The organism is Thalassotalea euphylliae (genome assembly GCF_003390395.1).
Taxonomy (GTDB): Bacteria; Pseudomonadota; Gammaproteobacteria; order Enterobacterales; family Alteromonadaceae; genus Thalassotalea_F; species Thalassotalea_F euphylliae_C.
Map to the genome: position 1 here is coordinate 403,700 of NZ_QUOV01000001.1, position 57,671 is coordinate 461,370.

The window sequence follows — 57,671 nt, forward strand, 5'->3', positions numbered from 1 at the left end:
TTTGGTATCAGCCTCAACTAGACCTGGAAACAGGTAAAGTGATTGGCGCAGAAGCTTTGTTGCGCTGGCGCACTAGCGATGGCAATTTTATTTCACCAGCAGTGTTTATTCCGTTAGCTGAATACTCAGGTTTGATTTTAGACATCGGCGACTGGGTTGTACATCAGGCCTGTAAACATATCAAAGCCATTGAAGCTCATGGCTTTAATGATGTTGGTATTTCTATCAATGTATCTATTCCGCAGTTTAGGCAAGATGACTTTGTCAGCAAGGTAATTGAAGCTACGCGGACTCACCATGTAGAAGCAGCTAAACTTGAGCTGGAAATCACTGAAAATATCTTGATGGATGACCCGCAGCTGATAATCGATGCGTTGCAAAAGCTGAAATCAGAAGGGATCAGCATAGCACTTGATGACTTTGGTACCGGCTATTCATCGCTGAGTTATTTGCAAAAGCTGCCAATCGATCGTCTTAAAGTGGATCGCTCATTTATCAATGATGTGACAGAAGACGGCGACTCATTGCTCGCTGACACCATTATCAACCTAGGCAAGCAACTTGACTTGAAAGTGATTGCCGAAGGCATTGAAAACGCAGAACAAGAGGCGCACCTAGTGGCACAAGGCTGTGATGAAGTGCAAGGCTTCTACTATGCTAAACCAATGTCTGCAGAAGATTTCTTGGCGTTCTTGAGCAAGCAAGTCTAAGCAAGCGATTTTAGTTAAATGATTGAAAACGGGCGCTAATGTAAAGCGCCCGTTTTTTCACATAATGATTTTTTCACACGATGATTTCTTCACACATTGAACAAACAAATAAAAAGAACAGACAAATAAAAAGAGCTACCAAGGTAGCTCTTTTTGATAGCATTTTTTAGCCAGCTTTAAGCTTAAAAGCTTTTTACCACTTTCACAGTGTCGTTTACGCTTGCTGCGTCAACGTAACCAATAGCATTAGGCGTTGAGGCAACAAAGCTTAGTACATCAGCATCTGTGCCTAGTTCTTGTAATGGCTTACCTTTACCAGTGAACAAGCGCTTAGACCAATAGGCTTTTACTTGTGCCGCTGATTTCTTCAATACCAGTTTTTCAAACTCAACACGTGCAGCGCTATTTGCTTTGCTGTTAACCGCTTTGATTGATTGGCCGTCAGCGAATGTTTTCAGCTTGCCTAAGAATGCACGAGAAATGTCATTATCAGAGATGCTATTTGCATTGGCTGGGTTTACGATAACCGCAACTTCAGCTGAGGCTAGCATGCTGGTAGCAAGTGCTACGGCAAGGGTTAAAGGTCGTAATAACTTCATGACTTTTCCTTAAAAAACGGTAACTAGGGCGGTGCGAACTAAGCTTGTGTCTTGATTGATTAAATCATCGTCACGCTTGCTAAATTCAACTTTGAATGAGGCAGAAGGGTGGAAATCCCAGCGTGCACCTAAGGTGTAGTATGATGAGTCTTCGTTACGGAACTCTAAACCTTGGCGAGTAAAGCCAATTAATTGGTCAAGCTCTGGTGATAAGCCAACTGGTAACGTGTCACCAATACCATTGATGGTGTTTTCATCAACGCCATAGGTTAAGTGCACTAACACATCATCAAAGCGGTAACCCGCGGTAACAAACATTGATTCTTCTGTGTCTAGTGGCATGTTGTCGTAGTTAATGCGCGTAACTTCAGCGATCAATAAGTAGTTGTTGTAATCAATAACAGCGCCGAATTCGAAGAATTTAGCTTTGTCTTCGTCAATAACCAAAGCTTCGGCAACACCGCCAAAACCTTCGATGTTATTCCAAGCGGCTGCCAACTCATCAAATACCGGAATTGGAATAGATAAGTCTGTGGCTAAGTAGGCCGTGCGAAGTGTTAGCCAGTCACGGTTTAAGGTAAACGTACCACCGAAAATTTCGTCGAAGCTTGAGTTAACATCAATACCTTGAACATTGATGTCATCATTATCTGAGCCGAAGAACACTTGGGCTGTTGTGTCAAATTCGCCAAGCGTAAAGTTATGGCTTAGGCTGACACCATCAAATTTAGATAGCTCAAGATTGTACACGCCCTCCGGTGGTGTGATCCAAGGGTACGCATAAGAGACATCTAAATAGTCTGAATACATGTAAAGAGGTGCGCGTTGACGACCTGCTAATATACGTGTGTTGTCGTTGATGTCGTAGGCAATGTAGGCCCACTCAAATTCAGCTTCCCAATCGTTTTCACCGCGAGAAATAATTTGTGCCGTTGCACTTAAACCTTCGCCTAAATCCGTAGACGCTTGAAGCGCGAACAATGAGTCTTGTTTAAAATCGACATCATCGTCATAGCCCCATTGGGTATCGCCGCTAGATGCTTGTCCAGCAACAATGTTTGCAAATCCATTGAAGGTGATTTCTGCTTGCGCAGAAGCCAAGGGTAATGCTGCACATATGGCGCAGCTCAGTAATGCTTTTCTCATGAGGTACCTTACTTCGTTAGTGTCTGGATTTATGTGAAATTGCTCTTGCCTAGCCTAATTGGGCTAGTTTGACGTGAAATTATTGTTGTATTAAGCAGGATCAATTGTTGTCACAATGTTAATCACCCGTCACAACTGCGTTATGACGCGCGCAAGATAGTATTTTTATTGAGCGAGGTCAAAGTTTTTCTGTTTTTTCAACAAACTGTAACAATTGAAATTTGGGGGGTATTTTGGGTCGAATAACAAGAGGCTGGCATCGTTCCATCCGAGCGAAAACCAAAGGAACGCTTAAAGTAAAAATGTGAAAGAAAGGATAATTAAAAAAGCCGACAATATTGTCGGCGTTTTAATCGTTTAATACTTGCTTTTTATAAGGTCTTGATAACCTTAATCGTGTCGTTTACTACGCTGGCATCAACATAACCAATCGCATTGGGGGTTGAGGCAACAAAGTTAAGTACTTCAGCATCTGAAGCTAGCTCTTGTAATGGCTTACCTTTACCAGTGAATAAACGTTTAGACCAATAGGCTTTTACTTGTGCAGGTGATTTTTTTAATACCATTTTCTCAAATGCTACACGCGTATCACTATTGGCTTTGGCGTTGACCGCTTCAATGCTTTGACCATCCGAAAATTTCTTTAACTTACCTAAAAAGGCGCGTGAAATGTCATTGTCAGAAATGGCATTAGCATTGGCTGGGTTAACAATAATAGCAGTTTCAGCAGCGGCTAAACTGCTAACAGATACGCATAAACAAAGGGCTAAGGACTTTAACAACTTCATAAATCTTCCTTAAAAAACGGTAACTAGGGCAGTGCGAACTAAATTAGTGTCTTGGTTAATAAGATCGTTATCTCGGCGGCTGAATTCAATTTTCAGCGCCGCAGAGTCATGAAAATCCCAACGAGCACCAACGGTGTAATATGACGAGTCTTGCTCACGGAAACGGAATGTTTGCTCGGTAACCGCTGATAAACCGTCCAGTTCAGGGCTAACACCAAATGGTAATCTGTTTACGTTGCCGTTAACTTCGTTTTCGTCTTGGCCATATGTAGCGTGAACAAGCACGGTATCGAAGCGATAACCAACCGTGAAAAACATTGATTCTTCTGTATCAAGTGCCATTTGATCGTAATCAATATGGGTGTATTCACCAATGACTAACCAATTGTTGTAGTCTGCTTGAAAACCAACTTCGGCAAATTTAGCTTTATCATCAACAATAGTGGCTTCAACACCAATGGTTTCAAAACCCGGAATCGTTTGCCAAGCGGCGATAAGCTGGTCAAAGCCAGGGGCCGGTAAGGTTAAATCTAAGGTTATGTATGCGGCGCGCATCGTCAACCAATCGCGGTTTAAAGTTAAGCTACCACCGAAGATTTGATCAAATTCAGATTCAATTGATTCCCCGAGTATATCTATTTCATTGGTTTCTGAGCCAAAAATTGCTTGTGCATTGGCATCAAACTCCCCAACGGTAAAAGCATAATTGGCGCTGATGCCATCATAAGTCGACAATTCTAGGTCATAAACACCCTCAGGTGGTGTGATCCATGGGTAAGCGTATGAAACGTCTAAATAATCTGAAAACATATATAGCGGTGCACGTTGACGACCTAGTAAAATACGAGTTTGATCGTTTACATCGTAAGCAAGGTAGGCCCATTCAAATTCTGTATCCCAATCGTCTTCGCCACGCGAGATGATCTGCACCGTTGCACTTAGCCCCTCAGCAAGATCGGTTGATGCCTGAATAGCGAATAATGAATCTTGTTTGAAGTCGACGTCGTCATCATAACCCCATTGGGTATCGCCGCTAGACGCTTTGCCGGCAACAATGTTGGCAAAGCCGTTAAAGCTAATTTCTGCATGTACCGCAGTTAGCGGCAACGCCATGCCAAGCGAGAGAGCAAGTAGTGTTTTTTTCATATCACAAAATTCCTAAGGTGATGTAATAATGCTGCAGGCCAATTGGGTTTACTTAGTGGCAATTGGCCAACACCTAGTTAACTATAGTTTAGTTTAATTATTAGTCAGTTAATTTGACCCGCATCAAGCGACAGCATGATAACACAGGTAAAATTAAGCTTCTTTTCGTCGATGTTTGAACCGCCATTCTACCCCTTGATTCGGTTTATCTGGTATGAGCAGCGAAAGTGTTAGTGAACAAGCTGCGAAACCGGCACCGACGAAGAACACCCAACTTGGGTTAGTCAGCCAAACAACCCCCAACAATGCGGGGATTACTACTGCGGCAATATGATTAATTGAGAAGCTAACGCCAGCACTGGCGGCGATATCTTGCGGCTCGGCAATTTTTTGGAAGTAGGTTTTTATTGCAATGGCTAAAGCAAACAGCAGGTGGTCAACAACATATAAGATGGCAGCAAGGTAACCTGTGTCAACTAGCCCGTAGGAAATGAAGAGTAGGATAAGCCCAACATATTCAAACAATAAGGTTTTACGCTCACCCACTTTGCCAATAATTTTGCCTATGGAAGGCGCGAATAACCAATTAAACACATAGTTAATTAAGAACAAAGCACTGATATCGGCAACGGAATAGCCAAACTTTTCAACCATTAAAAAGCCTGCAAAGACGACAAAGATCTGCCGACGCGCACCGCTAAAGAAGGTTAACGCATAAAACAGCCAGTATTTCTTTTTCAGTACTAGCTTTTTACTTTGCTCAGTAGGTGCAGAGAATTGCTGAAAACTCATCGCCAACAGTATTGTCATGAGCAAGGCGACAATACCAAATAGGGCGTAGGTAGCTTGATAAGACCAAGTAAAATATTCCATCAACAACCAAACACTACTAAACGCTACTAGTGACGCACCGGATTTTGCAGATAACAGCTTACCCATAAAATGTGGGGTATTGTCTTTATCTACCCATTGCAGTGTGAGCGATTGATTGACCGTTTCGAAATAGTGAAAACCGACCGACATAATCACTGTGGTGATGTAAAGGCCAAACGCGCTGGGAAAAAAGCCAGTAATCGCCACCCCAACTGCCGTCACGCCAAGTGATAAAAGTGCTAATTTTTGCTCTTTAATAAATAGCAGCAGGTAAACGGCGGTAAAGGCAAGAAACCCTGGGACTTCCCGCAAACTCTGCAATATGCCAATTTCCTTGCCGGTAAAGGCGGCTTTTTCAACAACAAAGTTATTGAGTAAAACCATCCAAACAGAAAATACCAGCGGCATGATAAAGGCCATTGCCAGCAGTAGATTTTGAGGTTGGTGATAGCGTTGGATAAAACCTTTCATCATGCGTTGGGCACCGTATGGTAAATAGATAAGCTAGTTGGCTTCAAACATCGAAAAATAACAGCTAATACACTGCTTATGTAAATAAACAGTTAATGAAAAATGCTAATTTTCTGAATGGCTTGACTGACTTGACGAGGTATCAGCTATACTGCCAAACATACAATACCAATCCACATAAACAAATGTTCACTCAGCTTGAGATAAAACGCTTTAATGCAAGGCGCATGTTTGCTCGTCACAGTTATTCTATTTTTTAAAATAGAAAGTAAAAATATACAACACAGCAGTAAAGCGTTTTAGCCAAGCCTTTCAGGAGCTTTTCAGCGGCACAATTACAGCGCAAAATTTTCTTGATGTAGAATGACTATATCGGCAAAAATTTTACTTGTACTTGGACCGCTGAAATAGCTCTGAGTAGAACATATTATTATGCGGATTGGTATTAATGCATTGCTAATAGTAATCATTTTATCAGCAATGAAAGTATATTAAATCGTCAAAGGTCATTTAGACCTTAATAACAAAATTTGTTGGGAAATTTATGAGTTCTTTGGTCAATGTGGTCAGTGCCGCCTCAAATAAATTACGCTTTAAAACCAAGTTTGCTCTGCTGGCGCTGGTTTTTTTTATTCCGCTAATCGCTGCGCTACTGTGGATTGTCGATAGCCAACGCAATAAAATCGATATACTTGATCAAGAACTTGCTGGTCATCAATTGATTGAACAAATCGTAGGGATTGAGCAGTTAGTTTATTCAAATGCACAGCTTGGCCAAGCCAGAACACAAGTTAACCAACTCACTAAAGCAATTAGCGAATCACCATTATTAATGCCAGTGCGCGCTAAAGCGAATCAGTTACAAGAACTGATGGCTAGCCACCAATTAAGCGACAGTGATACCAGCTTAGCCAATGTCGCTGAAATCTATGAGTTGACGTTATCGCTGCGTGAGAATATTGCCGCGATTACGGGGTTGAGCCGCGAAAGTGATGCCAGCATCTTCTACCTTTCAGAGTTAGGCCGCATGCGTTTACCGGAACTACATGAGTATTTAGCTCGCACTAGCTACCTAACGCAGAACATTATTAATAATCAAGGGTTTAACGCGCAGTCTTATACCTCTTTGGTAGCACTTAATAATCGTATAGATGAAATTCAACATCAGTTTGATAAATCACAAATGCAACTGGAGCGTGTTGATAAAGCGACAGCGCAAAGTTTAGCTACGCAACTGTCAGCCATTGTTAGCAATATTGATAATTTCCAAAATGCGCTGCAACAGCAAGTAATCGATCCTGATTCAATACAATGGTCACGCGCCGATACTGAGCGCGCAGTACAAGCAGCGCTAACTACTGTGGTGGATACCGAAAGTGAAATAAACAAACAACTCACTGAGCGTTTAAGTGCGGCATTATCAATGCAGATGAATTCGTTAGTAGTGCTTGGTGTTTTGTTGTCTTTAGGTGTCGTGCTAATTGCTGGCTTCTTGTATGTCATTTACTGGTCAATTAAAAGTAATGCTCAGCAATTGCAACACGCCGCGCAAATCATGGGTGACGGTGACTTTTCTCAGCATATAGCGATAGACAGCAAAGATGAATTTGGTGATATCAGTGATAGCTTTTGTCATATGCAGGAAAAAGTGAACGCGCTGTTATTACTGGTGCAAGAGGACATTATTAAGCTTGAACAAGACACCGCGAATATTCGCGAAATGACTGATAGCATGGAGCATCAAGTATCGGATCAACAAACCAATACTCATGGTGTGATAGGTGCGATACACGAGCTTTCACAATCAGTGCAACTTATTGCTGATAATACCGACAATGCCCGAGATGTTACGCATGCCGCCAGTGATCATGTGAATGGCGGTCAAACGATTATTGCTGAAACGGCTGCTGTGATCGGCCAGATTTCAGCGCAAGTTAATTCAACTTCACAAGTGATTAATACACTAGCGACCAATACCTCTGAAATTGCGCAGTTTGTCAGTGTTATTCGTGAGATTGCTGATCAAACTAACTTATTAGCATTAAACGCAGCAATTGAAGCGGCGCGTGCGGGTGAACAAGGTCGAGGCTTTGCCGTAGTTGCTGATGAAGTTAGGAACTTAGCGGGTAAAACGCAAGATGCGACGGGTGAAATTCAAGACATTATCGAAAAGCTACAACAAGGCACAGAGCAATCGGTACAGGCCATGACCCAAGGTGTTGAACGCGCCGAGCAAGGGGTTAAGCAAACTGAGCTTGTTTCCGCCTCGTTTAATGATATTACCGAATCAGTGAGCAATATTGTTGATGGCACAGATCAAATTTCAGCAGCAGTCACTCAGCAAAATAGCATGTTAGGCCATATCGACAGCAACACTGAGAACATTTCTAAAGGCGCGGATACCATTTTACAATCTGCCCATCGGGCGGCGCAGGCGGTGGGTAGCTTGTCTGAGCTCGCCGATGACCTTTCAAAACAACTAGCGCAATTTAAGCTGCGTTAGTCGATTCTACTTGGAGCGCGCATGGTTTGGCTATCGCTTGAATAGTAAATTATGCGCCCCATATTGATACAAGATATAGCAAATATTCATTGGCATAGTTGGAGTCAATCTGTCAGTGTGTAAGTTTGTTGTACCGCCGATTCTATCTAGGTTTGCTATTTTGAGTGTACAAGTAAACACTCAATTAAAACACCTGTTTAAAAAAGTTGCTTTTCGCATTCTTTCAGGGCAAACTCAGTCGGCTAGTATTACAATTCATAACGATTTAGTTATATAGAGTGTGTTGACCTTTCGAGGTTAAATTATGTTTAGAGCGGCCAAGCAGGTGGCATTAAAGTAGCCCTGAAAGGTCAATACACTCTAATAAGTAATTACAAAAACCAGTCTAACAAGCACCTTAATCGGGTGGAGGAGATCAGGCATGTTATTTCAAGGCAAAAGCCTTTCTGCCGAGTTACTTGCTGACGGTATTGTTGAATTTAAATTCGACGCCGAAGGTTCAGTAAACAAGTTCGATCAGGCAACATTTGAAGAATATCGCGCAGTAGTCGACGCGATCAAAAACTGCAGCGAAGCAAAAGGTATTATTGTTACCTCTGGCAAATCAGCATTCATTGCTGGCGCTGACATCACAGAATTCCTAGAAACATTCAAAAAGCCAATGGACGAGTTAATCCCTTGGGTTAAAGCGGCTACTGACTTATTTGATTCGTTTGAAGACATCGACCTACCAAAAGTTGCAGCAGTTAATGGCTTTGCACTAGGTGGCGGTTGTGAAATGATTTTAACTTGTGACTACCGTGTTGCAGACACTACAGCATCTATCGGCTTACCAGAAGTTAAATTAGGTTTAATGCCTGGTTTTGGTGGTACTGTTCGTTTACCTCGCATTATCGGTGCCGACAACGCTGTTGAGTGGATGTCGACAGGTAAAGCTCACAAAGCTGAACAAGCATTAGCCGTTGGTGTTGTTGACGCGGTTGTTGCGCCTGAGCAACTTCGTGATGCGGCGATTGCTATGGTGAAACAAGCGATTGAAGGCAAGTTAAACTGGCAAGCAAAACGCCAAGCTAAATTAGAGCCTTTAAAGCTAACGCCAACTGAAACCATCATGACCTTTAATACTTGTAAAGGTATGATCGCAGCTAAAGCGGGTAAGCACTACCCAGCACCAATGACGATGGTTAAGTCATTAGAAGCGGCGGCAGGTTTAGACCGTGCTGGTGCAATGGCAATTGAAAACGAAGGTTTTGCTAAGCTTGCGAAAACTGACGCAGCGACAGCACAAATCGGCATTTTCATGTCTGATCAAGTGATCAAAGGCAAAGCGAAGAAAGCGGCGAAAGCAGGTGCACCTGTTGAAAAAGCTGCGGTACTTGGCGCTGGTATCATGGGTGGCGGTATCGCTTACCAATCAGCTGCTAAAGGCACGCCAATTGTCATGAAAGACATTGCTGATAGCGCACTTGATTTAGGTTTAACCACAGCAGCTGGCTTATTAACGAAGCAGGTTGAACGTGGTCGCATGAACGCTAAGAAAATGGCGGGCGTGTTAAACAACATCACACCAACGCTAAGCTACGACAGCTTAAAAGATGTTGACGTTGTTGTTGAAGCGGTTGTTGAAAACCCGAAAGTAAAAAGCATTGTATTAGCCGAAGTAGAAGAAGTTACCGGTGACGACGCAATTCTTGCTTCAAACACCTCAACGATTTCTATCGACCTACTTGCGGAAAGCGTTAAGCGCAAAGACAAGTTCTGTGGTATGCACTTCTTCAACCCAGTGCACAAAATGCCATTAGTAGAAGTTATTCGTGGTAAAGAAACGTCTGACGAAACCGTTGCAGCTGTTGTTGCTTACGCAGCGAAAATGGGTAAATCACCTATCGTGGTTAACGACTGCCCAGGTTTCTACGTAAACCGCGTATTATTCCCTTACTTTGCAGGTTTCAGCCACTTAGTAAAAGAAGGTGCTGATTTTACTGCCGTTGATAAGGTAATGGAGAAGCAATTCGGCTGGCCTATGGGTCCTGCGTACTTACTTGACGTTGTCGGTATCGACACAGCTGATCACTGTACGGGTGTAATGTCTGCTGGCTTCCCAACACGTATGCAGAAGATCGACAACGATCCAGTAAGCATTCTATTTGGTGATGACCGTTACGGTCAGAAGAATGGCAAAGGTTTCTACGACTACGGTAAAGATAAGCGCGGTCGTCCAACCAAAGTACCAGCAGAAAAAGCATACGAGCTATTTGCTGGCAACGTTGCTGACAAGAAAGACTTTGACGCTGACGAAGTTATCGCACGCCTAATGATCCCTATGGTGAACGAAGTGGTTCGCTGTTTAGAAGAAGGTATCGTTGATACAGCTGCTGAAGCAGATATGGGCTTAATCTACGGTTTAGGTTTCCCTCCATTCCGCGGTGGTCCAATTCGTTACCTAGAAACAGTTGGTCTAGAGAAATTCATCGAAATGGCTGACAAGTTCGCCCACTTAGGTGAAATTTACCAAGTAACAGACGGTATGCGTGAGATGGCTAAATCTGGCAAGTCTTACTACACCACTGACGTGAAAACAGCTTAAGCCGAGGAAAGAAAAATGAAAGAAGTCGTAATTGTCGATTGTATTCGTACCCCTATGGGTCGCTCTAAGGCTGGTGTTTTCCGTAACGTTCGTGCCGAGACCCTATCTGCGCACCTAATGCAAGCGCTATTAGATCGCAACCCTAACTTAGACCCTGCGTTAATCGAAGACATTATCTGGGGTAACGTTAAGCAAACTAAAGAGCAAGGTTTCAACATTGCTCGTAACGCTCAGCTACTAACCGACATTCCTAAGTCAGTTGGCGCTATTACCGTTAACCGTTTATGTGGCTCTTCAATGAGCGCATTACACGATGCTTCTGCCTTTATCATGGCTGGTCAAGGCGACGTGTACATGGTTGGTGGTGTTGAGCACATGGGTCACGTACCTATGATGTACGATGTGGATTTCGATCCAGCGTTAAGCAAGTACATCTCTCGTGCTGCTGGTAACATGGGCTTAACGGCTGAGTTACTTGGTATGCAACACGGCGTAACACGTGAACAGCAAGACGCATTTGGCGCACGCTCTCACCAGCTTGCTCACAAAGCAACAGTTGAAGGTCGTTGGGCAAACGAAATCATCCCAACATTAGGTCACGACGCGAATGGCGTATTGTCACTAATCGAGCACGATGAAGTAATTCGTCCTGAAACAACGGTTGAATCATTAGCAGGCTTACGCCCAGTATTCGACCCAGTAAACGGTACAGTAACGGCAGGTACTTCATCAGCACTTTCTGATGGTGCATCAGCGATGTTAGTGATGTCTGCTGACAAAGCGAAAGAGCTAGGCTTAACACCACGCGTTAAAATTCGTGGTTTTGCGTCAGCAGGTTGCGATCCATCAACTATGGGTTACGGTCCAGTACCGGCGACTAAGAAAGCCCTTAAGCGCGCTGGTTTATCACTAGAAGATATTCAGTTAGCAGAATTCAACGAAGCATTCGCTGCCCAAGCGGTTTCGTGTGTTCGTGCACTAGGCCTTGAAGATAAGATGGACGACATGATCAACTTAAACGGTGGTGCAATTGCACTTGGTCACCCACTAGGTTGTTCAGGTACACGTATCTCAACCACGCTAGTTAACCTAATGGAAGCGCAAGACGTGAACATTGGTTTAGCGACTATGTGTGTTGGGTTAGGTCAAGGTGTAGCAACCGTTTTCGAACGCGTTTAAATCACGGCTAAATCGTCGGTTTGTAAAACCTAAGCGATTTACTTGATACGTTTAAAAGCACTGCTTCGGCGGTGCTTTTTTATGCCTGATTTTTAGTCATTATTTTCAGTTAGTATTAATTTTTTATCGGTTAGTCTGGTCTATTCTAACAATAGATCCAAAGCACGTTGGGTTAGCTTTGTCGTTTAATGGTGAAGGAAAGGGAGTAATGCGAGTGAAGTATTTATTAACTTTGGTGCTTGGCACAATTGTAAGTTTGCCATTATTGGCCATGGAGCGAGATCGTAGCTCGATTCGCTGTGATGGCGGTCATATCCGTCACGGTATGGATAAATACCAAGTGATCAGCCGTTGCGGTGACCCTAGAGCGCAAGAAACAATTAGCGGTGATGATCAGCTTAAAGTCGATAAGCTGGTTTATAAGTTTAAACGGTCACCGTCTGCACCACTGATTATTTTCACCTTTCGTGGCGGTAAGCTGATCAATATTAAAGAGTCTAGATAGACGCTTTGATACGACTAGCCCATCATTTTCATACACAGCAGATAAACAATAATAAACAGTGCTATCCAAACGGTTTCAGCGACCATTAAAATGATAGGTTTAACACCAACACTGGTCAGTTTTGACAGGTTGGACTTCATGCCAATCGCGGCAATAGCAATCACAAGGGCAAAACGGCTAATGGTGGTAGCTCCTTCGGTGATCACAGTCGGTAAATCGACCAGTGAGTTAATTACCATAAACACAACAAAGGCGATTAAGAAGCTGGGGAAATGAGGTTTGTGATCAACTTGCTGCTCGCTGCGGTACTGGTTGCTTAGTGCAAGTAGCATCATTAACACCACTGGCATTAAAAAGCTAACGCGCACTAATTTTACCAGCGTTGATAAATCACCCGTTTGCTCTGAGACTGAATAGCCTGCGCCGACAACTTGTGCAACATCATGAATAGTGCCGCCAAGAAAGATACTGGTATCGTATTCGTTTAAGCCTAGGCTAGTCGCGATAATGGGGTAGGCAATCATGGCTATGGTCGACAGCGAAGTAACGCCGATAATGGTCAGCAAGGTATCGCGCTCTTTATTTTTATCATTAGGCAGTATGGCTGAAATCGCCATGGCCGCAGAGGCGCCACATATGGCGACTGAGCCACCGGTTAACATGCCAAAGCGTCGACTCATCCCCATAGCACGACTGAGCAATACACCGAAAATAATAGTTGAGCCGATAGCGGCAATCAGCAGCAGCGCCGTTGACCAACCAAGCGACGTTAAATCATCGAAGGCTATTCGAAAGCCCAGCAAGGCAACACCGATGCGTAAGATAGTAGAAGCGGTAAATTCAATACCTGCTTTGCATTTAGTTTCTTCGTGTAAAAATGACAGGGCTATACCGAGCAGCAATGCAAACAGCATGGCGGGGGCATTGTAATGCTCAGCAAGGAATAAGGCAGCAAGGCCAGTGATTACAGCAATAAAACTTCCGGGAAAAAGCGCCTTTATTTTCATTAACATACACAGATTTTTACAACTAGGCTGGTATATTATCTGTTGCGGCGCCAAGTGCAACTAACACTTGCCGTTTTGTCTCACCGCCATAAGGACGACGGCCATGCATAGCCAGATTATTGTCAACCACAGCGACGTCACCTGCCTGCCACTCTACATCAAATGCGTATTGCTCGGCAGTTGCGATAATCTCTTCTAGCCATGCCTTGGGAATTTCACTGTCATCGCCAAAACATAAGGTATCTTGGTGATGTTCACGCACCCCAGACCAGCCTTGATAAGCCGCGACTAATTGATTAAAAAACACTTTCCGACCATCGGCTAAGGTGCGCACCGCAGGTAATTTCCCCGTTGTTGCTTTTAAGCTGCCGTCTTGTTGCCATTGCCAGCGATAACCTAAGCGCGCTAACTTTTCTTCTGCTTCGGTTTGCGTTTCAACACTGAGTGTACTTTTCCAGCTGCGTCCTTGACCTGAATTTGGATCATTCTCACCCGGCATTGTGGTGGTATATTTCACGCCTTTTTGCTCGAATACCGCTGCCAACGCTGGATTCGCTTGTGCTAAAGCATCAAGCAGTAAATCACAGCGTAAGATTGGGCTAGCACCGCCGTGATCGGCTGGCGTTAAACAAAAGAAAAAGATTTTATCTGGGTAAATTGGCGTTTGCGCCATCTCGTTATGCAGGTAAATTTCTACCTCTTTGGGGGCTTCATTAGCGGTAAATACCCGCTCTGTGAAATTAATGCGCACAGCATTCGATAACGAATCTTTGTAATAAAAGTTGGGGTAGCCAAAGCTTGCTGTAAATTCGTCGAATGCTTCTGCGGAGTCTAACGGAAAACCACGAAACAAAATCGCGCCAGATTGTGCCAATTGCTGTTCGATTACCGCTTTATGGTGCCTAATATAATCAGCACTTTCAGCGACACTAGCGCAATCATCGGGATTGACCACTACGGCAGGAAATACATCCGGCTTATCTGTGCAAAACTGCTTGTCGACACTGGTTAACTTCACCTTATTTGAAGGCTCTTTATTTGAAGACTCTCTGTTTGAAGACATGCCACACTCCTAGTCGTAAATTGGGTGAAGCGTATTAAAGGCTGCTTGACAAAAATGCCCAGGATCATTGAAGCGCTTATCAAGATTCAATGCGCTAATCGCGGCCATCTCTTCGTCGTTGAGAGCAAAGTCGAAAATCGCAATATTTTCTTTTAAACGTCCAAGCTTGGTACTCTTGGGAATAATTGAGCAGCCCCGCTGCACGTTCCAGCGCAGCACTACTTGTGCTGGTGTTTTCCCTAAGCGCTCAGCGGCGGCAACTACCGCTGGCTGGGTGAGTACAGATTCATCAGCACCTGCCATATCTAATTCTAAATACGAGAGTGCCCCAAGCGGTGAAAATGCTGTGACTTCTACGCCATAGGCTTTGGTCATGGCAATTAAACGCTCTTGGGTGTTGTAAGGGTGCGATTCAATTTGCAAGGCGTAGGGTTTAATACGGGCATAGGTCATCAAATCATGCATGAGTGCTGAATTGTAATTACAGATGCCTATATTTTTCACTAGGCTACTATCTACAAGATCTTCCATTGCAGCCCAAGTTTTATGTAGCGGCACTTGGGCGAGTTTCATACTCGGGTTCTCTGCCTCTGGATCGAAGAACCATTCCGGTGGATAGCGCTCTTCAATCGGCACATAGGCTTGAGCAATAGGAAAGTGGATTAAATACAGATCTAAGTAATCTACGCCTAGATCGCTCAGTGTTTTTTCTAACGCGGGCTGCACATGTTCTGGTGCGTGGTAGGTATTCCATAGCTTAGAAGTGATCCAAAGCTCTTCACGGCTGCACAGCCCATCAGCTATGGCCTTGGCAATGCCTTGGCCGACTTCAATTTCATTGCCGTAATCACAGGCACTGTCTAGGTGGCGATAACCCGCTTTAATGGCATCGTATACGGTTTGTGCACAGTCTTGTTTTGCAATCTTCCATAGGCCTAAGCCGACCTGAGGCATAGTCGTTGTTGCCATCACTTACTCGCTCTGAAATTGAAAAGTAGTTACCGCTGTTAGAGATATTGCCTAACATTAAAGTTATATCTTATATAAGACTATAAGTTAGCGTTGGTGATTTCAGGTGTCAATTAATAGATGAAAAAATCATCAGTGGCAGTGTCCGGTTGGTTGCCAGCTAGGAGTAAGTTGAGAGCCGATAACAACAAAACTGTTATACGTTGAGCCTAAATTGGTGGCGTAAGATAGAGGAAAATCGGCAGGTAAATGAGTTAAACAAATTTACCTGCAGAAGGAAGAACGAGGGCGTGTTGATCTTTCGAGATTGAATTTTGTTCAATCTAAACGCTTTCTGATCACGGCGCTCGCTTTGTCGCATAGTCGTTCTCGGCTTTGTCTCCTGAGTCGCTCTACCTCCTGCATCCATGCCGTCGTATGTAAAAATCGAGCAACAATGAGCAGGAAGCGTTTAGATGAACCCCCTCAACATAAAATAAAGGGGCAGCGTCTGTTTGAATTTTCTACTGTGTTGGCACTTATTTATGGAGAATGACTACACTGCACAAGTGTCGCCTTGTATAAAACCCAAACAGACTGCTGCAAAAACAACCCTGAAAGATTAACACGCCCTAGTCAAAATTTACTAAGTAGTGGTAGTGATCTGAGCGGCAGCGGGTGATGCGATATTCTATTATTTGATCGTTTAGCGACTTAGTTGAACGAGTAAACATTAACAATGGCGAGCCGTGCGCTATGGCGAGTAAATCAGCATCAGCTTCGTCGGCCAGAATCGCTTTGATTTTATCTTCTGTTTTATGCACCGTCAGATTAAAGTTGGTCTGATAAAAGTGGTAAAGGGTATGGGGAATTTCTGGTTCGTTTTCTATGCCAGTAAATGCGGAATAGGGCATGTAAATATCTTCTAGCAAACAATATTCACCATTCAATGTACGGCGACGCTTGAGCACAACCACTTTGGTTTTAGCTTTTACATCCAGTTCTTTCGCAATGGTTTTATTTGCGGGTTCAATGGTTAACGATAGCACTTCGGATATGGGTAGCTCTGGGCTGTGATTATCGGCGACCAGCGGGAAGAATCGGTACAATGCTGGCATGCCGGTATGCTCTGCGACAAAAGTTCCTAAGCCTTGCTTGCGGGTTAGTACTTTTTCATCGGTTAGGGTATTGAGCGCTTTACGCACTGTGCCTTGGCTGACCCCAAACTCACTAGCCAGTTGAAACTCACTGGGCAGCATATCGCCGGGCTTCCAGCGTTGCTCAACAATTAATTGAGTAACGTGTTTTTCCACTTGTTTGTACAGTGGCAAGAAGGCTAAGCCAGAAGTGCCAAGTTTATTACCGAATTCAGTATCAGCCATCTTTATTCCTATTCAAATAAGCGAATCGACACTCTATATTTTCACTACCTAACGCTGTGCAAAAGACAATGACTATGCAGGTTAAGGCTTTCTTTTATCTTATATAAGAATTTCACTCTTTCTATCATACTTAGCCAGATAGAAAAGTAAATTGCATAAAATAATGAGTAAATGTTAGCGCTAATATAAAAGCTATTAATGCTCAAGCGGTGCTCAAATCTTAAACAAGGTGGTTAAAAAATAAGTTTGACAAATAACCGAACTAAGGTAGTTTATATTCTTATATAAGACCTAAGAATTAGCTTTGCTGACACTAAACTTACTATAAAATCATTCAAAGTTGTCATCGTAGCGAGCACCAAAATAAGCATTACATAACGATTAAAAAACGCATTACTAAGGTCTGTATCACAAGGGGGAAGCAATGTCAGGCTTTAGTGTTGACTCGCCAAGCTGGGACACTATTGATGCCGTTAAGGTTATCGATAACATCAGAGTGCAAGATGATCATGCCGTGATCCCAACGGATCGTGGCGACTTGTATTTGAGCGTAAATCAATTTGGCGTTCGCCTGCAATTGGGTCAACGTATTGATTATGACTATCAAATGTTGGTCACCAACCCTGTTGCGAAAAGCTTATCATTGAGCGCCAATCAAGACGTTAATCCCAACCAAGACGCTAACCCCAACCAAGAAGATAACCATAGCGTCAAGCTAACCAAAGGTGGCCAAGAATCGATTATTAGCGCTGGTGATACCGAAGTAGTTGTCGCTCATCAACCTTTTGCCATTCAAGTAAAACGCAACACCAAAACCGTTCTGCAATCTGCTACCGATGGTCACTTTGTTCGTCGTTATCGTTTACCGCCACTTGCCCGTATTGAGCAAGGTTGGTTTATGGCATTCGAGTTGGGCAGTAGCGAGCCTGTTTATGGCTTGGGTGAAAAGTGGGGGAAGCTCGATAAACGCGGCCAACTGATTCGCTCGTTTAACCACGATGCGCTCGGCGTAAACGCAGAAATTTCTTATAAAAACTCCCCATTTGCCTGGAGCCCAAACGGTTGGGGGCTGTTTGTTCACACGCCATCACCAGTGACTCATGGCGTTGGCTATGCACCTTGGTCACAGCGAAGTTATGGCGTGCTTGTTGAAGATAGCTCGCTCGACATATTTATATTTACTGGGTGTAATGGCGAGCAATTAATTCAGACCTATACCGAATTAACGGGCAAGGCACCTATGCCACCTCAGTGGAGCTTGGGAGTTATTCTTTCCAAAGCCTATTACCAAGATGCAGATGAATTGTTAGCCACGGCAAAAATAGTTCGGCAGCAGCAAATGCCGTGTGACGTAATTACCCTTGATGGCCGTGCATGGCAAGACACTGATACTCGCTTTGCCTTTGAGTGGGATAAAACTCGCTACCCCGACCCCAAACCGATAATCGACCAGCTTAAAGCGATGCAATTCAAAATTTGCATTTGGGAATATCCGCTAATTTCGGTTGAAAATCCGCTATATCATCAATTGGCAGATAAAGGTTGGCTGATAAAAGACAGACGCACAGGGCAAGCTTATCAATACGAATGGGACATGAGCGCTTTTGGCGAAGTGCTTACTCCATTGCCCAAATCTGGCATTTTAGATTTCACCCACCCCGATGCGTATGCCTTTTGGCGCGATAGCCACCAAAGCTTGTTTGAGTTAGGTATTGATATGATCAAAGCGGACTTTGGTGAACAAATTGAAGACGACAATATGCTCGCTAGCAATGGTGAATCAGGCATGGCACTGCACAATGTTTATAGCTTGCTATACAACCGCTGTGTCTATGAGGCGGCTGAGAAATTTAGCGAAAATGGCGCGTTTTTATTTAGTCGCTCAGCGTGGACGGGATCACAACGCTACCCCGCTCAGTGGGGAGGCGACCCTCAAGCCGATTGGGGCGGGTTGGCAGCAAGCTTGCGCGGTGGTCAGTCGTGGGGCTTAACCGCAGCGCCTTTTTATGCGACTGATGTTGGCGGTTTTTATAAAGATACGAGAGACGCCGAGCTTTATGTTCGTTGGATCCAATCGGCGGTATTTTCCGCCCATATGCGTTTGCATGGTATCGGTCAGCGAGAGCCGTGGAGCTATGGTGAAGGCGCCGAATATGCAGCGAACAAAGCATTGAAGCTGCGCTATCAGTTGCTGCCTTATCTACACCAAACCATGGCGCAAGCTACAGAAACAGGGTTACCTATTCAGCGTGCAATGGTGCTTGCGTTTCCAAATGAGCGACAAGCATGGGCGTTTGAAGATCAGTTTATGTTTGGTGACAAGCTCTTGGTTGTTCCTTGCTTACAGGCAGGAGGCGATATTGAGTTTTATTTGCCTCACTCCCCAACACAAGGCTCCACACAAGCCTCAACGCAAGGTTCAACACAAGCCTCGGTTAGTGACGCAAATAACTGGCTGCGTTTTAATCCAGATACTGAGGCATTAACTCGCTATCAAGGTGGTCGTGTTTATCAAGAAAAGCTGGCGTTAGATGACTATGCAGTGTTTATTCGCGAGGGCGATGTCATTCCGCTTGGCGATGCTGTTGAGCATACTGAACAGCTCAAGGCACAGGGTAAATCGGTTGCCAGCATCGCTCGTTATTGGCCTGACGCTGAAATAGCAAAGGGTGGAGAATAATTCATGGCTGGTCAAGATATCGCTTTTACCTTGATTAGCTGCTTGTTTTTTATGGGGCTAGTGGCTTGGATTTCTTACCAAAAAACCAAAGGGGTTGCTGATTCTAAAGATGGTTATTTTCTCGCAGGACGAGGCTTAACAGGCACTTTTATTGCTGGCTCTATGTTGTTGACCAACTTATCTGCTGAGCAACTTATTGGCTTAAATGGGTCGGCATTTGGCTATAACCTCAGTGCCATGGCATGGGAAGTCACGGCTGGCATTGCCACCATTATTATGGCTTTAGTGTTTTTGCCACGTTACCTTTCTGGTGCTTTTACCACACTCCCTGAATTTTTAAAGCAACGTTTCGATGACACAGTAAGGCGGATGACTGTGGTGTTGTTTATGGTTGGCTATGGTTTGATCACCATTCCGTCGGTCTTGTATTCCGGCTCTGTTGCCGTACTTAAACTTTTCGATATTCCTACCTTATTGTCGTTGAGCTATCAACAATCTTTGGTGTTAACCATTATTATGGTCGGCAGTGTTGGTGCCGTTTACGCGATTTTTGGTGGCCTGAAAGCGGTGGCGGTTTCCGATACTATCAACGGCGTTGGCTTGCTAATCATTGGTATTTTAGTACCCGTCTTAGGATTTATGATGTTGGGCGGTGGTAGTTTCACGGCTGGGGTTACCACAGTATTAACTGAGCATACTGACAAACTCAATGCAATTGGCCAGCCAACGGATCCGGTACCGTTTGGCACCATATTTACCGGCATGATTTTCGCCAACTTGTTCTATTGGTGTACCAACCAGTACGTGATTCAGCGGACACTTGGCGCAAAGAATTTAGCAGAAGGGCAAAAAGGGGTGCTGCTTTCCGGCTATTTCAAATTATTAGTGCCATTTTTGATGATGATCCCTGGGGTGATCGCGTTTCATTTGTATCAAACCAGTCAGCTAGAAACCATCGATATGGCTTATCCTAGGTTAGTGAAAGATGTGTTACCTGTGTCGCTCGCTGGCTTTTTCTTAGCGGTATTACTTGGCACTGTATTTAGCTCGTTTAATTCCTTACTTAACAGCGCCGCCACTTTATTTTGTTTAGATGTTTACGCGCCACTGAAAAAAGACAAAGTCAGTGATGAACAACTGATCAAAGTCGCCAAAATTGCCAGTGTCATTATCGCGCTGTTCTCTTTTGTGGTTGCGCCATTGCTGATGTTCGCGCCAGAGGGGTTATGGCAAATTATTCGGGTATTTACCGGCTTTTATAATATTCCTGTAATCACCATTGTGATTGTAGGTTTGTTTACTCGTCGCGTACCCGCTATTGCTGCTAAGGTAGTGATTATTTTCCATGTGCTTGCATACGCGCTGCTCAAATTTATTTGGGATGTGGATATTAACTTTATTCACATCTATGCGATTTTATTTGTCACTGAAACCGCCATTATGCTGTTATTTGGTTACTTCCAGCCAACAGAAGAGCAGCGTTTTTATCATCATAAAAATACCGTTGATTTAGTACCTTGGCGCTATGCTCATCCGGTTGCTATCAGCTTAGTGTCATTGATTATTATAAGTTATGTATTCTTCTCGCCATTGGGCGTAGTGACAGGGTCTTGGTCGATGTTTTACGGCATAAGTGCGGCAATTTTACTAGTAAATATTGCGCTGTGCGTGTGGAGTATCAAGCGCTGGCAGAAGAAGTACCAGTGCAGTGTTAATACGGTACAGATCAATAAGGTCTGAGCATGTTAGATAAAATGGATTGCTCAACTGTAGTATGCAGTTTGATCACAAACTAGCCGCCAAACCCATGCTGATAATTGAAATAAATAGCAAACTAGCGATTGTGATCTATAGTTAGCTAAAGTCGTTTAGGTCTTATATAAGATATATATTGTATTATGGTATTTTAGCCAGTACAGTATTGTTTAAATAATGTGCAACTCAAGCAGGTTGAAGCTGGCTAAAGCACAACTAAATGCACATTTACTATGACTGTAAAAAGGCATTAAGAATAAAAAACAAGAAAAACAAATAACAATAATTTCAGTGTGAAATCCACAGCCCTGCTAATAAAGATTCAATTAGTCTGGCTGTATTTTGCGACTGAATAGACAACAAGCGTCAAGGAAGCAGTTCTCGGAAAGTTTTGTTCAGGCTTTGTTTCGGCATTGCCAGTTAACAAATGAGGTCATCCGTTATTCCCACGTAAAAATCGCCGTAGAGCGATCGCAAAGCGATATAACACTAATAAAAAATAGTGAGGGAGATGGACATGAACTTAAGCAACAGCAAGCTAAACAAGTTAGGCTTGGCGGTAGCAACTGCCTTGTCAATAACAGCCTTACCAACTCAAGCTTTCGCTGCCGAAGCGGCAGATGACGAAAGTGAGATCGAACGTATTACGGTCACATCACAAAAGCGTGTAGAGCGGTTATCGGAAATTCCGGTTGCCGTCTCGGTATTGCGTAGTGATCAAATCGACAATACCTTTACCGCTGGCTTTGAAGGGCTACAAACCTTAGTGCCTTCTGTCAGTTTTAGAAAAGGCACAACAACGCGAAACTCGGCAATCACGGTTCGCGGCATCGGTACCATTTCATTTAGTGTCGCGGCAGAGCCTAGCGTGTCTACAGTAGTCGACGGTGTCGTGCTAGGCCGCTCTGGCCAAGCATTTACAGATTTATATGATTTAGAGCGCATCGAAGTCTTACGTGGCCCACAAGGTACACTGTTTGGTAAAAATGCGTCAGCAGGTGTGGTTAACATTACCACTAAACGGCCAACTGGCGAGACTGAAGGTATGGTTGAAGCGACCTTGTTGCAAGACAACGAATATCGCTTAAAGGCAAAAATTGAAGGGGCAATAACAGACAATGTTAATGCTAGCTTAGTCGCAACTAAATCGGCATTTGATGGCAACATATTTAACGTTTACAACAATGAGCAAGTAAACGGCTATGACAAAGAAGGTATGCGTCTGATGGTTGATGCTGAGATCAGCAACAACACCAATATGTTGTTTATCTTCGAGACCATGGATGCTGACGACGATTGTTGTGCCGACATTGAAGGTTTACCAAGCGGCCGCAACCCAGCGTCAGAAGCTGCACCAAACAGTGACGGGATTGTTAATGGTGTTGCCGATTTAGACCTAGATCAACGCAGAGTAGATCACGATTTTGAATCCCGCACGATTGACGAGCATACCGCCTTTTCAATGCAATTAGAGCATGACTTTGGCGACTATACGTTTACTTCGATCACCGCGTATCGCGAGTGGGAAAACACCGAATTTCGAGAAGGTGACTTTACCTCTATCGCTGGTGAATCAACTGAGCCTGTATTTGGCGTGCCATTTCAACTGCACGATATTGGTCCACAAAGCTGGGATCAGTTCTCACAAGAATTTCGTTTAACCTCGCCCGTTGGCCAGTCGCTGGAATGGTTAGTAGGCGCGTTTTTCTGGCAAAAAGATTCAGAGCGTAATTTTACCCGTGATGCCAGCTGTCAAAACAATAATGGTCAACTGGCTAGTGAAATAGGCTTCTATCTTGAAAATGAGCTTGGCGTAGCGAACCCAAGTGAGCAGGACGTTGCCGACTTTATTAGCCAAGAGGGCATTACCTGTAACGCCAATGATATTGTCAGCGCCACTGCCTTTATGCGCACCGAGTTTAACAACTGGGCGGTGTTTGGTGATGGTCGTTATCATGTCAGTGAAGATTTCCGCTTGTTGTTTGGCTTGCGTTATACCGATGATGAAGTGCAGTTTATGCATAACCGCATCAGTAACGACGTTTATGGCCGCCGCGGTGTTGGTGTTCGTCCGGCCAGTGAAAACACTAATTTTGATGGTAAAACCACAGAAACAAATACTTCGGTTAAGTTAGGTGCACAGTATGACCTTGGCGATATGGGCATGGTGTACGCAACCTATGCGCAAGGCTATAAAGGCCCTGGTTTTAATGTTTTCTACAATATGGCGGAAAAAGATACCGCAGCCATTGGTGATGAAGTTTCTGATTCGTATGAGCTTGGTTACAAGTACGCGATGGGCAACTTAATGGTTAATGCTGCGATTTTCAGTACTGACATTGAGGGCTTTCAAGCCAATAACTTTGATAACTCATCAGGGGTGACGATTACCCGTTTGACTAACGCGGGTGATGTGAGCACTCAAGGTTTTGAAATTGATTTTCTATGGCAGGCAACTGACCAACTTAGCTTGTCTGGCGGCTTAGCGAGTGTTGATGCCGAAATTGATGAGTTTTTCTGTCCTGATGGCGCAGCCTGTACCGATCGTTCTGGCTTAGATGTGCCATTTTCGCCTGATTTGAAATACAACCTAACCGCTGATTACGTATGGGAAATGGACGGTATGGAAGTATTGCTCAATGCTTCATACATCTATACCGATGAGCAGTTTGCGACTTTGCCAAACAATAATGGAGAGTTTAATCCTGCCGTATTATTACCTGACTATGGCATTTTGAATGCAAGTGTTGCCTTGTCGTTTAATGACGATGCGTACCGCGTTACCTTTATTGGTAAAAACTTAACGGACGAAAGCTTCTTTACTACCTACAGTGGCGATAGCTTCCGTTATCAAGTGCCGCGTGATGCGGATCGCCATTTTGGTGTCCAGTTTAGAGCAAACTTCTAAACGAACTATCAAGGTATTTACCTAGCAAAAACATCGCATCGGCGGTGTTTTTGTTTTCAAACCAAGTTCGATTTTAAATCTATTTAACAGTTTAGGTAATAAGCTGCCAAGTGAGTAAGTCCAATGTCAGTAGCTCGACAACAGCAATCAATACAGGCAGTGGATACAATAGGTAACGCCACCTTGAGGCAAGTTGACTGGTGAAAAACAGGCTTAAAATCACGGTAGGAATCGGCATTAGCCCCGCCATACCTGCCGACCAAGGCAAGCCATTGCTAACTGCTAAAATTGGCATGGTCAGCATAGTACTGATAATCAAACCAACGGTTATTTTTTTTGCGTTAACGGCTTTATTTTGAAAGTAATTTTCTTTTATGGCTAGCGCTAACAATAAAGCAACCTGTAACAAACAGATAAAGCCAAGGTAGCTGGCGTGGTAGTTAATGGTTTGATAGTGAGTCAGGTAAAACTGCCAGCCCAACCAAAGCCAGAGTATGGCAATAAAGCACAACACTAACCTAGGATAACGGTGTTTTACGAGCAGATAAACCGCGATGCTGGTGGCGATCGCAACATCGGCACCGATCAGTTGATGCGCGTTGAGGTAGTTCGTGACTAACCGCCAATACACTTCTGGCGAAAACAACAAAAAGTCATGAAGTGAATAGCTAAACAATTGGCTAAGTAAATCGGCAAACACTAGGCTTCATCGTTATAAGGTGTTGAGATAAGCTATCATTTGCTGGCGCTGCTGAGCATTTGGCAATGGCATGATATTAGCACCGCTCATGTTTTCCTGCATATGCTCAACTTTTGACGTCGCTGGAATGGTGCAAGTGAGTGCAGGGTGGCTGATCACAAAGCGCAGAAAATATTGTGGCCAATTATCACAACCTAATTCAGTTGCCCATGCTGGCAATGGCTCTCGTTCAAATCGTTGCATTAAACGTCCACCTTGAAATGGTCGATTTGCGATAATAGCAATCCCTTTATCTTGTGCAAGTGGCAGTAATTCCTGCTCAACTTCGCGATCGAGAATATTGTAAGTGAGTTGGACAAAATCAATCGGCTCAGTTGCCATAATTTTTGCTAATTCGCGATGCCGACGGCCGTGTGAGGTAGTCACGCCAATGTATTTGAGCAGTCCTTGCTGCTTAAGTTCACGCAGCATTGGCAAGTGTTGTTGCCACGCCACTAAGTTATGAATTTGCAGTAGCGCAAAGCGTGCTTGCTGCCATAACTGTTGCGAGTCTTTAAATTGTTGTTTGCCCTCACTTTTTGAACTTGTCCATGTTTTTGTAGCGGCAAATAGCGATGATGGATAGTTGCCGCTATTAGCTTTGAGTTTTGTTAATCCATAGCCTAGCACTTCTTCGGCAGAGCCATACATTGGTGATGAGTCGACCACTTCGCCGCCAAGCTGAAAGAAAGTATCGAGCACTTTAGTGCGCTCGTTGCGCAGTACCGTATCCTTGCCAACATTAAAGGTAATCCATGTGCCCATGCCAATCGGATGAATCGTCTGCCCTGTACTGGGGATCGTTTTTTTAAGAAATTTTGCGGCTTTTAGCTGGTAGGCAATAGTATTGGGGTTAAGCGATTGGTTGTGCTGTTGAGCAACGGTTGATAAGGGTAATAAACTAACGCCAATACCAAGCTTAGCTAATGTGGTTAACAGCGCGCGTCTGGTCAGTTGTTTATCTTTGATTGCCATAATTCACCCGAATATCTGCTTCGCTATTTGCTCACTCTATTGAGCATAGCTCTTTTATTGAGTACTGATTAAGCAGATAGACGGGGATGCGACAATTGGCAATATTTTCACGGTAAAACTAGGTATTCATTTACTGTAACCACAAGCTAATTGATTCATGCTTTATTTGCAAAACAGTGCTTTTTATAACTGCTTTTCTAGTAAGTTTTGGTTGAATTATCAGCTCTTTTTAGCCATTGGAACCTGCTGACTAATCGCAGGCGATTTATCCATTTCCAATCCATATTTTGTTGGGTTATTCAGAATATGAAATCTTTTATTCTTATTGTCCAAGGGGTAATCTAAAACAAGTTTACGTTATTGCTTTATTGTTTTATAGCGACCTGACTAGAGACTAAAACACTAGGAATTGCCGCAATCGCTTCCATATTTTCTCCATATTTTGATCCTTTAATAGTAAAGGCTAGGGGCTAAATTTCATATGAAAACTATTTTGCTTGTCGAAGATGATGCCGATATTGTTGAGTTAATTCAGCTATTTCTGCGCAATGAAGGCTATCACGTTGTCCATGTTGACGATGGGGCTGAGGTGATCGGCGCGGTGCAATTGAATCAGCCTGACTTAATCATTATGGACATTATGCTGCCTAATGTTGATGGCTTAACCTGCACGCAAGAAATTCGTCAATCGTTTGATGTGCCGATTATTATGCTTACCGCCTTGGTTGAGCAAGGCGATAAACTCGCTGGCTTAGAAACTGGCGCCGATGATTACCTGTGCAAACCCTTTGATATTCAGGAGTTGCTGCTAAGAATTAAAGCGCTACTGCGCCGAACAGAGGGACAAGTGCATTATCAGCCCTGGGTAATTGATGAAGAACAGCTTACCGTAACCTTTAATGGTGCGATGGTGGATTTTACATTAGGTGAGTTTAAATTATTTACCTTGCTCTACAACTCGCCTAATCGCGTATTTTCGCGAGATCAAATTATCGAGCTTATTTATGCCGATTATCGTGATATCACTGACCGCGCTGTTGATAGCCATATCAAGAACTTACGAAGAAAAATTAAACAAAATGGCGCAGACCCTGCTCATATTCAATCGGTCTATGGTGCCGGCTATCGTTTTAACCAAGAGCCTACTAGCTAATGCGTAATGTTATTGTTGCTTTACTGCTGTTATTGACTTCAGCACAAGTGTTCGCTTTCGAATCAAACTATCAAGACTTGTTAGATGAAATTGTGGCAACAGAAGTGCCATCTGCTGAAAACGAAGCGCGTTTAACTGCATTGTTTGAACATCAAGATCAAGGTGTTCGTGTTAGTGCGAAAATTCGTATTGCGGAACTTTATTGGAAAACAGGGCGGTTTGAACAAGCTGAAGCTGTGCTGCAAGATGTCTCGCAAGGTTTTGATAATTACCCACCTAAATACCAAGTGGAAAGCTTATTAACACAAGCGTCGTTTGAATCAAGACGCAATAATCACCGCGAAGTTGAGAAATATGCACGGAGCGCAGCAGCGATTGCTAAAGCTTCTCACCAACCTTTACTCGCCAATACTTATTATGTGTTAGGTAATTCGCTAATGGCGCAACGGAAAATTCTAGCAGCAAAACAGCATTTTGAACTTGCCCTAGCCCAATATAAAGAAATGAAAGACGATACAGGGCTGTTACTTACATTAAATAGCCTTGGTGTAGTACACAAAGATAACGGTGATTTGGCTAATGGCATTAAGTATTTATTGCAAGCTCGAGAAGCGGTAGAGCGCGGTGGTAGTAAAGGGTATCGCGCAACGGTTTACTATAATTTAGGGGATGTTTTTCGCGACTCTCACGAACCCAAAAAAGCGGCAAGCTATTATCAACAAGCGCTGGAAATTGATTTAGAATTGGGTGATTTGGGTAATGTTGCGTACGACTATACGGGCCTTGCACATGCTTATTCTGCGCTTGAACAACATACAAAGGCGTTACAAAACAACCAAAAAGCGATTCAACAACTCGTCAAAATTAAGGCTCCGCAAGAACTGTCACGGGCTTACCTGCAACAGTCGAGAATTTATCGCGATCTTGCCGATCAAACAGAACAATTAAAAAGCTTAGAACTGGCGGAAAAAAGTGCGGCACAATCGCAGTCAAAATATCAAATAATGTCAGTTGATATTGAAAAAGCAAAATATAGCTTGGAACAACAGAATTACCAGCAAGCGTTAACGCAACTACTCAAAGCCCTTGCGATTGCTGATGAGTTGTCATTGGAGCCTGTACAATTAGAGGTGAACAAACTGCTAGCGGATGTTTACCAGCCGCTAAATGACTATAAAAAGGCAAATCAACACCTAAGCACTAGCTTTGCGCTGCAACAAAAACTAGACAACGAAGATCTACGCGAAAAATCTGAGCGCTATAAAGGTGACTTAAACCTGTTAGAAGAGCAATTAAAGGTTAGCCAATTAGAACAAAAAGAAGCTGAGCAGGCACAAGCCATAGAAGTGCAAGAGGCCGTTAAACAGCGCCTTGTTGTTATGATGTTGGCATCAAGCATTGTGTTTATTGTGCTGGTAATTTTTCTTATCCAACGACGCAAGTTAGCGGTGCTAAAAGCCGACTTATTTGAACAAGCACTTCAACAAAAGCAGCAACTATTTGCGGATGTTTCCCATGAACTGCGCACGCCACTCACTGCCTTAAAATTGCAAATTCAGGCGCTGCAATACGACCTAGTGAGTAATGTTGAAGACAGTTACGACAAATTGGCAGGTAAGGTGAATGAAATTAATCGCTTGATTGCGGACATCTACCAACTGGCCCAAGCCGATACCAACGCCATTGAACTTAACCAAACAGAAGTGGAACTTGCCCCCTTATTTGAGCGCTGGCAAGCAGACTGGCAAAGTACAGTGGAAAATAGTGGTTTCGCATGGGGCTGCCAGTTGGCACTTGCTAATACGCGTAAATCGATGGATACCGAACGCATTAAGCAGGTAATTGATAACTTGTTGTCTAATGCCACCGTTTATACCGATAAACCCGGCAAGATTGTGCTAAGTGCAGCTATCGAAAATCAGCAACTTGTGGTCAGTGTTGAAGACACAGCACCGACAGTGAGTGAAGACAAGCTAGGCAAGATATTTACTCGCTTATATCGAGTTGAATCTTCTCGCAGCCGTCAAACGGGGGGCTCAGGGTTGGGCTTGGCAATATGCGAAAGTTTAATTAAAGCCCATGGCGGCGAAATAAGTGCAGAGCAGAGCGCGTTAGGAGGGCTAAAAGTTACTTTTAGTCTATAAATCACGTAAGTTTGCAACGACTTAATGGCCGCTAAACACGCAAGTTGAATAAGGCTAATTAAGGTTGAATAGCATTCAATAAGGCTAAACAAAGAGAAACAAGGTTGAATGATGAAGTATCCGGTGTTGATGACAGCTTATCTACTCGTTTTCCTTACCGCCTGTGGCGGTGGTGGCAATGGTGGAGAGTCGAATAACGCCAACGAGCCAACACCTGTAGTTCCTGACAGCCCGGTACCAACAAACAGTGCGCCAAGTGGCAGTATCACGCTAGTTGGCGAGGCAGTTGTTGGGCAAACATTGGACGTTACGCAAAACTTGGCAGATACCAATGGACTCGGCGAATTTAATTATCAATGGCGACGGTTAGTGGGCGAAAATCACGTGCAAATTAGCGGTGCCGTAGCTAGCAGCTACGTGATTGTTGAACAAGATATTGGTGCGAGTTTATCTGTGGTAATTAGTTACACTGATGGCGATAATTTTGCTGAATCGGTTGCCAGTGGTGAAAGTGAAATCGTGATAGCTGCGTCTTCTGGCGATACTGCTGGCAAACCCAATATTTTACTGATTATTGCTGATGACCAAGGGCTTGATGCATCTGCCCAATACAACCTTTCGATAGACTTACCCGTAACCCCTAATTTGGACGCCTTGGCTGCTCAAGGACTAGTATTCGACAATGTCTGGGCTACCCCTGCCTGCACCACAACACGAGCAACCATAATTACTGGGCTGCACGGCATTAACAGCGGTGTTGATTTTGTTCCTGCGGTAATGGATGCCAATACTAATACCTTGCAAAGACAAATAAAAAGCATCGACAGCGATTACCAAACCGCAGTGATTGGTAAGTGGCATTTGGGCGGTGCCAACCCTGATTTAAGCCACCCCACTGACAGCGGTGTTGATTACTATGCAGGTACTATCGCCGGTACAATTGATGATTACTACCAATGGCAATTAACTGAAATGGGGCAAACCAGTGAACGCTCTGATTATCACACATCTGGTATTACTGATCTTGCTGTTGATTGGCTGGCAGAGCAAAACCAGCAAGAACGCCCGTGGTTCTTATGGCTTGCTTACGTGGCACCGCATTCGCCGTTTCATTTACCGCCAGCTGAACTCCACTCGCGCTCACATTTAACTGGCACAGCATCAGATATCCAAAGCAACCGACGGGAATATTATTTGGCTGCTATTGAAGCGATGGACAGTGAAATTGGGCGGCTACTGGCGTCGCTGCCAGAGGACGAGCGAGACAACACCTTAATTATTTATTTAGGGGATAACGGCACGCCAGGCGGTGTGATTGGTACGCGTGTTTTTAGCAGCAGTCACAGTAAAAACTCGCTATACGAAGGTGGGGTTAGGGTGCCGATGCTTGCGGCTGGTTATGGCGTAGAACGTGAAAATCAGCGAGAAGATGCGCTCATTAATAGTACGGATATTTTTGCCACTATCAGTCAGTTTGTTGGCGCTGCGAGTGAGCAGAGCACCGCTAATCAAATCAACAATAGTTATAGCTTTTACGCTTTACTGAGCAGCGCTGAGCAGCCACTGCGCCAATTTAACTACACGGAATTTATTCGCGATAACGCAACGGGCTGGGCAGTGAGAAATCAAGATTACAAACTGCTTGCTTTAGATGGTCAGCCACAAGCCTTATACCAGATAAGCCAAGACATCGATGAAACTGAAAATCTTATTAACGACGACGCTTTGTCGAGTATTGTGGCGGAGCTTAATGCCGAAGGTGTGCGCATTCGCGGTGAGTAAATCAAGCAATCCTTGTTTGCTTGATTTGGTTGACAAGAGCAAGACCTGAGCGCTTGCTCTTGGTTGCCTTACATGGCATTTGGTTTATCTGATTTCTACCTTACGTGATTTTTATCCAGCGCGACTTTTATCCTGCCCGACTTATACACGGCGCTGTTTCCCCAAAAAACTTATAGATACCTTATAGCTATCCACTTTTCCTCCATATTTTGTTGTTAATTTTAAGCCATCGGTTTTAGTAACAACTTTTTTGCAAGGAAATGGCGATGACATCTAATACATCTCTAAAGGTGGTAAACAAGAAAGGTAACGCACTCAAACTAAGCTCATTTAGGTTAGCCTCATTTAAATTAGGCTTAGGCATTATGCTGAGTATTGCTAGTCTAGTTTCGCCAACCAGTTCTGCTGGGCTTATCAGCGACTATTCGCTTGATAGTGACTCCAATATTGTCACCGACTCTGGCAATAACCTTGAATGGCTGCAATGGTCAGTTACAGATGGCATGTCTATCGATCAAGCGTTATCAACCTATGCTAATGATGGCTGGCAATTAGCGTCTGGTGCACAGATGGCTGAATTATTTAATGGATTTGAGCTTAGTTATGGCGAATTTGATTGGCAAGACGGAAAGTCTGAATCATATGAATCAGGTGCCGATGGCGATCTGGAAAGCGCTGATGATCGAGAACTAATTCTGATCTCATTGTTTGGTGATACCCTAAATCGAAGTGGTTGGCAGTCTTCCGGTGCTCTATTTGGTGATGAGAATAGCGATATTTTTGGCTGGGCGTCTATTTATGACGACTGGTATATACCAGAACCTGGCCCTTTTCCTATTCCGTCTCCTTATAACCCCGGTAGTAGCAGTTTATTCTTTGACAACCGTCCTAATAGTATCGTTCGAAATGGCCTTGGTGTCGCACTTGTTCGCTCGACTGAATCAACCGCAGTTCCTGAGCCTGCGCCACTAGTGCTCGTTGCATTTGGGTTAATGGCTTTGGTTTGCACGCGCCGTGCAAAACCCTTGTCGTAAACTGAGGGTAAGCGTATGACCAAGCTTGTTTTTTTATGCGCCTATTTATTGGCATTTGCTGTCAATGCCGGGCTAATGGTTAACACCACTGATTTTATTGATGAGTCAAACCTAACGCATTTTAACGGCTTTGAAGGCTTTGGTAATACCTTTAAAAGCGGTAAAAACTATTACGAAGAAGATGGAATTCAAGTGCGCCAAATTTTCGCTCAACCGGGCAATGATATTGCACTGGGTTTTAGCTTAGAAGGTGAACGCTCTTGGTATCCCAATGGTGGGGATTATGGCTATACCGAAATTACTATGGCAAGTGGCGCTGAATTTACTGCCTTAGAGTTTCTTTTTCTTGGCCCCAACTTAAATAATCTGGCGGTGCATTACAGCCTTTGGAATGACGGTCAAGTCGTATTTGAAGGTGCGCTCGACATTGGCAAAAAAGAGCGAGGTGTGTTGGGCTTTGAAGGTGGCGGCTTTGATCAATTATTTGTCCGCTCAGGTCATCGCGCTGCCTCTATTTTTGATCGCTCAAGCAATGGCTTAAACATTGATAGTATTCAAGTGATAAGTGCGACACCAACACCAGTACCTGAGCCTAGTTCTATTGCGGTTTTTGTGCTCGCGTTAGCGGCGTTAAGGTTGTGGAAAGTAAATTCTGTTCATCAATAGGTTACCAAGCCTTTAAGCCGCTAAACCTTTTGGTTTAGCCACTAAGAGCAAATCTCTAAATCATAGGTCTAGTAGCTACTTTACCTGTTAGCTATTAGGCCAGAGTTAAGCTAATGGCTGAGCCATTAAGGCACCGCCATTCCCTCTTATAAACATTTCTTCTCGAAAGCATTTTTAGACTTAAATCAGTGAGTTTATCTCCATTTTCCCTCCATATTTTGTTGTTAGCCTGTATTTGTCAGATTAGGTCTGCGCCGCAATCATTGCATAGCTAGTCACTCGCCACTTTATCGCTTGCAGTACTAGTCGATTGGACCGCTAGCCAAAAAGCAGGAAGTGATTAGGCGCTTTTGATCTGACTATTGGATGCAGTTGTTTGGTGTAGTTATTATATGTGGTTAGTAAATAAGGAATTTTTATGAATTTTTTGAAGTCAGTAGCATTAGTCGGTACGATTTTTCTCGCTGGTCTATCAGTCAGCTCACAAGCGGCGATGATAGGCGTTGACAATAATTTTGAAGACAACGGCTTAACCGTTCTTGAATATCGAAGTGATGGCAGTATTTGGGAGTGGTTAGATCTGTCTGTTACCAATGGTATTTCCTATAACAGCCTTGTCGCCGACTTGAACGATGATGGACGATTAAACAATTCTTCTAGTTTGTTGACCACAAATAGTGGAGCGTTGAATGACGTGCTAAGTCTCTCGCCAGACTTAAGTAGTGGTTGGTCAACAGTGGCCAGTTCAGAACTTGCGGGCTTATTTGGAACGTTTTTTGGTCTCACTTTAGCTGGTGATGAGCAAGTAACGATAGGAAATGGCGCAAGCGATCTCACTGAGCAGTTTATTCTTGCCTTTGGTGACACTGTGCATGAGGCATCGGAAGATAGCGGTGCCACTATTAATGACGTAAACCCAAATTTGCCCAATATAGGTGAAACGCGCGGATATACAAATAATGCCGTGGGTAATCGTGGCAGATTTAGATCTCCTTTTGTATTGGATGGACAAACTAGTTTTCAGTTCAGCGATAACGTTACCGATATTCTCTCATTTAATGCGACCAATACTGCGCAATTTGCTAATGCCACAGTAGGGACATGGTTAGTTCGTGAAGTGGCAACGATCCCGACACCAAGCATGTTGAGCCTCTTTGCACTGGCGCTGGCAGGGCTATTTATTCGACGTAAAAAAGGTGTTCGCCATTAAAAATGCATTTGCCGACAAACATGCATTCGCTGTAATAAACGTTTAAACAGTCGATTTTCGTTTGCGATGTGATGTTTTTCGGCGCTTTTTATACGCTGGCTTTTGTGGACTTTTCAGCCCTTGCAATGAGCTGGGTAAATGCTGGCTAAGCAAATTAATTAAGCCGTGCAATGAACCTTCTATGGGCTGCATAAATTGCCCATAGCTACAGGCTTTATCGGCAATCTGGTTAAGGGATAATTCCCAGCGTGCGGTCATATCAGGCTGAGTACAATCGTTAGGTAAGGCATCAATTAAGCCTTTTCCTGCATCGGTTGCATGAATTTGTTTGCCTTGGCGCTGTAAAAAGCCCCGTTTAAATAGCAGGTCGATAATTCCTGCGCGGGTTGCTTCAGTGCCCAGACCGTCGGTTTCTTTTAAAATGGCTTTAAGCGATTTGTCGGTGACAAAGCGGGCAATCCCTGTCATGGCAGCAAGCAAAGATGCATCGGTAAAATGCTTTGGTGGCTCGGTTTGTTTTTCCCGTAAATGCCCCTGTTGGCAAAATAAGGTTTGCCCTTGAGTTAAGTTTGCGAGGGCAGGGTTGTTATTTTGCTGTTCACCGTCATCTGCTTTGTTACTGTTAGATTTAGCTTGCTCTGCTTTCGTGCTTCCTCCTTTGCTATTTGGGGAGGGAGTAAACAGCGATTTCCAACCTAGTTGTGACACTATATTAGTGCTAGCAGTAAATAACCCGCCGGCAATTGAAAAACTCGCTTTAATCTGCTGATAGCAATAAGCAGGAAAAAACTGCGCCGCATATTGGCGGCAAATCAGTTGATAAACATTTTTCTCAAAGTTGTTTAAATTAAGCTTAGCTGGCGATTTGGTGGTAGGGATAATCGCGTGATGAGCGCCAACTTTGCTGTCTTGCCAAGCGCGGCTTTTGCGCTTGGGATCGGCATCGCTTAACTGCTTTGCCAGCGGCAGTTGGCTGTCTTTTAGCATGGCAAGTATTTGCGGTGCTTGGCTAAAATGCTCAGTGGGTAAATAACGGCAATCTGATCTTGGGTAAGTGATCAGCTTGTGTTTTTCATACAGTGCCTGACAAACGTCTAACACCAATTTAGCATTCATGGCATAGCGCTTTGCCGCATCAATTTGCAGGGCCGATAAATTATACGGCAGTGGTGCGTTTTGTTGTTTGTCTTGCTTTGTCAGCTCAGTGACTTTCGCTGGTTGCTGGTGAATGCGGCTCACCACATTTTCAGCCAGCGCTTTTACTACTACTCGCCCGTCTTCATCTTGGTATGGTTGGCAGGCTTCACTTGGTTGCCATTTGGCCATGATATTTGGCGCAGATGTGGCTTGGCTATCAGTGTTCTGGTTAGGCGTGCTCTGGTTGAGTGATAATTCGGCTTCCACTTCATAAAAAGGCTTACTAACAAAGTTGGCAATTTCGCGATCGCGATTGACCACTAGCCCCAACACGGGGGTTTGTACTCTGCCGACCGACAATACCCCTTGATAGCCCGCTTTGCCTCCTTGAATCGTCAGTGCTCGGGTCAGGTTAATGCCATAAAGCCAATCGGCGCGGCTGCGGGCTAACGCCGAAACAGAAAGCGGCATATAGGCTTGATTAGATTTCAATTGGCTAAGGGCTTTTTTCACTGCGGCTGGGTTTAAGTCGCTAATTAATAGGCGTTTCACCGCTGAGGTTTTTGTTTTAGAAAGCTTTAAATAGTTAAGTACTTCATCGACCAACAACTGGCCTTCACGATCAGGGTCGCCCGCGTGAATAACTTCATTTGCTTTTTTCAGCCAATTACGGATTACGGTAAGTTGGCTTTTGGTTTTGTACTTAGGTTTTAACTGCCAACTCTCTGGAATGATCGGCAAGTGTTCAAGCTGCCATTTCTTATAGTGCTCACCATAAGCTTCAGGCTCAGCTTGTTCCAAAATATGACCAATGCACCAAGTGACAATATCGCCGTTGCCTACTTGAATATAACCTTGCTGTTTCTTATGCGGTTTGGGGAGCACATCTGCGATGGCTCGTCCTAGGCTAGGTTTTTCGGCGATATACAGCTTCATTAAGTGAAATTAAATAAGTGCTAACAGAGTGATAAAGCGAGTGTAACTTGATACTGGTTAAATATCCAGTTACCAAGGCGCTAGCAAGAATAGTTATCGGTAATCAATAAGCTATTAATAGTAAAGTAATAAATTATGAGCTGCAGTGTAATAAATTTTTGTGTTCGCTGACTGATAGGGAATACTTATAAAAATTATTCAAGGATGAAGCGATGCGAACCCCTGTTAGAAAAAGACTGCAATTCTTATTGACAGCCATAGTGGTGTTTACCGCAGGCTTTCAGTTATTGCCAGAGCAGTTAGCATTCAGCTCAACATTAACTATTGAAAACCTAGTCGCCATGTCGCCGCTATTACTGGCGGTATTTGGTTATTTTATTTTTTTACCCGTGCTTTATTGGTTTTGGGTGATTAAGGCGGGTCAACAAAAACCATGGAAAATGTTTCTGATCTTTTCATTAAGCGCACTGTGCGCCCGCTACAGTTTTCCCAGCAATATTGCTGAATATTTTGAGTTTATTACCTATTTGCGCTATCCGATTATCGGTGTCTTGCTGATTATCGAATTGTATTTGATGGTGACCATAGTAAAAGGCTTATGGCGAGCGAGAAAACTAAGTGGCGATCCGCGCGTTCATGCGTTTAATCAGTACCAAGATGATGACAAGAAGCTAACGCTGGCTGTGCCATTTGCATGGGAGCCAGCTAGTTGGTACTACGCTATTCCAAAATTCTCACGTAACCACGCAAAGGCGCTGGCGCAGTTACAGGTAAACTCGACGCAGCGTTGGCATTGGCTGTTATTGCTCACAGGCTGTGTCGTGCTTGGCACAAGCTGTTATTGGTTATTGGCAGGCTGGAGCGAGCTTGTGGCTATTATTGTTGCTAGTTTTTTCTTCTATAGCGTTATTTTTAGTACGGCAAATCATCGTATCGCAAGGCATTATTCTGTTTACTTGTTAGGAGACAAACTAGTGGTTAATGCTGCCTTTTGGAGCTTTATTGCAATCGACACTAAAGCGATTGCAGAGGTTAATTTAGGGGATTTTCAGCAAACAGGCAATAAAGAGCAATTATTGCTCGGTAAAGCGAAGGCTAAAGGTAGCGATAAGAGTAAAGCTGCCAATATTGAACTGGTGTTTAGCGAGCCACAAACTTATATGGCAATGATGGGACAAATGCCAGAGCCCGTTAACAAACTTTGGCTTGCTGTCGATAAACCAGAACAACTAAAACAGCAATTGTCTGAAGCCTTGGTAGCGCCAATACACTTAGCAACTGCGAGCTAACCCATATGATGCTAGCGCATTAATGCAGTGCTTAGCTGTTCGAGTATTGGGATTAAAATACTCACTTAAAAACGTTAATTTAAAATCGTAGCTTAAAAAAGTGCACTAACTTGCACTTGGTCGCGGCCCAAACGTTTTGCTTGATATAGTGCTTTGTCAGCACGTTCAAATAATGGTGACCAAGTTTTATCTGTGCTCGATAGGGAAGCGGTACCAACACTAACCGTGATGTTTATTTGCTGTTGATCATTAATCACAAACGGGTGCTTAGCGCACTCTTCGACAATACGTTCGGCGATAGTTAACGCTGCATCTGTGTTGGTAAATGGCGCAATAATGGCAAATTCTTCACCGCCAACTCGGGCAAAGGTGTCTTCCTCGCGCACAAATTGTTTAATTAACAGGGTTAGTTGCATTAACACCTTATCGCCCACATCGTGACCATAGTTGTCATTCACTGCTTTAAAGTGGTCAATGTCGAAGAGGATCAAGGATAAACGTTGCTGATGACGAACCGCCTTATTGTGCTCTTCCAGCATCATATTGTTAAAGTGACGCTTATTGAAAATTTTGGTCAAAGGGTCTGATAGGGCCAAAGCGTGTAGCTTTTGGTTTTCTTCAAGTTGGTGCTGCAGCGATTGAATTAGGGCTTCTTTTTCCGAAATATCACGTATGGTCGCAAGTGCGATTTTCCCTGCTCTGGTCGGAATTAGGTTAAGCGTTACTTCAATGGTTAGTGGGCGGCCAGCATAATCGAGAATGGCCAGTGATTTTTTAAAAAGGCTGTCTCCGGTATAGCAAGGATCGAAATACTGTCTGAATGCTTGCTGGTATTTTTCCAGTTTAGCAAGTGGCACTAAACTAAAAACACTTAGCTGTTCTAGTTTGTTGCGAGGGCAGGCAAATAATTCTTCGGCTTGCTGGTTAGCTTTAATAATATTGCCACGGACATCCAGCTTTAAGTTAGCGTCTGGTGCCATTTCAAATAGTCGCTCACTTTCTTCCAGTGCCAATTTAACTGACGCATAGGCATGATCGATTTTCTTAAGGCTTGTTCGGTAACGCGCTTCACTTTCTTTTAGTGCGGTAATATTGCTGTGGACACCAAGCATGCGATAGGGTTGGTTGTTGCTATTGCGAATGACGATGCCGCGACAGCGAATCCAAACGGTGGAACCATCTTTGTGACGATAGCGAACTTCTTGGTCGTAAGGATGGTTTGGATCATCGCAGTGCTTTTGAAAGTTTTCCAGTGCTAACTGCAAATCATCTTGGTTGATAATATCTTGCCACTCTGAAGCGCGGTGTGATTTTTTTGTCGGATCATAGCCAAGCTCAGTCCAAAATCGATCGCTCATCCATTCATTTTCGGGCTGCTCTAGATCCCAATACCACATGCCATCAGTGGCGCCAGATTGTAAAAATTCAAAAATCTTCGCATCTTCTTTTATTAGAGAATACAGTTCCTTTTTTAAATAATTTTCACTTCTGGGCATCGAGGTAACAAGCTATTAACAAAAAATTGCGCGGATTTTAACGAATTGCTTAACGCTTAACCAATGATAAATTGTAATTAATCGATATCGAGTTGGTATTAAAGTTAGTTCGCCTCACCTAAATGCGCGTACGGTATAAGTTATCGCCAGTTATGCTTGCTTTTTTAGCGCCAGCCTTGATAATTGCCGCTCAAGGTAAGTGCTTGGGAATGGGGTGAAAATCCTCAACTGTACCCGCAACTGTAAACAGAGCAGCCTATTTGCCAAAAAATCGTTCATTTTGAGCGGCTAGAACTGGTAAACCACTGAGTGTTGAAGTGCTAATGCGATGAGCTAGCGAACAAACTTGGGAAGGTGTAGGTCGAGATGCTGTTAGTCAGGATACCGGTATTTACCACTTCATATTAACAAGTCGAGCGGGTTACTCGGGCATTGTCATTTCGGTCTAACTGGCCGGGCTTTGCTGTGCAACTGCGCCGACATTTGGCGGCTATCGTAACGATAGCTTGTTGATACTGGCTAAGGCTATGCAGCGAGCAGCACAAGCAAACGCGACTATAACTTCAGATCCTAGTTTAAGTGGGCAACAGCTCGTGGTCACTGATCTGGGGTGGCAAACTGGTCGCAAAATTATTTTAAGCGAGATTAATTTTCACCTAAAACAAGGTGAATTTGTTGGCTTACTTGGCCCCAATGGCGCCGGTAAATCCAGCTTATTACGTTGTTTGTATCGCTATCACAGCCCTACGACTGGGCAAGTACATTATCAAGGCCAACTGCTCGACACCTACAGCCAACAAGCCTACGCGCAACAAGTGGCGGTGGTATTACAAGAATCACCAAGCTTTTTTAACCTCTCGGTTGCTGATGTGGTGGAGTTAGGTTTATTACCGCGCACCTCAATTTGGCATCGCACTAGCCGCAATGAACAGCAGCAAGTGCAACAAGCCCTAACGCAAGTGGCGATGCTTGATAAAGCGAAGCAGAGTTTTGATTCCCTTTCTGGTGGTGAGAAACAGCGCGTTTTGATTGCCCGCGCCATGGTGCAACAACCTAGCTTGCTGATCATGGATGAGCCCACTAGCCACCTTGATGTTAAATACCAAATTCAAATTATTAACTTAGCTAAATCGCTTGGTATTACGGTACTTGCCTCTTTTCATGATTTGAATTTAGCGAGCGCTATGTGCGATCGGTTACTAGTACTTAGCAATGGCAAACTAGTGGCCGATGGCGCGCCAAATCAAGTGCTCACTCAAGCGTTACTCGCCGAAGTGTTTGGCGTGAATGCCCAATTGCAGCCGCACCCCGAGCATGGCAGCCCGTTAATTACTTATCAATACCACTCAGAGCATAAATTAGAAAGCTCGGCAGAACTGGGGGCTGCGCATGATTAGTCGTACCAAGAGCTCAACACTATGGTTTGTCGGGTTATTGAGTTTGTCATTGTTCTCGCTGGTGTCGGCCCTGTCTTTTGGCGCGGCGGAGATTAGCCTTGAGCAAGCGTTTTATGCCGTTATTGGCGATGTTCAAGCTGCTGAGCCTACTGACTCCGTTTTACCCGCTGAGCAAGCCGTCGCAACAAGCGCTGCCTTAGCTGAGCAAATTATTTGGCAACTCCGTATGCCGCGCACGTTATTGGCCTTGATTGCCGGTGGCGGTCTTGGACTGGCCGGACTTATGCTGCAAACCGTGACCCGCAATCCACTCGCTGATCCCTATTTATTTGGTATTTCGTCAGGGGCAACCGTTGGTGTCGTGCTTTTTATGACCTTTGCCGGCAGTGCACTTGCCACAGCACTTGGCCAAAGCGAGAGTTGGCTATCGCCGCTAGTGAATCAACTGAGCTTATCGTTTGCCGCTTTTATTGGTGCACTAGTTGCCATTGCGATTTTGCTAGCAGTTGCAGGTTCAGCTATTGGTCGGCAGGTTGAGTCTATGCTGTTAGCGGGTGTCGCTTTGTCTTTCTTATTTAGCGCCATTACTAGCGTGACCTTATATTTTAGCGATCCACAGGCGATCAGCGCGGTGATCTTCTGGACCATGGGCAGCTTTGCTCGCGCCCAGTGGTTACAACTTATTTTGCCCTCGGTGTTATTGTTAACCACGTTAGCGGCGGTATTACTGTTTCGTCGTCAGCTTTCGGCCTTACTGTTAGGGGATGAAAGTGCGATTACTTTGGGCGTGAATGTCGCAAAATTTCGCTTGGTTATGCTGCTGTTAAGTTCTTTGTTAACCGCAAGTTTAGTCGCCGTGTGCGGTGGTATTGGCTTTGTAGGCTTAATGATCCCGCACATTGTTCGGCTATTTGTTTCACAAGCGCAAGTGATTCACCCAATTGCTGTTTGTTTACTCGGTGGCGTGTTTATGGTCTGGGTTGATGTGATTGCCCGCACCTTGTTATCTCACCAAGAATTACCGCTCGGTATTATCACAGGGCTACTGGGTAGTGGCTTTTTCTTGTCGTTAATGGTGGTGCGCTATCGCCGCCAAAGCCGCTAAAAGTAACGAGAAGGTGCAATAATGACTGGGAAAACTCGAGATACTATGCAAACCCTATCTATGCAAACCTTGATGATACAGGGCACCACCTCTGATGCGGGTAAAAGCACGCTCGTTGCAGGTTTATGCCGCGCTTTGGCAAACCGTCAATTTAATACCGCACCATTTAAACCACAAAACATGGCACTTAATAGCGCGGTTGCGGCAATAGGAGAAAGTGACGAAGTCGGCGAGATTGGCCGTGCTCAAGCACTACAAGCAATAGCCGCAAAAGTGCCTGCGCAAGTGGACTTTAACCCGATTTTGCTGAAACCAAATTCCGATACGGGTGCGCAAGTAATAGTGCACGGCAAAGCGATTAATAATATGGAAGCGGCAGCTTACCAAGACTATAAAAAAATCGCGATGGATGCAGTGCTCGACTCTTATCAACGACTGAGTGAGCAGTTCCAATATTTATTGGTGGAAGGGGCGGGCAGCCCAGCTGAGATTAATTTACGCGCAGGCGATATTGCCAATATGGGCTTTGCCGAAGCAGTCGATTGTCCAGTAATTATTATTGCCGATATCGACAAAGGTGGCGTGTTTGCTCATTTAGTGGGAACACTAGCTTTGCTATCGCCCACTGAACAAGCAAGGATCAAAGGCTTTGTGATTAATCGTTTTCGCGGTGATATTAGTTTGCTGCAATCTGGGCTTGATTGGCTTGAACAAGAAACCGGCAAGCCAGTACTTGGGGTTCTACCTTACCTGCATGACTTGGCACTAGATGCCGAAGATGCGTTAGCACTTGCCAATGTTAATGACGCTAAAATTGAACAAATTAACATCGCGGTATTGCTAGTGCCGCATATTTCCAATCATACCGACTTTGATAGCCTGCGGTTAAATCCGTCGGTTAATCTTCATTATGTGCGGGTCGGGCAAGCCATTCCTGCCTGCGATTTGATTATTCTACCGGGCTCGAAAAACGTAATCGGTGATTACCAGTTTTTAGCCGCGCAAGGGTGGGCAGAGCAAATCAAGCAGCACTTACGCTATGGCGGTAAAGTACTGGGAATTTGTGGCGGTTTACAAATGCTGGGTGATAAAATTTGCGATCCCCGTGGTATTGAATCAAGTGTTGCTGAGCAAAGTACCCTAGGTCTTGCCGACTTTACTACCGAGCTCACCGAAGAAAAGGCACTTGTGCAAGTTACTGCTGAGCTCTTGCTTGAGATTGAATTGGTTGAAAGAGAATTGCTCGAGAATAAATTAGCAGCAGAATCTATCGTTATTCAAGGCTATGAAATCCATTGTGGTATTAGCCAAGGAAGCGCAATGGCACAGCCCTTTGCCCGTTATCGCAATCAGCAAGGGCAATTAATTAGCGATGGCTTTATCTCAAGCGATGGGCAAGTGATCGGCACCTACTTACACGGTTTATTTGATAAACCTGCGCCAACCCAAGCAATTTTGCACTGGGTTAAACCACAGTCGGCAGTACCTGCCTTGGATTTAGATCAGCACCGCGAGCAAGAGCTAGAACGCTTGGCTACGGTTTGTGAACAGCATTTAAATATCGACAGATTATTAGACATAACACGGGAGTTTTATCGTCATGGCAATGAGTGACATGGATAAATCGACAAATCGTTCGGAGAACCACCAAAAGCGCCAGCAACGACTGAAAGAAAAAGTTGATGAGCGTATTTCGGCAGCGCAAGAAGAACGCGGCATTTTGCAGGTTATCACCGGCAATGGTAAAGGTAAAACCACGGCTGGTTTTGGCACAGTAACACGTGCTGTGGGTCATGGCTTAAAAGCAGGTGTAGTGCAGTTTATCAAAGGGACTTGGGACTGTGGTGAGCGAAAGCTATTAGAAAAGTTTGATGTGCCGTTTGTCGTCATGGCAACCGGTTTTACGTGGGAAACGCAAAATCGCGAAGCCGATATCGCGGCAGCGCAAACCGCGTGGCAAGGAGCTAAAGAAATGCTTGCCAACTCTGAGCTCGACATTGTTTTGCTTGATGAGCTGACCTATATGCTGAGCTATGATTATTTGCCGGTTGATGAAGTGATTGACTGTTTAGCCAATCGCCCTAAGCATCAGTTTGTTGTGGTTACCGGACGTGCCGCCCATCGCAAATTGCTAGAATTGGCTGATACCGTTAGCGAAGTGAAAAACGTCAAACATGCATTCGATGCTGGCATTAAAGCCCAAGTTGGCTTTGATTACTAAGCTATGTACTAAGTTATGATTTTGTCGAAAAGCTCAATTACTAGCTACTTTCTTCTGCTGTTTGTATTGCTAAATTGCTTTGCTGTGGAACAAGCAATGGCATTAGAAATAGCCGCAGAAAAAGTACCGGATGCCGCTAGTCTAGAAACCACGTCTGCGCCCAAACCTGCGCAGCGTATTGTTGCGCTTGCGCCGCATATTGTAGAAATGCTCTATGAAATTGGCGCCGGCGATCGCATTGTTGCAACAGTTGACTATGCCAACCACCCAGAAGCGGCCAAGGCAATTCCGCGCATTGGCGGACACGCGGGGATTAGTATCGAAAAATTGCTTAGCTATCAGCCCGACTTAATCTTGTTTTGGCAAGGTGGCAATCAGGCACAAGACTTAGCCAAAATGCAAGAGCTGGGCTTAAACGTACAGCTTAGTGAGCCAAAAGCACTGGCTGATGTTGCCAAAGAGTTGGTGATGCTTGGCAAGCTTACCGGGCAAGAAGCATTAGCTCAGCAAAAAGCGGATCAGTTTATGACGCAACTGACCAACATCGAAGCGCAATATCAAGACAAACAAGTATTGTCGGTGTTCTATCAGCTATGGTCTGCGCCTTTAATGACCATTAATCAAGACAGTTGGATCAACCAACTGGTGACCAGCTGCAATGCCAATAATGTCTTTGCCAATGCACCAACCAAAACGCCGCAAGTTAGTGTTGAAAATGTCTTGGTGGCAATGCCAGATGTGATTGTTATCCCAGATGCCAGCAGTGCTAAAGGCAACAAGCAGCCGGATGCTGGCTGGCAACACTGGCCGCAAATTCCTGCGGTGAAAAAGCAGCAAATTATTCATACCAATGGTGATGTCATGCATCGCTTTAGTAGCAATATGCTGGTGGGCTTGGCCGATATGTGCCAGCAACTCGATAGCTTTCGTGAATAGCGTATAGCAAGCACATTGCTGATAAAGAAATTTCGCGTTAACGCTAGAGAAATCATCGCTAGAAAAGTTAACGCCGTTTAGCCAACGTTATTAGGCTACATAGCAGGGTTATTTAGGGGAAGCTGATGAGAGTTCAGCGCTGCCCCCGCAACGGTAATATGGCCGCTCTGAATAGTTAAACATTAGCTGTGAGCCATAAAGCCCGATTACCTAAATAGCTTTAATTTAATAAAGACTTAATAAAGTCACTAATGCAGTACTTGGTGCGGTGGGCATCAATAATTGAGGACATATGAACATAAAACACTTATCCAAATTAGCAGTGGCTATCGGCGCTGCAATCACTGTAAATGCCAACGTTTACGCCCAAGCTCCTTCTGTCGCTGATGAAGAAGTTATTACCGTAACTGGCAGTCGCTCGCCGGTCAACATCGATACCGCGCTTGCTAGCGTGGTTGTGATCACGCGTGAAGATATTGCTCGAATTCAGCCAAAATCACTTGATGATGTGCTTGATACCATTCCGGGTATTGATATCACTAACCAAGGTGGTCGTGGTCAAAATTCATCGCTGTTCTTGCGTGGCACAAACTCAAACCAAACGTTAGTGCTGATTGATGGCATTCGTGTTAGCTCTGCTAGCTTGGGTTCAACCAACACGCAAATTATTGCACCTGAACTGATTGATCGTATTGAAGTAGTGAAAGGGCCTCGTGCCGCGATTTGGGGTTCTGATGCCATTGGTGGCGTGATTCAAATTTTCACTCGCCAACTTGAAGGTAGCGAATATATTGCTGGTGTCACAGTGGGTGCTGATGATTATCGCCAGTACAAAGCAGGCGCAGGCATCGCACATCCAGACGGCAAGGGCCATACCAGCATTACCTTGAACCGTGAGAAAAGCGATGGCTTTGACGTGTTAAAAACTGCTGAAGATGACAACGATGGCTACGAATATGACTCGGTCGCGATCAAAGGTCAGCAGCAAGTTAACAGCCAACTAGCAATTGACTGGTTAGCGCGAGCCGATCAAGGTGATAATGAATATGACAATGCATTTGGTGGTGCCAACGAAGCAGAAACTCGTAACCACGCTTGGTTAGTACGTGGTACTTACAGCCAAATTATTGGTCATGTACAAAACCACACCACTTTGTCTGTTGGTCAAAATCGTGACTACTCGGAAAATTACCTTGATGGTACCGATGTTTTCACAACGGTATTTGAAACACGCCGTGATCAGTTTTCGCTAGTAAACCATGCGCAAGTTTTCCCATTTTTACAGTTCAACTTAGGCTTTGACTACTACAACGAGCAACTCAACAGTACGACTGATTTTGCCGAAGACGAGCGCGATGTGACAGCGTTTTACGCTCATAGCTTGTACAGCAAAGATGACTTAACGGTTGAAGCGGCGATTCGCCATGACGATGTTGAAAATGTTGACTCAGAAACCACTTACAACGCAGGCATTGGCTATCAAATCAATGAAGATACACGCATTGCGCTAAATGCAGGCAGTGGCTTTAAAGCGCCAAGCTTTAACGACTTATACTTCCCAGCCAGCCAGTTCTCCTCAGGTAACCCAGATCTGCAATCGGAAACTTCAGATACGATTGAGTTAGTGTTCGAAACGAACTACGCCAACGTTGATATGGCGTTTAACCTGTATCAAACAGATGTCGATAACCTGATTGTTTGGCTGCCGGATGCAAATTTCTTCTTCCAGCCTACCAATGTGAATGAAGCAGAAATGTCAGGTATCGAGTTTACCGCGAAGTATCAAGGTTTTGGTGGTAACCACCAGATTAATGCGGGTTATGTTGATGCTGAAGACAAAGCGACGGGCGAGCAGTTAATTCGCCGTGCTAAAGATCAATTTAGCTACCAGTTCGACACTAATATTGGCGATTTATCGCTTTATGTGGAATACCAATATCGCGGCGAGCGTGAAGACAATGTGTTTGGTGTTGGTCGTGTAAAACTAGACAGCTACCACCTAGTTAACTTAACGGCTAGTTACCCTGTAACGCCAAACCTTTCAGTTGAATCGCGTATTACTAACGCGTTCAACGAAAACTACGAAACGGCAGTAAATTACAATACCCAAGATCGCGCTGCGTATATTGGTATAAATTACGCAATGTAGCGAGTTAACTACCGATAAGGTATTTCGACACAAAAAGTGAGGGCTAGCCCTCACTTTTTTTATTTCTAGAAATTGCCTACTTAGTAGTAACCCCTAATAGTTTAACTGACTGGTTTTACCCCAAAACACTTTATACGCAAAAATCGTGTAGCCAATAATCACAGGCAACACTATCACTGCGCCCCAGAAAATCACTAAGAGTGACGCTGGCGCACTGGCTGCTTCAAAAATCGTCAGTTGGTTTGGCACGATATACGGATAGAAACTGTAGGCTAAGCCACAAAAACACAAAGTGAAAATAATGATGGCGCAAACAAACGGGTACCAACAGCCAAAATCATCTGCCATCGGCACTTTGCGTAAGTAAAGCTCAACGGTGACAAACATAAAGCCAAACAGCATCACTAATGGGATCAAGATAAACACTTGCGGAAAGCCTAACCATTTGTCGGCAATAACAGGATCAATGGACAGGTTGGCGATACAAACTGCGATGATCCCTAATGCCATAAAGCGGTTCGACCAAATCGCCCATTTTGCCGAACGTTTTTGTAAATCACCTTCGGTTTTCATCACCAACCAAGCCGCGCCAACATAGCAGTAACCAGCGGTGACACAAATCGCAGAGAGTAGGGCGAACAAGGTTGCCGCAGTACTGGTATCAAACGCGGTTACATAGCGGCCTAGCATATAACCTTGGCACAGGGTAGCGATAAGTGAGCCGGCTTTAAACGCCAAATCCCATTTATGCTTGTCTTTACTCGGCGCTTTGGTGCGAAAATCAAAAGATACACCGCGTAAAATCAAGCCAAATAGCATGAATGCCGTGGGCAAATACAAGGCTTGCAGCACAATCGAATGGGCTTTGGGAAATGCGATCAACATTAAGCCAATCGCTAACACTAACCAAGTTTCATTGGCATCCCAAAACGGGCCAATTGAATAGATCATTTTATCGCGCGCGGCTTGATTGGCGGCCGCTTTGTCGGTGGGTAGCAATACGCCGACGCCTAAGTCGTAGCCATCTAAAATGGCGTACACCAGAAACGACAAGCCCATTAGTGCAATAAACACCATAGGTAACCAGTTTACTGTTGAGCTCTCTGTAACAAACTCCATCACAAACTCCTTTACAACTTTTTCAAACTAAAACGTATGGTGAATTATTGGGCGCTTATTGGCTCGCTTAGTGTTTCGCTTGGCGATTCGGTCGTGCTATCTGCTTGTTGCATATCTGCCAATTTAGGGTTTGTCGCTTCAAGCTTAACGGCACGATCTGCCATCACAAACAAGGTTTTAATATAGGCAATTAATAAGAAGCCATAAACCAGCAAATATAAGGTAAGTGACAAGGCGATATTTTCTGGGGCGATGCCTGTGGCAGCTTCTTTAGTGGTCAGTACACCTGACACTAGATAAGGTTGGCGGCCAATTTCTGTGACATACCAGCCGGCAAGTGTTGCTAGCCAGCCAGAAAAGGTCATGGCCACGGTAGTTTTTAATAGCCATGTTGGGTAGCGTTTTTTATAAACAAACTGATAACTGGCGAGCCAAGCGATGGCTAACATTAATAGCCCGATGCCAATCATTAAGCGAAAGCTGTAAAACACTGGGGCGACGGGAGGATGTTCACCCTTAAATTCATCTAGGCCACGAATTTCACCGTCAATTTCATGCGTTAGAATCAGGCTAGCTAAATTTGGTATGGCCACTTCAAAATGATTGGTGCGCGCTGTTTCATCTGGCACGGCAAATAACAGTAGTGGGGCGCCGCGTTCAGTTTGCCATACCCCTTCCATCGCAGCGACTTTCCCTGGCTGGTGTTCAAAGGTATTCAAGCCATGTAAATCACCGACAAAAGCTTGCAGTGGCATTAATATAGCAGCCAGTAGCACAGAAAAGTTAAGTGCATATTTTACTGACGACTTTTGATCCCCTTTAACCAAGCGATAAGCGGAAATACCAGCAATCAAAAAGGCTGCGGTCAGTGCCGAAGCTAGTAGCATATGGGCAAGGCGATAAGGCATGGAAGGGTTAAATACCACTTCATACCAGCTGGTTACGTGGGCTACGCCGTCGATCATTTCAAAACCTGCGGGCGTTTGCATCCAAGAGTTGAGTACTAAAATCCAGAAGGCCGATAGGCTAGTGCCAACAGCGACTAGCACAGTTGCTATGGTGTGTACGCGATTCGAGACTCTGTCCATGCCAAAGAGCATGATCGACAAGAAGGAGGCTTCCAAAAAGAAGGCGGTCATTACTTCATAGCCCAGTAAAGGGCCTGCAATATTGCCGACTTTTTCCATATAGCCGGGCCAGTTAGTACCAAATTGAAAAGACATAGTAATGCCGCTGACCACGCCAATGGCGAATGTTAGCGCAAAGATCCGCACCCAAAACCGATATACCCGCAGCCAAGCGTCATCTTGGGTACGGTTGTAGCGCCATTTGAAGAAAACAAGAATCCAACAAAGGGCGATATTGATGGTTGGAAATAAGATATGAAAACTGATGTTGGCGGCAAATTGAATTCGCGACAACATTAGGCCAGTTTCAGCAGCCAAATCGATAAAGGCCAGATTGATATAGGCAAGTGGACTAAAAGCAAACATAAGCACCTCCTTGGGCGCATTAGCTAAACGAATTCTTTTCAGCTTGACCGAGCCAACACCTAATAAGGTATGAACATGAAGTATCTAGGCTAGGCGAACACCATGCGAACTACTAAGCGAAGTACCATGCGAACTACTATGCAAATTAGGCATGCCAAAACACATTAGCGGCACACAGTCCGACTTTGTTCTATCATCAGCCTACGATACAGGCTCACATGCTCTGCTTGGTTGTTCGGCAACGCTGATCGCTACGAATCAGCTTTGCTGTGATAAAGATCATAACCCTGTCTAAACTGGGAAAAAGGGGGAGATGATCATTATCGGAATTAGTTTGTTTGCGCTTCTTAGCTTGTGTTTTGAGCTTATGTTTTGAGCCTTTGTTTTAAGCAAATGCTTTTGGTGTTAGCAGCTTGTGCGCTAGTTTTCGATGCTTTATCTACTTAGCAATTGTTTGCCCATTACGCGCTTAGGCTTTTTTATTGGGTAATAGCTTGTCTTTCATATCAATGAGTTTGCCGATACCTTCGCCGAGTTTAAGCAGTGCGGCCAGTTTGTCTGATGACATGCCCTGCAACTCATTTGACCAAAGGGTGACCATTTCCATCAGATCATGCATTTCCTGCACACGTTTTTGTACATAGCGATCAGCGTCGTTACCGGGCTCTTGTAGTAGGGCATCACGCATCATTGATAAGGTAGGATCAAGCTCACGTTTACGGCGTTCAACTACCAAAGTACGGGCAATTTCCCAAACATCGCTAGGCGCAGAGAAATACTCTTTTCTATCGCCGGGAATATGCTGTAACTTGATCAAGTTCCACGATTTAAGCTCTTTTAAACCCATAGAAACATTAGATCGTGAGATTTGTAGGCACTCACTAATTTGGTCGGCATTGAGTGGTGCTTCGGTCAACACAATCAGGGCATACATTTGACCTAGGGTGCGATTTAACCCCCATTTCGAGCCCATTTCACCAAAGTGAAGAATTAACGATTGAGTCATTGATGACACTTTCATTAGCCGCTACTCCGCAGTTTTCTGATTAACCATGCAACACTATTTATTGGAATCCTTTTGCATAACTGGGTGACAGTTCCCCGTATCTATGCTGCCAACATTTTTCAGTGTTTATCAGTTTCTGAATTTTCAGTAATTTCTGAAAATTGTAAAGGTAATTTGATATAAGTCAATAAAATGTTTTATCAAAAGGGTTATGATGGACTTATCGGGTGTGCTGGAAGTCTACACCAGCCACCCCGACGGGGCGTTTTTAGGCTCAGCTTTATGGCTGAGCCTTTTTTTATGCCCAAGCCTTTTTTATGCTTAAATCTAGCAGAGTAGGTTGATTAAGCGTATTCTCACTATCACGCTAAGCTCATCGATATATACCTTTGCTGGATGCTTTTTTTGTGGGAGTACTAACTTTTATGTTTACTCGTGTCGTGATATTGCCACAGTACATTTAATACCTTCCATTGCCCATGTTCGTTCTGGTACAAATGCATGTAGTCAATCCAATCGTCAACGGTGAGCTTGACCGATGCGACACGCTGATCAATATCGAAAATTTCAATGTCGACGCGAGGGTTAGCTGAAAACTTATCCCCTTGCTGGTTATACCAACTGGCAAGCTCCACCATAAAATCACGGCTAGTTTCCATGATTTTCTCTTGGTTATTTTTATCCTGCCAGTAGGTACGCTTTGCCAGTGATTTATCTAATCCTCGCGCCATCAATTCAGGCTTAACTTGGATCTGTGACTCAATATAATCAAGCACGGCGCGTTTAACTGCTTGCTCGTTTGATAGATCTGTGCCGGTTGTTGGATAGGCTATCGCATAGGCACTAAGTAAAGCTAATGCTAGCAGTGTGCCAGCTAGCCAAGTAAATTGTTGAGCCATAATGGCTTCCTTGTCTTGTTATGAGGCTGCCTCAAGATTAGCGTCTTTTGCTGTGTCTTTACCCACAAATGTTTTGCTAAATGTTAACGGCTCAGCGTAAATGGTGAGTAGCCAATACCGTCAGGGCCATCACCCGCTGGCAATTCGAACAACACCTTACCGCTGGGCACTTGAATTACGTACACTTTATTTTTGTCATATGCAGACATAAACAAAGTACGCTGATCTGGGGCGAAAATTACGCCGTTTGGTGTGGTTTTTTCTGGAAACTGCACTCGCTTAATCCGTGCTTTACTCTCAACTTCAATAATATCGAGTGTGTTTTGGCGAAAATCTGGGATGACGGCATATTTCTCATCTTGGCTTAATAAAACGCGGTAAGGAAAGGTGTAATCTTTCCATTGTTTGATTTGTTTACCTGTTTTAGTGTCAAAGATGGTAACCAATCCGTCTTGGTTACTGCCCACCCAAAGCTCACTGCCACTGGCATTAATAGTGATTGCTTCTGGTGTTTTTGGCATGGGGATTTGTCTTAACAGCTTATTGCTTGGAATAGACAGCTCAGAAACCGTATTCGATACCATATTGGTTGTATAAACTTTATCGGTTGCGCCGTTTAGTGCCACCATGTGCGAGCCTTTTTGCTCAGTATTAAGCGCTTGTGTGATTTTGCCACTAATAATATCGGCAATGACCACCGCATCCGCGCCTTCTGCTGATACTGCAACACGTCGTTGATCAGCAAGAAATAAAATGCCGTGCGGCCTTGGGTAGTCGCTTAAATCTATTGTTCTGACTTTTTGGGCGTTTGCGATATCAAACACCGACAAGCTATTGCCACCGACATAATCTGTGACTACTGCCCATTTACCATCTTTTGTTATCGCCACTTCATGAGGACCTTTGCCTGTGGCTCTAGCCGCGACTATTTGTCGACTCGCCAGATCGATAAAGCTCATGTCATCGCCTCTTTTGTTAACGACGACCAAAGTGCCAGTAGGAGAAGAAGACTTTGCAAAAGCAATTGAGGAATAAATTAAAATGAATAAAGAGCTGAGGAGTAAAGTAAGATAACGCACGCTATTTTCCGCCTTTATTATTGAATTTTTTGGGGTAGTTGTTCTTTAACTAGCATAGCGCCGAGCTTGGTTTTTGCGAGTAAAAAATGTTAATCGATAATTGTCTGAAGATTGCGTAACAACTTAAACAGCTATTTGATAACCTAACCCTTATATTAGTTTAATCAAAGTGACCTCTACCTATGAAAAAGTTCCAGCTAATGCTGTTAATTGTTGGACTGCTTTTCCAATTACCTGCACTTTCAGCGTCCTCTATCGCAGGCATTTGGCAGCATGCAGATAAACTGGCAGTCATTGAATTTGATCTCGATAAAGGTATTGGTACGGTTAAATCGCACCAGACTCATCCTCAAAATGAAGGGCAGTTGGTGATCCGTAAGATCACTAAGGCTAGCCAACAAGAAAATTTGTGGCTTGGGGAAATATACGATGCTTCACGTGGCATCTTTGTTGCGATAAGTATTAAAAAAGAGCAGCGAAAGGTGTTTGTTTATGATGCATCAGGTAAGCAAATTTTGGCGTTAAAAAGAGGTCGATAGTGCTTGTTACTGGCCATTCGAGGTAGCGGTTTTAGTTGCCGCTATCTCAAATTTGATGGTAGTTCGAAAGTTACGCGTGTTTGCTGAGCCAATCAGTTGCTAGTGGCCAAAGTTTTTGTGACTGGCGACTGAAAAACTTCATATGACCAATTTCAGAAAGATCGTGATCTTTAGGATCTAACGTGAGTGTTTGCGCTGGCATTTGGCTAAAAACAGAGATCATGTCAGCAACGTTTTCGTTAATGGCAATGTAATCATCCACCGCATTTACCCACATCGAGGGCATGGCTAGTTCATCATACCAGTGCTGGTGAACGGTGCGCCCAAACGCCATTTTGACGTAGCCACTGCCGTTACACCAGTGTCGCCATTGTCTCGCTACCTGTTTAGGTAAAGGCTCACCCATGCCGACAAGCTGTGACTTTGTATGACCAAACAACAAGTTATTCAAAGGAATAAAGAAGTTCATAAAAAAGTGAGCTTTGAACTTATTGATCAGGCTCATGTTTGCCAAACAACCAGACGAGCAGGCAAAGTTAAAAACTGAACTTAGTTGGTGGGCGTTGGGCATCAGGCCTATTAATTGTCCACCTGCGCTATGGCCAACGAGGTGGTATTTAGCATCAGGAAATTGTGCCTTGAGATGTTCGAAAGCTGCGGTTAAGTCTTTTTCTCCCCAAGACTGCAAAGTGACGGTGTTATCGGTGAGTAAACCTTGATTTGAGTCGCCTATACCGCGGTTTTCAAAGGTTAATACACCATAGCCATTGTCGCTGAGATAGCTGGCAAAGCTGGCGTAGAATTGTCGCTTAATACCTGTTGCTGGGCCAATTAATACCGCTCCTTTGAGCTCGCTACTTGGCCGAAAAAGAGTTGCTGCCAATGTTATTTGGTCTGAGCAAACGATGGTTTGCTCGTTAATCTGAGTTTGATTCATTGTTGTTTTTGCCAGCTTTATCGAGCTGCTCTGTACCGCATAGATATGCTAGCGCTGGATTCGTTAACTTTAATGGATAAGTTAGAATTTAACTGGTCGTACCAGAAAGTCAAGTTTGAGAGTGATTCAGCCAAATAGGTCCCCCCAAGCTAATACGCTCTTGAGCATTGAATGATGAAAACACTACCAATAATCTTCATACTGAACTAAATTAAAGTTGTTACTCTATGGAACTACATTTGGTAACAAAATATTTTGGCTAATATGAAAGAGATTCCTGTAAAGCAGGGTCTACAAAAAAACATATATTTAATAGGGTTATTGACGTAGTGCAGCGCGATTTTGTGGCAACGGTACAACAAGGTATCGACTTTCTTTCTGGTTTAACTCAAACACAGTACACATCTGTTCCTGATGGTTTCTTAAGTGCTATTGGTGGTCACATCCGCCATGTTATTGATCACTTTGTTGCTTTGGAATTTGCACTTGAAAGTTCTGTGGTCAATTATGAGCTACGTCAACGCAATAGCCCAATTGAACGTGACTTAGCGGAAGCGCTAGCGCGCCTTGAGCAACTAAAAACATGGTTGTTGGCGTTACCTGATAGTGTTTTTACCCAAACGGTGGAAGTGCAGGCTGATGTCGGTATTGGCAGTGACAATGTGATGTCGGTTACCAGCACGTTGGGTCGCGAGCTCATGTTTGCCTGTAGTCATGCGATTCACCACTATGCAACCATGAAAGCTATTCATCTGTGTTTCGGTGGTGAAACTTCAGAGCAGTTTGGTATTGCACCATCAACAGCAACCTTCTTACGTCAGCAAAATAACGCGCAATCATAAGGTGCCAGTCAGTTGTGTACATTAACTTGGCAACTTGAGCCCAGCGGTTATCAAGTTTTCTTTAATCGTGACGAACAGCGCAGTCGCGCTATCGCTAAGCCTGTGGCTTTTAATGCGTCGTTACATGCTGCTTACCCTATCGATCCGCAAGGTGGTGGGACTTGGATTGCACTAACTCAAGCTGGCAGTACGCTTTGTTTGTTGAATAATTACCAAGCGCAAGCCACTCATCAGCCTGCTAACCCAATTAGTCGTGGCGAAGTGATTTTACGTTTGATCGCCAAACTTAATGATGATGTTGATGGTACCTATGAAGAGCACGGTGATATTACTCACTTGGTAAAAACCTTACCGTTGACCCGATTTGCGCCTTTTATTGTGTGCTTTTTTCCCGCTCATTTAAATCAGCATCAAGGGCAAATTCAGCAACTTCAATGGGATGGTCAGCACTTAACCCGCTTACCTGTGACCATGCCGTTAACCTCATCTGGCTTTAATATCAGTGCGGTTAGCGCCGCACGTTATTTGTATTTTGCCGAGCTAATGCCGCAAAACACAGAAGATTTTCTGGCTTATCACGCGAGTCACCAGCCTCAGCGCAGTGCTTTTTCTGTTTGCATGCACCGTGAAGACGCGCATACGGTGAGTTTTAGTCATGTGCAAGTAGGCGAGGGTGAACAGTTATTCAATTACTATCAAGGTAGCCCTTGTCAAAGCCTGAACAATCGCGATGCGCTAACGCAGCTTAAGCAAGAGAGACTGGTACAAGAGAATCTAACGCAGTTGCAATATGCTTAACTGTGCTTTTTCATTTCTTTATTAATGACTAGCGCGCAATACTGGGTTGCGCGCCGTTATAATCCTTTCTTTTATATTGGCGTTCGCGGCAATCTATTTACGAAAATCTAAATATTCTTTGTAGTCTTTGCCGAGATATAGCTTAAGTAGCTTTTCTGGCGTATCAGGCAAGTGCACGCTAAGTAACAAGCCTGGAGTGTTGGCAAAGTTCGGGTCGATGCCAACACAATGAAATTTAGCACCTAGCTGGTGGTATTGTTTAACCAGTACAGGCAGGCCTTTACCATCAGGTTCAATTTGGCTGACTAGCCAATCTAATACATCAATATCACTACCATATTGCGCTAAATATTGACTAAGTTCATAAGGTATTTGATGCTGAAACGGCTTTTTCGCAGCAACTCCTTGGCGATATTCAGGCTTAACTAAAAACTGATCAATTAGCATGACACTGAGCGGTTGATATTGGGTGCTCAGTGATACTGTGCCGTACAGCGTACGGTATTGCGGAAATTGTTTGGCAAAAGCACCGATGCCTTTGAATAGTAGTAACAGACCATGAAAACTTTTTTGCTGCTCAGCAATCAAAAATGAGCGACCCATTTCTAAACAAGGTGACTGCTGATTGATAAACTCGCTATTAAAGTTAAACATTTTTGCAAGGTAAATACCGCCAGCGTCTTGCTCAGCTAGCAGTTTGTCTGATTGTCCCATACGGTAGGCACCAACCACTTGCTTGGTTTGGTGATCAAAAATGAACAGGTGCACATAGCTATCGTCAAAGTCATCACCATCTTGCGGCGCGCCGCTGCCTTCATCGACTAAGCGGAAGTTCTCTTCTCTTAATCGTCTAATTTCTTCAATAACATTGGGTACTTGCGTGCGCTTGGCATAATAAGTACTTAAAGTTTTAAAGCTTGCCAATTGTTGCGATTCAGGTAACTGAGTAACCTCTTCATTCAGTAAATCAGGTGAAATTGCTGGCGCAATAGGCTGCATTTCTGGGTTAACACGCTCTGGCCAGTGCTGAACAAGCTCAGGATCTTGCAAGTACGTTAGCAGGCGAGTGAGATCAGTAATGTGTTGATCCGATTTATTGTTAAGCGCTTTATGTGTCATGTTGTTGATTGCTTTACCGATAGTAATGGGAATTTTCTTACCTTGGCTGTGGATCATTTCTCTGATCAACATGAGCAGACGGAAACGAAAATATATTAAGCCAAGGCGATAAAAAATAGGTCTATTTTGTCCGCTGATATGTACTGGCAATACTGGACACTGGCATTTTTTCGCCAACATGGCGACCATTCGATGCCACTCGTGATCGCTGACTGGGCTGTGCTTATCTTTCGGGTAGCTTACCCGTCCAGCAGGGAACAGCACTACCATGCCATCATTTTTAAGGTGCTTCAAACAGGCCTTTAGTGATTGGCTATTGCCTTTTGCATTCGATTTTAGCGGATTTGTAAAAATGAAATAAGGCGCGAGTTCTGGAAATATCGACAACCCTCTGTTTGCCAGTATTTGCACATCGGGTCTTACTTTATTTAACAAGTGCGCCAAAGCAACGCCTTCAATTCCGCCAAACGCATGGTTAGCAACAACAATGGCAGGGCCGGTTTTGGGAAGTCGCTCCAGCGAACCGTCTGGCACTTGTAATTCAAGCTCAAAGGTGTCGATAAACTTTTCTGTAAACTCAGCCTTGTTTAGCCCTTGAAACTCATGGCGTTGATACATCTTATCAAGCTGCTTCAGGCCAACAAGGCGATCAAGTAAAGGGGCGAACCAATATACTGGCTTGAGCCAGCCTTTATTGGCGATAACATTGCGAATCGATAGATGGTAGCGACTATCTGTTTGTTTGAGATTGTTGTTTACTAGAGTGTGCTTTGCTGACATACGTAATGCTTGGGTGAGGTTGCGCCTCAATGCTCTTTCAATTAAAACTTGCTATGGTGCAGAAGAACCTTGTTTATAGCAAAACTATTCAAACTAATCAGAATTATTATTGATGAAAGCCACATAAATCCTTTATTTACTGTGCCTAGCGATGTTGAAGCAATAGACTAGGGTTGTCACTTTTTAAGTAACAGATTGATATTAATTGATATTTAATTTTTTTTTGATGTGGATAAGTGTTAGCTGGTTAAACTGCTGGCATTAACTGGTATGTATCAAATCGAGATCTTAAATCAGCTGAGCTATTGCTTTTTAATATCCAGCTGGGGTTATATATGAAATAATTAATATATCGGACGTTAAGTTAACTAAGCGAAATTGAAGTGAGTCAAACTACTACATCTAACCCCAAGCAGCGTGTGTTGTTTTTATGCACTGGCA

The 57,671-nt window shown here is 44.0% G+C and carries 45 protein-coding genes and 2 riboswitches (2 of these 47 running past the window's edge); of the genes, 25 read left to right on the forward strand and 20 right to left on the reverse strand.

What is annotated here, in order from left to right:
* On the forward strand, window positions 1-710 hold the 3' portion of the coding sequence (locus DXX92_RS01850; RefSeq protein WP_342768024.1) for a bifunctional diguanylate cyclase/phosphodiesterase. The gene continues 1,543 nt to the left of window position 1, outside the view; 710 of the gene's 2,253 nt are visible here — the last part of the coding sequence; the start codon falls outside the window, past its left edge; it ends in the stop codon at window positions 708-710.
* Window positions 711-892: 182 nt separating this feature from the next.
* On the opposite strand, the gene DXX92_RS01855 is transcribed toward DXX92_RS01850, so the two are convergent.
* From DXX92_RS01855 to DXX92_RS01875, 5 genes are all read right to left on the reverse strand, one after another.
* Complete coding sequence (locus DXX92_RS01855) at window positions 893-1,309, reverse strand: substrate-binding domain-containing protein (RefSeq protein WP_115998865.1); 417 nt, start codon at window positions 1,307-1,309, stop codon at window positions 893-895.
* 9 nt (window positions 1,310-1,318) lie between these two features.
* The gene (locus DXX92_RS01860; RefSeq protein WP_115998866.1) at window positions 1,319-2,455 is read right to left on the reverse strand and encodes a porin; all 1,137 of its coding nucleotides are present in this window, start codon (window positions 2,453-2,455) and stop codon (window positions 1,319-1,321) included.
* 371 nt (window positions 2,456-2,826) lie between these two features.
* The gene (locus DXX92_RS01865; RefSeq protein WP_115998867.1) at window positions 2,827-3,243 is read right to left on the reverse strand and encodes a substrate-binding domain-containing protein; all 417 of its coding nucleotides are present in this window, start codon (window positions 3,241-3,243) and stop codon (window positions 2,827-2,829) included.
* 9 nt (window positions 3,244-3,252) lie between these two features.
* Entirely contained in the window at window positions 3,253-4,389 is a 1,137-nt protein-coding gene (locus DXX92_RS01870) for a porin (protein WP_115998868.1), read from the reverse strand.
* Between the two features lie 153 nt (window positions 4,390-4,542).
* A complete protein-coding gene (locus DXX92_RS01875) occupies window positions 4,543-5,736 on the reverse strand; it encodes an MFS transporter (RefSeq protein ID WP_428977325.1) in 1,194 nt (397 codons plus the stop codon).
* Window positions 5,737-6,277: 541 nt separating this feature from the next.
* Between DXX92_RS01875 and DXX92_RS01880 the strand changes: the two genes are divergently transcribed.
* From DXX92_RS01880 to DXX92_RS01895, 4 genes are all read left to right on the forward strand, one after another.
* Complete coding sequence (locus DXX92_RS01880; RefSeq protein ID WP_115998869.1) at window positions 6,278-8,236, forward strand: methyl-accepting chemotaxis protein; 1,959 nt, start codon at window positions 6,278-6,280, stop codon at window positions 8,234-8,236.
* Between the two features lie 421 nt (window positions 8,237-8,657).
* Window positions 8,658-10,823, forward strand: coding sequence for a fatty acid oxidation complex subunit alpha FadB (gene fadB / locus DXX92_RS01885; RefSeq protein ID WP_115998870.1), 2,166 nt, complete (start codon window positions 8,658-8,660; stop codon window positions 10,821-10,823).
* A 15-nt stretch (window positions 10,824-10,838) separates the two neighbouring features.
* Window positions 10,839-12,002 (forward strand): acetyl-CoA C-acyltransferase FadA, encoded by a 1,164-nt coding sequence (gene fadA / locus DXX92_RS01890; protein WP_115998871.1) that lies wholly within the window; start codon window positions 10,839-10,841, stop codon window positions 12,000-12,002.
* A gap of 214 nt (window positions 12,003-12,216) precedes the next feature.
* Window positions 12,217-12,507, forward strand: a complete 291-nt coding sequence (locus DXX92_RS01895) for a DUF2845 domain-containing protein (protein WP_181901670.1) — start codon at window positions 12,217-12,219, stop codon at window positions 12,505-12,507.
* A gap of 14 nt (window positions 12,508-12,521) precedes the next feature.
* Here DXX92_RS01895 and DXX92_RS01900 read toward each other — a convergent pair whose 3' ends face one another.
* The 4 genes from DXX92_RS01900 to DXX92_RS01915 all read right to left on the reverse strand — a co-directional run bounded on the left by DXX92_RS01900 (window position 12,522) and on the right by DXX92_RS01915 (window position 16,907).
* Window positions 12,522-13,514, reverse strand: a complete 993-nt coding sequence (locus DXX92_RS01900; RefSeq protein ID WP_428977352.1) for a YeiH family protein — start codon at window positions 13,512-13,514, stop codon at window positions 12,522-12,524.
* A gap of 22 nt (window positions 13,515-13,536) precedes the next feature.
* Window positions 13,537-14,577, reverse strand: coding sequence for a TauD/TfdA family dioxygenase (locus DXX92_RS01905; RefSeq protein ID WP_115998874.1), 1,041 nt, complete (start codon window positions 14,575-14,577; stop codon window positions 13,537-13,539).
* A 9-nt stretch (window positions 14,578-14,586) separates the two neighbouring features.
* Window positions 14,587-15,546, reverse strand: coding sequence for an aldo/keto reductase (locus tag DXX92_RS01910; protein ID WP_220347618.1), 960 nt, complete (start codon window positions 15,544-15,546; stop codon window positions 14,587-14,589).
* Between the two features lie 611 nt (window positions 15,547-16,157).
* Window positions 16,158-16,907: a GntR family transcriptional regulator gene (locus DXX92_RS01915; protein WP_115998875.1), complete on the reverse strand. Its 750-nt coding sequence runs from the start codon at window positions 16,905-16,907 to the stop codon at window positions 16,158-16,160.
* A gap of 424 nt (window positions 16,908-17,331) precedes the next feature.
* On the opposite strand from DXX92_RS01915, the gene DXX92_RS01920 reads away from it, so the two are divergent.
* The 3 genes from DXX92_RS01920 to DXX92_RS01930 all read left to right on the forward strand — a co-directional run bounded on the left by DXX92_RS01920 (window position 17,332) and on the right by DXX92_RS01930 (window position 24,250).
* Window positions 17,332-19,587: an alpha-xylosidase gene (locus tag DXX92_RS01920; protein ID WP_115998876.1), complete on the forward strand. Its 2,256-nt coding sequence runs from the start codon at window positions 17,332-17,334 to the stop codon at window positions 19,585-19,587.
* Window positions 19,588-19,590: 3 nt separating this feature from the next.
* Window positions 19,591-21,327, forward strand: coding sequence for a solute:sodium symporter family transporter (locus DXX92_RS01925; RefSeq protein WP_115998877.1), 1,737 nt, complete (start codon window positions 19,591-19,593; stop codon window positions 21,325-21,327).
* Window positions 21,328-21,859: 532 nt separating this feature from the next.
* Entirely contained in the window at window positions 21,860-24,250 is a 2,391-nt protein-coding gene (locus DXX92_RS01930) for a TonB-dependent receptor (protein ID WP_115998878.1), read from the forward strand.
* A 91-nt stretch (window positions 24,251-24,341) separates the two neighbouring features.
* Here DXX92_RS01930 and DXX92_RS01935 read toward each other — a convergent pair whose 3' ends face one another.
* Window positions 24,342-24,950 (reverse strand): DUF6064 family protein, encoded by a 609-nt coding sequence (locus DXX92_RS01935; protein WP_115998879.1) that lies wholly within the window; start codon window positions 24,948-24,950, stop codon window positions 24,342-24,344.
* A 12-nt stretch (window positions 24,951-24,962) separates the two neighbouring features.
* A complete protein-coding gene (locus tag DXX92_RS01940) occupies window positions 24,963-25,964 on the reverse strand; it encodes an aldo/keto reductase (RefSeq protein ID WP_115998880.1) in 1,002 nt (333 codons plus the stop codon).
* A 481-nt stretch (window positions 25,965-26,445) separates the two neighbouring features.
* On the opposite strand from DXX92_RS01940, the gene DXX92_RS01945 reads away from it, so the two are divergent.
* The 6 genes from DXX92_RS01945 (at window position 26,446) to DXX92_RS01970 (ending at window position 33,953) form a co-directional block, all read left to right on the forward strand.
* Complete coding sequence (locus tag DXX92_RS01945) at window positions 26,446-27,117, forward strand: response regulator transcription factor (protein ID WP_115998881.1); 672 nt, start codon at window positions 26,446-26,448, stop codon at window positions 27,115-27,117.
* Window positions 27,117-29,261, forward strand: a complete 2,145-nt coding sequence (locus tag DXX92_RS01950; protein WP_115998882.1) for a tetratricopeptide repeat protein — start codon at window positions 27,117-27,119, stop codon at window positions 29,259-29,261. The genes DXX92_RS01945 and DXX92_RS01950 overlap by 1 nt, the downstream gene beginning before the upstream one ends.
* 108 nt (window positions 29,262-29,369) lie before the next feature.
* The gene (locus DXX92_RS01955) at window positions 29,370-31,043 is read left to right on the forward strand and encodes a sulfatase-like hydrolase/transferase (RefSeq protein ID WP_115998883.1); all 1,674 of its coding nucleotides are present in this window, start codon (window positions 29,370-29,372) and stop codon (window positions 31,041-31,043) included.
* 266 nt (window positions 31,044-31,309) lie between these two features.
* Window positions 31,310-32,077, forward strand: a complete 768-nt coding sequence (locus tag DXX92_RS01960) for a PEP-CTERM sorting domain-containing protein (protein WP_115998884.1) — start codon at window positions 31,310-31,312, stop codon at window positions 32,075-32,077.
* 15 nt (window positions 32,078-32,092) lie between these two features.
* Window positions 32,093-32,743 (forward strand): hypothetical protein, encoded by a 651-nt coding sequence (locus DXX92_RS01965; RefSeq protein WP_115998885.1) that lies wholly within the window; start codon window positions 32,093-32,095, stop codon window positions 32,741-32,743.
* Window positions 32,744-33,161: 418 nt separating this feature from the next.
* On the forward strand, window positions 33,162-33,953 hold the full coding sequence (locus DXX92_RS01970) for a PEP-CTERM sorting domain-containing protein (RefSeq protein WP_115998886.1): 792 nt from the start codon (window positions 33,162-33,164) through the stop codon (window positions 33,951-33,953).
* 42 nt (window positions 33,954-33,995) lie between these two features.
* Here DXX92_RS01970 and DXX92_RS01975 read toward each other — a convergent pair whose 3' ends face one another.
* Complete coding sequence (locus tag DXX92_RS01975; protein ID WP_115998887.1) at window positions 33,996-36,026, reverse strand: DNA topoisomerase III; 2,031 nt, start codon at window positions 36,024-36,026, stop codon at window positions 33,996-33,998.
* Between the two features lie 212 nt (window positions 36,027-36,238).
* Between DXX92_RS01975 and DXX92_RS01980 the strand changes: the two genes are divergently transcribed.
* Window positions 36,239-37,315, forward strand: coding sequence for a hypothetical protein (locus DXX92_RS01980; protein ID WP_115998888.1), 1,077 nt, complete (start codon window positions 36,239-36,241; stop codon window positions 37,313-37,315).
* Between the two features lie 92 nt (window positions 37,316-37,407).
* Here the strand turns inward: DXX92_RS01980 and DXX92_RS01985 are convergent, their stop codons facing one another.
* On the reverse strand, window positions 37,408-38,811 hold the full coding sequence (locus tag DXX92_RS01985; RefSeq protein WP_115998889.1) for a sensor domain-containing diguanylate cyclase: 1,404 nt from the start codon (window positions 38,809-38,811) through the stop codon (window positions 37,408-37,410).
* A 166-nt stretch (window positions 38,812-38,977) separates the two neighbouring features.
* A riboswitch (cobalamin riboswitch) is annotated at window positions 38,978-39,218 on the forward strand.
* A gap of 120 nt (window positions 39,219-39,338) precedes the next feature.
* On the opposite strand from DXX92_RS01985, the gene DXX92_RS01990 reads away from it, so the two are divergent.
* The 6 genes from DXX92_RS01990 to DXX92_RS02015 all read left to right on the forward strand — a co-directional run bounded on the left by DXX92_RS01990 (window position 39,339) and on the right by DXX92_RS02015 (window position 46,619).
* Window positions 39,339-40,208 (forward strand): ABC transporter ATP-binding protein, encoded by an 870-nt coding sequence (locus DXX92_RS01990; RefSeq protein ID WP_115998890.1) that lies wholly within the window; start codon window positions 39,339-39,341, stop codon window positions 40,206-40,208.
* Window positions 40,201-41,313 (forward strand): FecCD family ABC transporter permease, encoded by a 1,113-nt coding sequence (locus DXX92_RS01995; RefSeq protein ID WP_115998891.1) that lies wholly within the window; start codon window positions 40,201-40,203, stop codon window positions 41,311-41,313. Before DXX92_RS01990 ends, DXX92_RS01995 begins: the two co-directional genes overlap by 8 nt.
* 60 nt (window positions 41,314-41,373) lie before the next feature.
* The gene (locus DXX92_RS02000; RefSeq protein WP_116002263.1) at window positions 41,374-42,927 is read left to right on the forward strand and encodes a cobyric acid synthase; all 1,554 of its coding nucleotides are present in this window, start codon (window positions 41,374-41,376) and stop codon (window positions 42,925-42,927) included.
* Window position 42,928: 1 nt separating this feature from the next.
* Complete coding sequence (cobO, locus tag DXX92_RS02005) at window positions 42,929-43,534, forward strand: cob(I)yrinic acid a,c-diamide adenosyltransferase (RefSeq protein ID WP_115998892.1); 606 nt, start codon at window positions 42,929-42,931, stop codon at window positions 43,532-43,534.
* 96 nt (window positions 43,535-43,630) lie between these two features.
* On the forward strand, window positions 43,631-44,470 hold the full coding sequence (locus tag DXX92_RS02010; RefSeq protein ID WP_116002264.1) for a cobalamin-binding protein: 840 nt from the start codon (window positions 43,631-43,633) through the stop codon (window positions 44,468-44,470).
* Window positions 44,471-44,545: 75 nt separating this feature from the next.
* Window positions 44,546-44,690: riboswitch (cobalamin riboswitch) on the forward strand.
* A gap of 72 nt (window positions 44,691-44,762) precedes the next feature.
* On the forward strand, window positions 44,763-46,619 hold the full coding sequence (locus DXX92_RS02015) for a TonB-dependent receptor domain-containing protein (RefSeq protein WP_115998893.1): 1,857 nt from the start codon (window positions 44,763-44,765) through the stop codon (window positions 46,617-46,619).
* Between the two features lie 93 nt (window positions 46,620-46,712).
* Here DXX92_RS02015 and DXX92_RS02020 read toward each other — a convergent pair whose 3' ends face one another.
* The 5 genes from DXX92_RS02020 to DXX92_RS02040 form a co-directional block, all read right to left on the reverse strand.
* Complete coding sequence (locus DXX92_RS02020; protein WP_115998894.1) at window positions 46,713-47,738, reverse strand: cytochrome d ubiquinol oxidase subunit II; 1,026 nt, start codon at window positions 47,736-47,738, stop codon at window positions 46,713-46,715.
* Window positions 47,739-47,782: 44 nt separating this feature from the next.
* A complete protein-coding gene (locus tag DXX92_RS02025) occupies window positions 47,783-49,162 on the reverse strand; it encodes a cytochrome ubiquinol oxidase subunit I (RefSeq protein WP_245961536.1) in 1,380 nt (459 codons plus the stop codon).
* Window positions 49,163-49,700: 538 nt separating this feature from the next.
* On the reverse strand, window positions 49,701-50,237 hold the full coding sequence (locus tag DXX92_RS02030; protein ID WP_342768025.1) for a GbsR/MarR family transcriptional regulator: 537 nt from the start codon (window positions 50,235-50,237) through the stop codon (window positions 49,701-49,703).
* 416 nt (window positions 50,238-50,653) lie between these two features.
* Window positions 50,654-51,136 carry a nuclear transport factor 2 family protein gene (locus DXX92_RS02035; protein ID WP_115998897.1) on the reverse strand — a complete coding sequence of 161 codons (483 nt, stop codon included), beginning with the start codon at window positions 51,134-51,136 and terminating at the stop codon, window positions 50,654-50,656.
* 83 nt (window positions 51,137-51,219) lie between these two features.
* Window positions 51,220-52,095: a YncE family protein gene (locus DXX92_RS02040; RefSeq protein WP_115998898.1), complete on the reverse strand. Its 876-nt coding sequence runs from the start codon at window positions 52,093-52,095 to the stop codon at window positions 51,220-51,222.
* A gap of 302 nt (window positions 52,096-52,397) precedes the next feature.
* On the opposite strand from DXX92_RS02040, the gene DXX92_RS02045 reads away from it, so the two are divergent.
* Entirely contained in the window at window positions 52,398-52,754 is a 357-nt protein-coding gene (locus DXX92_RS02045) for a hypothetical protein (protein WP_115998899.1), read from the forward strand.
* Window positions 52,755-52,824: 70 nt separating this feature from the next.
* Here DXX92_RS02045 and DXX92_RS02050 read toward each other — a convergent pair whose 3' ends face one another.
* Window positions 52,825-53,691, reverse strand: a complete 867-nt coding sequence (locus tag DXX92_RS02050) for an alpha/beta hydrolase family protein (RefSeq protein ID WP_115998900.1) — start codon at window positions 53,689-53,691, stop codon at window positions 52,825-52,827.
* Window positions 53,692-54,020: 329 nt separating this feature from the next.
* Here DXX92_RS02050 and DXX92_RS02055 point away from each other — a divergent pair, with 329 nt between their 5' ends.
* Both DXX92_RS02055 and DXX92_RS02060 read left to right on the forward strand, forming a co-directional pair.
* Window positions 54,021-54,533, forward strand: a complete 513-nt coding sequence (locus DXX92_RS02055; RefSeq protein WP_181901524.1) for a DinB family protein — start codon at window positions 54,021-54,023, stop codon at window positions 54,531-54,533.
* 12 nt (window positions 54,534-54,545) lie between these two features.
* Window positions 54,546-55,331 carry an NRDE family protein gene (locus DXX92_RS02060; RefSeq protein WP_115998902.1) on the forward strand — a complete coding sequence of 262 codons (786 nt, stop codon included), beginning with the start codon at window positions 54,546-54,548 and terminating at the stop codon, window positions 55,329-55,331.
* Window positions 55,332-55,424: 93 nt separating this feature from the next.
* Here DXX92_RS02060 and DXX92_RS02065 read toward each other — a convergent pair whose 3' ends face one another.
* Window positions 55,425-57,230 carry a lysophospholipid acyltransferase family protein gene (locus tag DXX92_RS02065; protein WP_115998903.1) on the reverse strand — a complete coding sequence of 602 codons (1,806 nt, stop codon included), beginning with the start codon at window positions 57,228-57,230 and terminating at the stop codon, window positions 55,425-55,427.
* Window positions 57,231-57,613: 383 nt separating this feature from the next.
* On the opposite strand from DXX92_RS02065, the gene DXX92_RS02070 reads away from it, so the two are divergent.
* A protein-coding gene (locus DXX92_RS02070; RefSeq protein ID WP_281269064.1) for a metalloregulator ArsR/SmtB family transcription factor crosses the window boundary here: on the forward strand, window positions 57,614-57,671 show its beginning. The gene runs 758 nt beyond the window's last position; 58 of the gene's 816 nt are visible here — the first part of the coding sequence; it begins with the start codon at window positions 57,614-57,616; its stop codon lies beyond the right edge, outside the window.

Coding starts and splice junctions, on each gene's coding strand:
- DXX92_RS01900 (WP_428977352.1), bottom strand. CDS start 13,514: ATGAAAATAAAGGCGCTTTTTCCCGGAAGTTTTATTGCTGTAATCACT.
- DXX92_RS01920 (WP_115998876.1), top strand. CDS start 17,332: ATGTCAGGCTTTAGTGTTGACTCGCCAAGCTGGGACACTATTGATGCC.
- DXX92_RS01980 (WP_115998888.1), top strand. CDS start 36,239: ATGCGAACCCCTGTTAGAAAAAGACTGCAATTCTTATTGACAGCCATA.
- DXX92_RS02040 (WP_115998898.1), bottom strand. CDS start 52,095: ATGAGCTTTATCGATCTGGCGAGTCGACAAATAGTCGCGGCTAGAGCC.
- DXX92_RS01965 (WP_115998885.1), top strand. CDS start 32,093: ATGACCAAGCTTGTTTTTTTATGCGCCTATTTATTGGCATTTGCTGTC.
- DXX92_RS01960 (WP_115998884.1), top strand. CDS start 31,310: ATGACATCTAATACATCTCTAAAGGTGGTAAACAAGAAAGGTAACGCA.
- DXX92_RS01990 (WP_115998890.1), top strand. CDS start 39,339: ATGCAGCGAGCAGCACAAGCAAACGCGACTATAACTTCAGATCCTAGT.
- DXX92_RS01995 (WP_115998891.1), top strand. CDS start 40,201: ATGATTAGTCGTACCAAGAGCTCAACACTATGGTTTGTCGGGTTATTG.
- DXX92_RS01855 (WP_115998865.1), bottom strand. CDS start 1,309: ATGAAGTTATTACGACCTTTAACCCTTGCCGTAGCACTTGCTACCAGC.
- DXX92_RS01865 (WP_115998867.1), bottom strand. CDS start 3,243: ATGAAGTTGTTAAAGTCCTTAGCCCTTTGTTTATGCGTATCTGTTAGC.
- DXX92_RS01950 (WP_115998882.1), top strand. CDS start 27,117: ATGCGTAATGTTATTGTTGCTTTACTGCTGTTATTGACTTCAGCACAA.
- DXX92_RS02020 (WP_115998894.1), bottom strand. CDS start 47,738: ATGGAGTTTGTTACAGAGAGCTCAACAGTAAACTGGTTACCTATGGTG.
- cobO (WP_115998892.1), top strand. CDS start 42,929: ATGGATAAATCGACAAATCGTTCGGAGAACCACCAAAAGCGCCAGCAA.
- DXX92_RS01875 (WP_428977325.1), bottom strand. CDS start 5,736: ATGATGAAAGGTTTTATCCAACGCTATCACCAACCTCAAAATCTACTG.
- DXX92_RS02000 (WP_116002263.1), top strand. CDS start 41,374: ATGCAAACCTTGATGATACAGGGCACCACCTCTGATGCGGGTAAAAGC.
- DXX92_RS02030 (WP_342768025.1), bottom strand. CDS start 50,237: ATGACTCAATCGTTAATTCTTCACTTTGGTGAAATGGGCTCGAAATGG.
- DXX92_RS01975 (WP_115998887.1), bottom strand. CDS start 36,026: ATGAAGCTGTATATCGCCGAAAAACCTAGCCTAGGACGAGCCATCGCA.
- DXX92_RS02015 (WP_115998893.1), top strand. CDS start 44,763: ATGAACATAAAACACTTATCCAAATTAGCAGTGGCTATCGGCGCTGCA.
- DXX92_RS02035 (WP_115998897.1), bottom strand. CDS start 51,136: ATGGCTCAACAATTTACTTGGCTAGCTGGCACACTGCTAGCATTAGCT.
- DXX92_RS01915 (WP_115998875.1), bottom strand. CDS start 16,907: ATGGCTGATACTGAATTCGGTAATAAACTTGGCACTTCTGGCTTAGCC.
- fadA (WP_115998871.1), top strand. CDS start 10,839: ATGAAAGAAGTCGTAATTGTCGATTGTATTCGTACCCCTATGGGTCGC.
- DXX92_RS02045 (WP_115998899.1), top strand. CDS start 52,398: ATGAAAAAGTTCCAGCTAATGCTGTTAATTGTTGGACTGCTTTTCCAA.
- DXX92_RS02050 (WP_115998900.1), bottom strand. CDS start 53,691: ATGAATCAAACTCAGATTAACGAGCAAACCATCGTTTGCTCAGACCAA.
- fadB (WP_115998870.1), top strand. CDS start 8,658: ATGTTATTTCAAGGCAAAAGCCTTTCTGCCGAGTTACTTGCTGACGGT.
- DXX92_RS01985 (WP_115998889.1), bottom strand. CDS start 38,811: ATGCCCAGAAGTGAAAATTATTTAAAAAAGGAACTGTATTCTCTAATA.
- DXX92_RS01905 (WP_115998874.1), bottom strand. CDS start 14,577: ATGTCTTCAAACAGAGAGTCTTCAAATAAAGAGCCTTCAAATAAGGTG.
- DXX92_RS01930 (WP_115998878.1), top strand. CDS start 21,860: ATGAACTTAAGCAACAGCAAGCTAAACAAGTTAGGCTTGGCGGTAGCA.
- DXX92_RS02025 (WP_245961536.1), bottom strand. CDS start 49,162: ATGTTGTCGCGAATTCAATTTGCCGCCAACATCAGTTTTCATATCTTA.
- DXX92_RS01880 (WP_115998869.1), top strand. CDS start 6,278: ATGAGTTCTTTGGTCAATGTGGTCAGTGCCGCCTCAAATAAATTACGC.
- DXX92_RS01860 (WP_115998866.1), bottom strand. CDS start 2,455: ATGAGAAAAGCATTACTGAGCTGCGCCATATGTGCAGCATTACCCTTG.
- DXX92_RS01970 (WP_115998886.1), top strand. CDS start 33,162: ATGAATTTTTTGAAGTCAGTAGCATTAGTCGGTACGATTTTTCTCGCT.
- DXX92_RS01955 (WP_115998883.1), top strand. CDS start 29,370: ATGATGAAGTATCCGGTGTTGATGACAGCTTATCTACTCGTTTTCCTT.
- DXX92_RS02010 (WP_116002264.1), top strand. CDS start 43,631: ATGGCATTAGAAATAGCCGCAGAAAAAGTACCGGATGCCGCTAGTCTA.
- DXX92_RS01945 (WP_115998881.1), top strand. CDS start 26,446: ATGAAAACTATTTTGCTTGTCGAAGATGATGCCGATATTGTTGAGTTA.
- DXX92_RS01910 (WP_220347618.1), bottom strand. CDS start 15,546: ATGGCAACAACGACTATGCCTCAGGTCGGCTTAGGCCTATGGAAGATT.
- DXX92_RS01870 (WP_115998868.1), bottom strand. CDS start 4,389: ATGAAAAAAACACTACTTGCTCTCTCGCTTGGCATGGCGTTGCCGCTA.
- DXX92_RS02065 (WP_115998903.1), bottom strand. CDS start 57,230: ATGTCAGCAAAGCACACTCTAGTAAACAACAATCTCAAACAAACAGAT.
- DXX92_RS01940 (WP_115998880.1), bottom strand. CDS start 25,964: ATGGCAATCAAAGATAAACAACTGACCAGACGCGCGCTGTTAACCACA.
- DXX92_RS01925 (WP_115998877.1), top strand. CDS start 19,591: ATGGCTGGTCAAGATATCGCTTTTACCTTGATTAGCTGCTTGTTTTTT.